At 72.4% G+C, this 57671-nt stretch carries 55 protein-coding genes and 3 pseudogenes (1 of these 58 running past the window's edge); 43 read left to right on the top strand and 15 right to left on the bottom strand.

What is annotated here, in order from left to right; all coding sequences use genetic code 11:
• Positions 1-61, bottom strand: partial view of a DUF1003 domain-containing protein gene (locus QOZ88_RS14895; protein ID WP_306000527.1) — the beginning only. 479 nt of this gene lie to the left of the window's left edge; only the first 61 of its 540 coding nucleotides appear in the window; the start codon lies at positions 59-61; its stop codon lies off the left edge, out of view.
• Positions 54-1292, bottom strand: coding sequence for a magnesium transporter MgtE N-terminal domain-containing protein (locus QOZ88_RS14890; protein WP_091929970.1), 1239 nt, complete (start codon positions 1290-1292; stop codon positions 54-56). The genes QOZ88_RS14895 and QOZ88_RS14890 overlap by 8 nt, the downstream gene beginning before the upstream one ends.
• A 169-nt stretch (positions 1293-1461) precedes the next feature.
• Between QOZ88_RS14890 and QOZ88_RS14885 the strand changes: the two genes are divergently transcribed.
• The 3 genes from QOZ88_RS14885 (at position 1462) to QOZ88_RS14875 (ending at position 4394) form a co-directional block, all read left to right on the top strand.
• Positions 1462-2334, top strand: a complete 873-nt coding sequence (locus tag QOZ88_RS14885) for a PhzF family phenazine biosynthesis protein (protein ID WP_306000526.1) — start codon at positions 1462-1464, stop codon at positions 2332-2334.
• 29 nt (positions 2335-2363) lie between these two features.
• Positions 2364-3257 (top strand): DMT family transporter, encoded by an 894-nt coding sequence (locus QOZ88_RS14880; protein ID WP_319946894.1) that lies wholly within the window; start codon positions 2364-2366, stop codon positions 3255-3257.
• Between the two features lie 183 nt (positions 3258-3440).
• On the top strand, positions 3441-4394 hold the full coding sequence (locus tag QOZ88_RS14875; protein ID WP_306000525.1) for an HpcH/HpaI aldolase/citrate lyase family protein: 954 nt from the start codon (positions 3441-3443) through the stop codon (positions 4392-4394).
• Between the two features lie 72 nt (positions 4395-4466).
• On the opposite strand, the gene QOZ88_RS14870 is transcribed toward QOZ88_RS14875, so the two are convergent.
• A complete protein-coding gene (locus tag QOZ88_RS14870) occupies positions 4467-4832 on the bottom strand; it encodes a DUF4190 domain-containing protein (protein WP_306000524.1) in 366 nt (121 codons plus the stop codon).
• A 167-nt stretch (positions 4833-4999) separates the two neighbouring features.
• Between QOZ88_RS14870 and QOZ88_RS14865 the strand changes: the two genes are divergently transcribed.
• From QOZ88_RS14865 to QOZ88_RS14835, 8 genes and pseudogenes are all read left to right on the top strand, one after another.
• Positions 5000-6199, top strand: a complete 1200-nt coding sequence (locus tag QOZ88_RS14865; RefSeq protein ID WP_306000523.1) for an acyl-CoA dehydrogenase family protein — start codon at positions 5000-5002, stop codon at positions 6197-6199.
• 431 nt (positions 6200-6630) lie between these two features.
• Positions 6631-7308: a 3-oxoacid CoA-transferase subunit A gene (locus tag QOZ88_RS14860; protein ID WP_306000522.1), complete on the top strand. Its 678-nt coding sequence runs from the start codon at positions 6631-6633 to the stop codon at positions 7306-7308.
• Complete coding sequence (locus tag QOZ88_RS14855) at positions 7305-7994, top strand: 3-oxoacid CoA-transferase subunit B (protein WP_306000521.1); 690 nt, start codon at positions 7305-7307, stop codon at positions 7992-7994. Before QOZ88_RS14860 ends, QOZ88_RS14855 begins: the two co-directional genes overlap by 4 nt.
• A gap of 253 nt (positions 7995-8247) precedes the next feature.
• Positions 8248-8340: pseudogene (locus QOZ88_RS23215) on the top strand (hypothetical protein); the annotation flags it as partial.
• A 307-nt stretch (positions 8341-8647) separates the two neighbouring features.
• Complete coding sequence (locus QOZ88_RS14850; RefSeq protein ID WP_306000520.1) at positions 8648-8986, top strand: zinc-binding dehydrogenase; 339 nt, start codon at positions 8648-8650, stop codon at positions 8984-8986.
• Between the two features lie 164 nt (positions 8987-9150).
• The gene (locus tag QOZ88_RS14845) at positions 9151-9378 is read left to right on the top strand and encodes an EthD family reductase (RefSeq protein WP_306000519.1); all 228 of its coding nucleotides are present in this window, start codon (positions 9151-9153) and stop codon (positions 9376-9378) included.
• A 2-nt stretch (positions 9379-9380) separates the two neighbouring features.
• Positions 9381-9659 (top strand): thiamine pyrophosphate-binding protein, encoded by a 279-nt coding sequence (locus tag QOZ88_RS14840; RefSeq protein ID WP_319946893.1) that lies wholly within the window; start codon positions 9381-9383, stop codon positions 9657-9659.
• A pseudogene (locus tag QOZ88_RS14835) lies at positions 9605-10927 on the top strand (thiamine pyrophosphate-dependent enzyme). Before QOZ88_RS14840 ends, QOZ88_RS14835 begins: the two are co-directional and overlap by 55 nt.
• On the opposite strand, the gene QOZ88_RS14830 reads toward QOZ88_RS14835, so the two are convergent.
• The gene (locus tag QOZ88_RS14830) at positions 10902-11129 is read right to left on the bottom strand and encodes a hypothetical protein (RefSeq protein WP_306000518.1); all 228 of its coding nucleotides are present in this window, start codon (positions 11127-11129) and stop codon (positions 10902-10904) included. The pseudogene QOZ88_RS14835 and the gene QOZ88_RS14830 overlap by 26 nt on opposite strands.
• A 118-nt stretch (positions 11130-11247) precedes the next feature.
• On the opposite strand from QOZ88_RS14830, the gene QOZ88_RS14825 reads away from it, so the two are divergent.
• The 5 genes from QOZ88_RS14825 to QOZ88_RS14805 are packed head-to-tail and all read left to right on the top strand — an operon-like array spanning position 11248 to position 14993.
• On the top strand, positions 11248-11454 hold the full coding sequence (locus tag QOZ88_RS14825; protein ID WP_306000517.1) for a hypothetical protein: 207 nt from the start codon (positions 11248-11250) through the stop codon (positions 11452-11454).
• A gap of 46 nt (positions 11455-11500) precedes the next feature.
• Positions 11501-11770: a YeeE/YedE family protein gene (locus QOZ88_RS14820; protein ID WP_306000516.1), complete on the top strand. Its 270-nt coding sequence runs from the start codon at positions 11501-11503 to the stop codon at positions 11768-11770.
• Positions 11767-13158, top strand: coding sequence for an SDR family NAD(P)-dependent oxidoreductase (locus QOZ88_RS14815; RefSeq protein WP_306000515.1), 1392 nt, complete (start codon positions 11767-11769; stop codon positions 13156-13158). The genes QOZ88_RS14820 and QOZ88_RS14815 overlap by 4 nt, the downstream gene beginning before the upstream one ends.
• Before the next feature lie 40 nt (positions 13159-13198).
• Positions 13199-13654, top strand: a complete 456-nt coding sequence (locus QOZ88_RS14810; RefSeq protein ID WP_306000514.1) for a MaoC family dehydratase — start codon at positions 13199-13201, stop codon at positions 13652-13654.
• Between the two features lie 22 nt (positions 13655-13676).
• The gene (locus tag QOZ88_RS14805; RefSeq protein ID WP_306000513.1) at positions 13677-14993 is read left to right on the top strand and encodes an MFS transporter; all 1317 of its coding nucleotides are present in this window, start codon (positions 13677-13679) and stop codon (positions 14991-14993) included.
• A gap of 9 nt (positions 14994-15002) precedes the next feature.
• On the opposite strand, the gene QOZ88_RS14800 is transcribed toward QOZ88_RS14805, so the two are convergent.
• A complete protein-coding gene (locus QOZ88_RS14800) occupies positions 15003-15668 on the bottom strand; it encodes a GntR family transcriptional regulator (protein ID WP_306000512.1) in 666 nt (221 codons plus the stop codon).
• A gap of 346 nt (positions 15669-16014) precedes the next feature.
• On the opposite strand from QOZ88_RS14800, the gene QOZ88_RS14795 reads away from it, so the two are divergent.
• The 12 genes from QOZ88_RS14795 to QOZ88_RS14740 all read left to right on the top strand — a co-directional run bounded on the left by QOZ88_RS14795 (position 16015) and on the right by QOZ88_RS14740 (position 29633).
• Positions 16015-18087, top strand: coding sequence for an acetate--CoA ligase family protein (locus tag QOZ88_RS14795; RefSeq protein WP_306000511.1), 2073 nt, complete (start codon positions 16015-16017; stop codon positions 18085-18087).
• 77 nt (positions 18088-18164) lie between these two features.
• A complete protein-coding gene (locus QOZ88_RS14790) occupies positions 18165-19178 on the top strand; it encodes a tripartite tricarboxylate transporter substrate binding protein (protein ID WP_306000510.1) in 1014 nt (337 codons plus the stop codon).
• Between the two features lie 49 nt (positions 19179-19227).
• Positions 19228-19839, top strand: coding sequence for a tripartite tricarboxylate transporter TctB family protein (locus QOZ88_RS14785; protein WP_306000509.1), 612 nt, complete (start codon positions 19228-19230; stop codon positions 19837-19839).
• A gap of 2 nt (positions 19840-19841) precedes the next feature.
• Positions 19842-21380 carry a tripartite tricarboxylate transporter permease gene (locus QOZ88_RS14780; RefSeq protein ID WP_306000508.1) on the top strand — a complete coding sequence of 513 codons (1539 nt, stop codon included), beginning with the start codon at positions 19842-19844 and terminating at the stop codon, positions 21378-21380.
• 7 nt (positions 21381-21387) lie between these two features.
• Positions 21388-22551 carry an acyl-CoA dehydrogenase family protein gene (locus tag QOZ88_RS14775; RefSeq protein WP_306000507.1) on the top strand — a complete coding sequence of 388 codons (1164 nt, stop codon included), beginning with the start codon at positions 21388-21390 and terminating at the stop codon, positions 22549-22551.
• A complete protein-coding gene (locus QOZ88_RS14770) occupies positions 22548-23570 on the top strand; it encodes an acyl-CoA dehydrogenase family protein (RefSeq protein WP_306000506.1) in 1023 nt (340 codons plus the stop codon). The genes QOZ88_RS14775 and QOZ88_RS14770 overlap by 4 nt, the downstream gene beginning before the upstream one ends.
• Positions 23567-24376 carry an enoyl-CoA hydratase/isomerase family protein gene (locus QOZ88_RS14765; RefSeq protein ID WP_306000505.1) on the top strand — a complete coding sequence of 270 codons (810 nt, stop codon included), beginning with the start codon at positions 23567-23569 and terminating at the stop codon, positions 24374-24376. Before QOZ88_RS14770 ends, QOZ88_RS14765 begins: the two co-directional genes overlap by 4 nt.
• Entirely contained in the window at positions 24373-25293 is a 921-nt protein-coding gene (locus tag QOZ88_RS14760; protein WP_306000504.1) for an enoyl-CoA hydratase-related protein, read from the top strand. Before QOZ88_RS14765 ends, QOZ88_RS14760 begins: the two co-directional genes overlap by 4 nt.
• Positions 25290-26303 (top strand): NAD(P)H-dependent flavin oxidoreductase, encoded by a 1014-nt coding sequence (locus QOZ88_RS14755; RefSeq protein ID WP_306000503.1) that lies wholly within the window; start codon positions 25290-25292, stop codon positions 26301-26303. The genes QOZ88_RS14760 and QOZ88_RS14755 overlap by 4 nt, the downstream gene beginning before the upstream one ends.
• A complete protein-coding gene (locus QOZ88_RS14750) occupies positions 26300-27379 on the top strand; it encodes a phosphotransferase family protein (protein WP_306000502.1) in 1080 nt (359 codons plus the stop codon). Before QOZ88_RS14755 ends, QOZ88_RS14750 begins: the two co-directional genes overlap by 4 nt.
• Entirely contained in the window at positions 27380-28561 is a 1182-nt protein-coding gene (locus QOZ88_RS14745; protein ID WP_306000501.1) for an acyl-CoA dehydrogenase family protein, read from the top strand. It abuts the gene before it with no gap.
• A 103-nt stretch (positions 28562-28664) separates the two neighbouring features.
• The gene (locus tag QOZ88_RS14740; protein ID WP_306000500.1) at positions 28665-29633 is read left to right on the top strand and encodes an LLM class F420-dependent oxidoreductase; all 969 of its coding nucleotides are present in this window, start codon (positions 28665-28667) and stop codon (positions 29631-29633) included.
• On the opposite strand, the gene QOZ88_RS14735 is transcribed toward QOZ88_RS14740, so the two are convergent.
• The 4 genes from QOZ88_RS14735 to QOZ88_RS14720 are packed head-to-tail and all read right to left on the bottom strand — an operon-like array spanning position 29630 to position 32748.
• Complete coding sequence (locus QOZ88_RS14735; RefSeq protein ID WP_306000499.1) at positions 29630-30376, bottom strand: HpcH/HpaI aldolase family protein; 747 nt, start codon at positions 30374-30376, stop codon at positions 29630-29632. The genes QOZ88_RS14740 and QOZ88_RS14735 overlap by 4 nt on opposite strands.
• Entirely contained in the window at positions 30373-31125 is a 753-nt protein-coding gene (locus QOZ88_RS14730) for an SDR family NAD(P)-dependent oxidoreductase (RefSeq protein WP_306000498.1), read from the bottom strand. The genes QOZ88_RS14735 and QOZ88_RS14730 overlap by 4 nt, the downstream gene beginning before the upstream one ends.
• Positions 31126-31180: 55 nt before the next feature.
• Entirely contained in the window at positions 31181-32350 is a 1170-nt protein-coding gene (locus tag QOZ88_RS14725) for an acetyl-CoA acetyltransferase (RefSeq protein ID WP_306000497.1), read from the bottom strand.
• Positions 32347-32748: a Zn-ribbon domain-containing OB-fold protein gene (locus tag QOZ88_RS14720; RefSeq protein ID WP_306000496.1), complete on the bottom strand. Its 402-nt coding sequence runs from the start codon at positions 32746-32748 to the stop codon at positions 32347-32349. The genes QOZ88_RS14725 and QOZ88_RS14720 overlap by 4 nt, the downstream gene beginning before the upstream one ends.
• On the opposite strand from QOZ88_RS14720, the gene QOZ88_RS14715 reads away from it, so the two are divergent.
• From QOZ88_RS14715 to QOZ88_RS14685, 7 genes are all read left to right on the top strand, one after another.
• On the top strand, positions 32634-34124 hold the full coding sequence (locus QOZ88_RS14715) for a CaiB/BaiF CoA transferase family protein (RefSeq protein WP_319946892.1): 1491 nt from the start codon (positions 32634-32636) through the stop codon (positions 34122-34124). The two genes, QOZ88_RS14720 and QOZ88_RS14715, sit on opposite strands and share 115 nt — an antisense overlap.
• Before the next feature lie 2 nt (positions 34125-34126).
• Complete coding sequence (locus tag QOZ88_RS14710) at positions 34127-35257, top strand: acyl-CoA dehydrogenase family protein (RefSeq protein ID WP_306000494.1); 1131 nt, start codon at positions 34127-34129, stop codon at positions 35255-35257.
• Positions 35254-36333, top strand: a complete 1080-nt coding sequence (locus QOZ88_RS14705; protein WP_306000493.1) for an acyl-CoA dehydrogenase family protein — start codon at positions 35254-35256, stop codon at positions 36331-36333. The genes QOZ88_RS14710 and QOZ88_RS14705 overlap by 4 nt, the downstream gene beginning before the upstream one ends.
• Entirely contained in the window at positions 36318-37085 is a 768-nt protein-coding gene (locus QOZ88_RS14700; protein WP_306000492.1) for an enoyl-CoA hydratase/isomerase family protein, read from the top strand. Before QOZ88_RS14705 ends, QOZ88_RS14700 begins: the two co-directional genes overlap by 16 nt.
• Before the next feature lie 77 nt (positions 37086-37162).
• A complete protein-coding gene (locus QOZ88_RS14695; RefSeq protein WP_306000491.1) occupies positions 37163-38098 on the top strand; it encodes a quinone oxidoreductase family protein in 936 nt (311 codons plus the stop codon).
• Positions 38099-38180: 82 nt separating this feature from the next.
• Complete coding sequence (locus QOZ88_RS14690) at positions 38181-38492, top strand: EthD family reductase (protein ID WP_091929979.1); 312 nt, start codon at positions 38181-38183, stop codon at positions 38490-38492.
• A gap of 83 nt (positions 38493-38575) precedes the next feature.
• Positions 38576-42910 carry an FtsK/SpoIIIE domain-containing protein gene (locus QOZ88_RS14685; RefSeq protein WP_306000490.1) on the top strand — a complete coding sequence of 1445 codons (4335 nt, stop codon included), beginning with the start codon at positions 38576-38578 and terminating at the stop codon, positions 42908-42910.
• A gap of 70 nt (positions 42911-42980) precedes the next feature.
• Here the strand turns inward: QOZ88_RS14685 and QOZ88_RS14680 are convergent, their stop codons facing one another.
• Complete coding sequence (locus tag QOZ88_RS14680) at positions 42981-43277, bottom strand: WXG100 family type VII secretion target (RefSeq protein ID WP_306000489.1); 297 nt, start codon at positions 43275-43277, stop codon at positions 42981-42983.
• A gap of 177 nt (positions 43278-43454) precedes the next feature.
• Between QOZ88_RS14680 and QOZ88_RS14675 the strand changes: the two genes are divergently transcribed.
• Entirely contained in the window at positions 43455-44993 is a 1539-nt protein-coding gene (locus tag QOZ88_RS14675) for an acetolactate synthase large subunit (protein WP_306000488.1), read from the top strand.
• A gap of 103 nt (positions 44994-45096) precedes the next feature.
• Entirely contained in the window at positions 45097-46557 is a 1461-nt protein-coding gene (locus QOZ88_RS14670; RefSeq protein ID WP_306000487.1) for an esterase, read from the top strand.
• 76 nt (positions 46558-46633) lie between these two features.
• On the opposite strand, the gene QOZ88_RS14665 is transcribed toward QOZ88_RS14670, so the two are convergent.
• Positions 46634-46771, bottom strand: coding sequence for a hypothetical protein (locus QOZ88_RS14665; protein WP_306000486.1), 138 nt, complete (start codon positions 46769-46771; stop codon positions 46634-46636).
• Positions 46772-46902: 131 nt separating this feature from the next.
• On the opposite strand from QOZ88_RS14665, the gene QOZ88_RS14660 reads away from it, so the two are divergent.
• The 5 genes from QOZ88_RS14660 to QOZ88_RS14640 all read left to right on the top strand — a co-directional run bounded on the left by QOZ88_RS14660 (position 46903) and on the right by QOZ88_RS14640 (position 53417).
• Entirely contained in the window at positions 46903-48150 is a 1248-nt protein-coding gene (locus tag QOZ88_RS14660) for an MFS transporter (RefSeq protein WP_306000485.1), read from the top strand.
• A gap of 20 nt (positions 48151-48170) precedes the next feature.
• Positions 48171-48995, top strand: coding sequence for an alpha/beta hydrolase (locus QOZ88_RS14655; protein ID WP_306000484.1), 825 nt, complete (start codon positions 48171-48173; stop codon positions 48993-48995).
• A 101-nt stretch (positions 48996-49096) separates the two neighbouring features.
• Complete coding sequence (locus QOZ88_RS14650) at positions 49097-49486, top strand: nuclear transport factor 2 family protein (RefSeq protein ID WP_306000483.1); 390 nt, start codon at positions 49097-49099, stop codon at positions 49484-49486.
• A gap of 542 nt (positions 49487-50028) precedes the next feature.
• The gene (locus QOZ88_RS14645) at positions 50029-52503 is read left to right on the top strand and encodes a choice-of-anchor L domain-containing protein (RefSeq protein WP_306000482.1); all 2475 of its coding nucleotides are present in this window, start codon (positions 50029-50031) and stop codon (positions 52501-52503) included.
• 233 nt (positions 52504-52736) lie between these two features.
• The gene (locus QOZ88_RS14640) at positions 52737-53417 is read left to right on the top strand and encodes a hypothetical protein (RefSeq protein WP_306000481.1); all 681 of its coding nucleotides are present in this window, start codon (positions 52737-52739) and stop codon (positions 53415-53417) included.
• A 544-nt stretch (positions 53418-53961) separates the two neighbouring features.
• Here QOZ88_RS14640 and QOZ88_RS14635 read toward each other — a convergent pair.
• On the bottom strand, positions 53962-54204 hold the full coding sequence (locus QOZ88_RS14635; RefSeq protein WP_306000480.1) for a hypothetical protein: 243 nt from the start codon (positions 54202-54204) through the stop codon (positions 53962-53964).
• A 465-nt stretch (positions 54205-54669) separates the two neighbouring features.
• On the opposite strand from QOZ88_RS14635, the gene QOZ88_RS14630 reads away from it, so the two are divergent.
• The gene (locus QOZ88_RS14630; RefSeq protein WP_306000479.1) at positions 54670-55149 is read left to right on the top strand and encodes a DUF6623 family protein; all 480 of its coding nucleotides are present in this window, start codon (positions 54670-54672) and stop codon (positions 55147-55149) included.
• Positions 55150-55543: 394 nt separating this feature from the next.
• Here QOZ88_RS14630 and QOZ88_RS14625 read toward each other — a convergent pair whose 3' ends face one another.
• From QOZ88_RS14625 to QOZ88_RS14615, 3 genes and pseudogenes are all read right to left on the bottom strand, one after another.
• Positions 55544-56056 carry a hypothetical protein gene (locus QOZ88_RS14625; RefSeq protein ID WP_306000478.1) on the bottom strand — a complete coding sequence of 171 codons (513 nt, stop codon included), beginning with the start codon at positions 56054-56056 and terminating at the stop codon, positions 55544-55546.
• Positions 56057-56538: 482 nt separating this feature from the next.
• A complete protein-coding gene (locus QOZ88_RS14620; protein ID WP_306000477.1) occupies positions 56539-57309 on the bottom strand; it encodes a helicase HerA-like domain-containing protein in 771 nt (256 codons plus the stop codon).
• Positions 57310-57424: 115 nt separating this feature from the next.
• Positions 57425-57559: pseudogene (locus tag QOZ88_RS14615) on the bottom strand (helicase HerA-like domain-containing protein); the annotation flags it as partial.
• Between the last annotated feature and the right edge of the window lie 112 nt (positions 57560-57671).

The raw sequence follows: 57671 nt of genomic DNA, 5'->3' as shown, positions 1-57671 counted from the left end.
GGAAGCTGCCGAACCGGCGGGCGCCGCTGCGGGGGACGTCGAGCCGGGGGCCGTCAGCCACGGCGGGCACGCTCCCGCCAGTCGTCGGGCAGCAGGTGGTCGAGCACGTCGTCGACGCTGACCGCGCCCACCAGCCGGCCCTGCGCGTCGACGACCGGCGCGGCGACGAGGTTGTAGGTGGCGAAGTAGTGGGTGACCTCGGCGAGCGGGGCCTCGGGCTTCAGCGGCTCCAGGTCGTCGAGCACGCCGCTCACCAGGGTGGAGGGTGGTTCGCGCAGCAGCCGCTGGATGTGCGCCAGCCCGAGGTAGCGGCCGGTCGGCGTGGCCGATGGCGGGCGGCAGACGTATACCTGGCTGGCCAGCGAGGGGGTGATCTCCTCCTGCCGCACCCGGGCCAGGGCCTCGGCGATGGTCGCGTCGGGCGCCAGGATCACCGGCTCGCTGGTCATCATCCCGCCGGCGGTGTCCTCGGAGTACTTGAGCAGCTGGCGCACCGACTCGGCCTCGTCGGGCTCCATCAGCTCCAGCAGGCGGTTCCGGTCGACGGCGTGCAGCTCCGACAGCAGGTCCGCGGCGTCGTCGGGGTCCATCTCCTCGAGGACGTCGGCAGCGCGGCTCTCCTCCAGGGTGCCCAGGATGGTGATCTGCTCGGTCTCGGGGAGCTCGCCCAGGACGTCGGCCAGCCGCACGTCGTCCATCGCCTCGGCCACCTCGTGCCGGCGCTTGATCGGCAGCTCCTGCAGCGCGTGCGCCATGTCGGCGGCGTTGAGCTCGCGGTAGGTGGCGATGAGCGTCTCGGCGCCCTGCCCGGTCTGCGGCAGCGCCAGGCCGGTGACCTCGTCCCACTCCAGCTGGTGGGACTGGCCGCGGCGGCCCAGCCGGCCGGGCTCCTGGACGGCGACCCGCGAGAGCAGCCAGTCGCCGGTGCGGGTCTGCTCGATGGCGGCGTCGACGACCGTCGCCGGGCGACCGGACTCGTTGACCGTCACCCGCCGGTCGAGCAGCTCGCCGAGCACGAGGGTCTCGCCGGCACGCTGCTCGAACCGCTTGAGGTTGAGGGTGCCCGAGGCGAGCAGCACCGCACCGGGGTCCAGCGCCGTCACCCGGCCCATCGGCACGAAGATCCGGCGGCGCGCGACCACCTCCACCACGAGGCCCAGCACGCGCGGGCACGCCGTCCCGACCCGGAGACCGACGACGACGTCGCGGACCTTGCCGACCCGGTCGCCGTTGGGGTCGAAGACGGTCAGCCCGGCGAGCCGGGAGACGTACGCCCTGGTCGCCGTGGTCACGGAACCTCCTCGCTGGCGCTCGTCGGCTCCGTGCCGCACGGCTGTGTCGATGCAAGACCTCGCACGCTCGGTCTCGAGTCCTCGCTGGCGCTCGTCGGCCCCATGACCCACGGCTCTGTCCCTGCGAGCCCTCGCAAGCTCGGTCTCGACGAAGGCTACCGTCGGGGCCGTGGCTGCCCCGGTCGAGCTGGAGTACGAGGTCGTCGACGTGTTCGCCCCGCGGGCGTTCGCCGGGAACCCGCTGGCGGTGGTCTTCGACGCCGACGAGCTCACCACGGAGCAGTGCCAGGCCCTGGCGAACGAGTTCGCGCTCTCGGAGACCTCACTCCTGTGCGCCCCCACCGAGGCCGGCGCCGACTACCGGGTGCGGATCTTCACGCCCTACGCCGAGCTGCCCTTCGCCGGCCACCCGAGCGTCGGCGCGGCGCACACGTTGGTGCGCACCGGGCGGCTGCCGGCGGGGACGCTGCGCCAGGAGTGCGGCGCCGGGGTCCTCGACGTGGTGGTGGACGCCGACGGCGCGACCCTCTCCGGCGGCCGGCCCACGCTCCAGGACGGCCCGGCGCCCGCCGAGCTCGCCGCGGCGATGGGCCTGGACGCGGCCGACCTCACCGGCGTACCCGCGGACGTCGCCGGCTGCGGCCTGCCGTTCGGGTACCTCTCCGTCTGCCCCGACGCCGTCGACCGCGCCGTCCCCGACCCGCGGGCGCTCGCCGGGGTCGACGTGGGCGAGGGGGTGGCGGTGCTGTCCTGGGACGCCGCGACCGCGACCGCCCGCGCGCGGGTGTTCGCCCGCGACCTCGTCTGGGGCGAGGACCCGGCCACCGGCTCCGCGGCGCTGGGCGCCGGGGTGTGGCTGGTCGAGAGCGGGCTGCTGGCCGGTGAGGGCACGTCGAGCTACACCGTGCGGCAGGGCGAGCGGATGGGGCGGCCCTCCGTCCTCGACTGCACCGTCACCGCCGCCGGCAGCCGGGCGGTCGCCGCGACCGTGCGCGGCGCCGTCGTGCCGGTCGCCTCCGGCCGGATCCGGGTGCCCAGCTGAGCACCGCATCCGCGAGCACCGCCTGGGCGCTGCACCGGCCGGGGGGCCGGGAGTCCGGCCTGCTCTTCCTCGCCGTCGTCGGCGTCTCGCTCTCCGCGCCGCTGACCGCGATGGTCACCGCGCCGATGCTGGCGCTGGCCTTCTGGCGGAACGCCGCCGGCGCCGCCGCGCTCCTCCCCGTCCTGCTCACCGGCGAGCGCGCCACCCTGTCCGGGCTCCGGTGGCGCGATCTGCGCAGCTCGGTCGTCGCCGGGCTCTTCCTCGCGGCCCACTTCGCCGCGTGGCTGCCGAGCTTGTCGATGACGACGGTGGCCGCCTCGGTCGCGCTGGTCACGACCACGCCGATCTGGACGGCGCTCGCCGCCCGCGTCTCCGGGGTGCGGCTGCCGGCCGCGGTGTGGGGCGGCCTGCTCCTGGCGTTCGCCGGCGTCGTCCTGATCGTGGGGGTGGACGTGACGGTGAGCACCGAGGCGCTCGCCGGCGACGCGCTCGCCCTGCTGGGGGCGATCTGCGCCGGGGGCTACGTGCTCGCCGGGGCCCGGGCGCGGCAGCGGCTGGCGACCTCGGCGTACGCCGTCGTCTGCTACTCGGTGTGCGCGGTCGTGATCGCGGTCGCGGCGCTGCTCGTCGACGCGCCGCTGACGGGTTTCGAGGCGCGCGACTGGTGGCTGATCGCGGCCATCACCGTCTCGGCGCAGCTCTTCGGCCACACCGTGCTCAACCTGGTGCTCTCGTCCGTGGGCCCCACGGTGGTGAGCCTCGCCGTCCTGCTCGAGGTGCCGGGCGCCCTGCTGTTCGCGCTCGTCCTGCTGCAGCAGGTGCCGCCGCTGCTGGCGCTGCCGGGGGTGCTCCTCGTGGTGGCCGGGGTGGCGCTGGTCGTGCGGGCGGGCCGGCCGCCGACGCTGGTCGAGCCCGCCACCTGAGCGTCGGCCGTCACCCGGTCCGGCGAGCCCCCGCGTGTCGTCGGCCACACCTGCCCGCGCGAAGAACGGTCCGGGCGGTGGCCGGAGGGCGACGTGATCACGCCGTCGCTACCCTCCGGTAGCCGAGAAGACGATCCGCCCAGCAGTGTTGTCCACCCACCCCACCACCCCAGCGGAGGCACCGTGGCCGAGCTCCGATCCCGTCGTTCCAACCTCGCCGTCCCGGGCAGCAACCCCCGGTTCCTGGAGAAGGCCAAGGGCCTGCCCGCCGACCAGGTCTTCCTCGACCTGGAGGACGCGTGCGCGCCGCTGGCCAAGCCCGGCGCCCGCAAGAACATCGTCGCGGCCCTGAACGAGGGCGGCTGGGGCGAGAAGATCCGCACCGTCCGGGTCAACGACTGGACGACGGAGTGGACCTTCCAGGACGTGCTCGAGGTCGTCGGCGGGGCCGGTGCGAACCTCGACTGCATCATGCTGCCGAAGGTCCAGGACGCCGCCCAGGTCAAGGCGCTGGACATGCTGCTCACCCAGATCGAGAAGGCCAACGGCCTCGAGGTCGGCCGGATCGGCATCGAGGCGCAGATCGAGACGGCGCAGGGCCTGATCAACGTCAACGACATCGCCTTCGCGAGCGATCGCATCGAGACGATCATCTTCGGGCCGGCCGACTTCATGGCCAGCATCAACATGAAGTCGCTCGTCGTCGGCGCCCTGCACCCCGACTACCCGGGGGACCCGTTCCACTACATCCTCATGCAGATCCTCATGGCCGCCCGCGCCCGTGGCGTCCAGGCGATCGACGGCCCCTTCCTCCAGGTGCGCGACGTGCCCGCGTTCGAGGAGGTCGCCAAGCGCTCGGCGATGCTCGGCTTCGACGGCAAGTGGGTGCTGCACCCCGGCCAGATCGACGCCGCCAACGAGATCTACGCGCCGTCGCAGGAGGACTACGACCACGCCGAGCTGATCCTCGACGCCTACGACTGGGCGACGTCGGAGGCCGGCGGCAAGAAGGGCTCGGCGATGCTGGGCGACGAGATGATCGACGAGGCCAGCCGCAAGATGGCCCTGGTCATCGCCGGTAAGGGGCGGGCGGCCGGTCTGTCTCGGACGTCGTCCTTCACCCCGCCGGAGGCGTGACCCGGGCATAGGAAGCTTTACCTGCGGATCCGACCCGCGATCCGCAGGTAAAGCTTCCTATGCCTCGCGCGATCAGGGGCCGAAGCCGGTGCTGCTCAGCGTCGCGAAGGCGACGACCCAGAGCAGGATGATCAGCACGAAGAAGCCGGTGACCAGGCCGCCGACGATGATCCCGGCCAGCGCCAGCCCGGCCCCGTCCTCGCCGGTCCGGCGGATCTGCTTGCGGGCCACGATGCCCAGGACCAGCCCGGCCGGCGCGAAGACGAACGCCATGACCAGGGCCAGGATGGCCAGCGTGTTGGTCGGCCGGCCCCACTGCGGTGGGCCGTAACCCGGCGGTGGGCCGTAGGGCTGCCCGTAGCCGGGCGGGGGTCCGTAGCCGGGCGGGGGCCCGTAGCCGGGGGCGGCGCCGTGCGGCGGCTCGTCGCGAGAGGTCACCCGCGGCACGCTAGCCCGCGCCGGCCGCCGGCGGTTCGACCACCGCACCTCTGCCGGGCATGCCGTCCGCTGCGCGCGGGAGTGACCGAGCGCACGCAGAGGGTGCGGTCCCGGTACCTCATACTCGCCGGTAGCCCGGACACCGGAGTCCCCCGAGGAGTGAACCTGTGACGCGACTGGCCCAGACCGCCGACCTGACCGACATCCAGCAGGAGATCCTGTCGACGGTCAGGAGCTTCGTCGACAAGGAGATCATCCCGCACGCGCAGGAGCTCGAGCACGGCGACGTCTACCCGCAGGAGATCGTCGACGGGCTCAAGGAGCTGGGCATCTTCGGGCTGATGATCCCCGAGGAGTACGGCGGCCTCGGCGAGTCGCTGCTCACCTACGCGCTGGTGGTCGAGGAGATCGCCCGCGGGTGGATGAGCGTCTCCGGCGTCATCAACACGCACTTCATCGTCGCGTACATGATCAAGCAGCACGGCACGCAGGCGCAGAAGGAGCACTACCTGCCCCGCATGGCCACCGGCGAGGTGCGCGGTGCGTTCTCGATGTCCGAGCCGGGGCTGGGCTCCGACGTCGCCGGCATCCGCACCAAGGCGGTCGAGCAGGCCGACGGCGGCTACGTCATCGACGGCCAGAAGATGTGGCTGACCAACGGCGGCAGCTCCACCCTGGTCGCGGCGCTCGTGCGCACCGAGCTGGGCGCGGAGAAGGCGCACCAGAACCTGACCACGTTCCTCGTCGAGAAGCCGGCCGGGTTCGGCCAGGTCAAGCCCGGGCTCACCATCCCCGGCAAGATCGACAAGATGGGCTACAAGGGCGTCGACACCACCGAGCTGGTGTTCGACGGCTACCGGGCGGAGGCCTCCGACATCCTTGGTGGCGAGCCGGGCCGCGGCTTCGCCCAGATGATGGACGGCGTCGAGGTCGGCCGGGTCAACGTCGCCGCGCGCGCCTGCGGCATCTCCATCCGCGCCTTCGAGCTCGCCGTCGCCTACGCCCAGCAGCGGGAGACGTTCGGCAAGCCCATCGCCGCGCACCAGGCGATCGCCTTCCAGCTCGCCGAGATGGCGACCAAGGTCGAGGCCGCGCACCTGATGATGGTCAACGCCGCCCGCCTCAAGGACGCCGGCAAGCGCAACGACGTCGAGGCCGGCATGGCCAAGCTGATCGCCAGCGAGTACTGCGCCGAGGTGACCACGCAGTCCTTCCGCATCCACGGCGGCTACGGCTACTCCAAGGAGTACGAGATCGAGCGGCTCATGCGCGAGGCGCCGTTCCTGCTCATCGGCGAGGGCACCAGCGAGATCCAGAAGACGATCATCAGCCGGGGTCTGCTGAAGACGTATAAGTTCAAGGGCTGACCATCGACGACGGCGGCCCAGGACCATCCCGGTCCTGGGCCGCTGTCCGTCTGTCAGCGAGCGGGGCGGTTCTCGTAGTTGCACCGCGCCCACAGGTAGCCGACCAGCGCGATGACGGCGCACCATCCCGCCGACACCACCGCGCTCGACCCGATCGCCGTCCCATCCCGCCGACACCACCGCGCTCGACCCGATCGCCGTCCCGGTGAGCAGTCCGCGAAGCCATGGTGTCAGGCGGCGCCACCGTCCGTCGGGGGCTGCCTGTGCGATACCCCCCGGCTCCGCGTCGACCGTCGTCCCGGGCGGCGGGGTGTTGGACAGCCAGGGATTTTGTATACGATCCTCGTGTCCCTCCGTCCCGCCACGAACCGAGGTCACCCGATGCGGCAGTCGTCCCGATGCAGCTCGGCGCTCCGTGCGGAGGTTCCCCGGTGACCTCGTTCGCGGCCTCCTGCGACGAGGCCGTCGCCGGCGTGCGAGACGGCGCGACGGTCCTGGTCGGGGGCTTCGGAGCCCCGGGTCTGGCGATCGAGCTGCTCGAGGCGCTGGTCCGCCAGGGCGCGACCGATCTCACGGTCGTGAGCAACAACGCCGGCTCGGGCACGACCGGCCTGGCGGCGCTCATCGGCGCGGGCCGGGTGGGCAAGCTCATCTGCTCCTTTCCCCGCCAGGCCGACTCGTTCGTCTTCATGGACCTCTACCGGGCCGGGAAGATCAAGCTGGAGGTCGTTCCCCAGGGGACGCTCGCCGAGCGGCTCCGGGCCGGCGGGGCCGGCGTCGGCGGCTTCTACACGCGCACCGGCGTCCGCACCCTCCTCGCGGAGGGCAAGGAGGTACGGGTCATCGACGGTCGCGAGTACGTCTTCGAGTCCCCGCTCACCGGCGACGTCGCGCTGATCCGGGCGCACCGCTCCGACCGTCGGGGCAACCTCGTCTACCGCAAGACGGCCCGCAACTTTGGCCCCGTCATGGCCACCGCGGCGAAGCTGACCATCGCCGAGGTCGACAGCGTGGTGGAGATCGGGGAGATCGATCCCGAGGTGGTGGTGACACCGGGGATCTTCGTCGACCGGGTGGCCGTCCGCCCCGTCCTGGAGGAGACCGCGTGACCGCCCACCACACCCTCGAGCACCGGGACCAGCCGGCACTCGACCGCTCGCAGATGGCCGAGCGGCTCGCCCGCGACATCGCCGTCGGGTCCTACGTGAACCTCGGGGTCGGGCTCCCGACGCTCGTCGCCGAGTTCATCGATCCCGAGCACGGGGTCACCCTCCACACCGAGAACGGCATGCTGGGCATGGGGCCGGTCGCGACCGGGGACGAGGTGGATCCCGACCTCGTCAACGCCGGCAAGCTCCACGTCACCGAGCTCCCGGGGGCCGCGTACTTCGACCACCCGACCTCCTTCGCCATGATGCGCGGCGGACATCTCGATCTCTGCGTGCTCGGGGCCTACCAGGTGTCGGCCCGGGGCGACCTCGCCAACTGGCACACCGGCGAACCCGACGCCATCCCGGGCGTCGGTGGCGCGATGGACCTGGCCGTGGGGGCCAAGAGCGTCTTCGCGATCATGACGCTCTTCGATCGCGATGGGATGCCGAAGATCGTGCCGGAGTGCACCTATCCGCTGACCGGGGCCGAGTGCGTGAGCCGGGTGTACACCGACCTGGCGGTGTTCCGGATCGACCAGGGGGTGGTAACGGTCGTCGAGACGTACGGGACCGACGTCGGCGACCTGTCGTCCCGGCTCGGCATGCCGCTGCGCCGGCTGGAGGACGTCCCGGCTGCCGCCTGAGCGCGTGTCGGGCGCCGACCCGGTCGTCCGGCGCCGCTGCCCGCGTGTAGGCAGACGGGCATGCGCGCAGCAGGAGTCATCGAGTTCGGCGGGCCCGAGGTCCTGCACATCGTCGACGTCCAGCGGAGCCGCTGGGCCCCGGGCAGGTGCGGCTCCGGGTGCAGGCGGCGGCGGTCAACCTGACCGACACCCATGCCCGGTCGGGGCCTACGCCGGGCGCGACCCGATCACGACCCCGCCGTGGGTACCCGGGATGGACGTCGCGGGGGTCGTCATCGAGGTCGGCGACGGCGTCGAGCACGTGGCGGTCGGGGACGACGCGATGGGGATCGTTGTCCCTTTCGGCCCGCACGGCGGCTACCGCGAGGACAAGGTGCTGCCCGGCGACTCGGTGGTCCGCGCGCCGAAGGGCGTCGACGCCGTGGCCGCCTCGACGCTGCCGATGAACGGCCTTACCGCACGCTTCGCCCTCGACCTCATGAGGCTGCGGCCCGGCCAGGTGCTCGCGGTGACCGGCGCGGCCGGTACCTTCGGCGGGTACGTCGTGCAGCTGGCCAAGGCCGACGGGCTGACGGTGGTCGCCGACGCCGCGGAAGCCGACGAGCCACTGTTGCGCAAGCTGGGCCGACGTCCCGGTGCGCCGGGGCGACGACGTGGCAGAGCGCATCCGCGAGCAGTTCCCCGAGGGCGTGGACGGGCTGGCCGACGGCGCGGTGCAGGACGCGCTGGTGCTCCCCGCGGTGCGCGACGGCGGCTCGGTCGCGACGGTGCGCGGCTACCGCGGCGACGGGCAGCGCGGGTTGCGGTTCTTCCCGCCGCTGGTGCGCAAGGTCGCGGAGGACCGGGCCGTGCTGGACCGGCTGCGCCAGCAGGTGGAGGACGGCGTCCTCACCCTCCGGGTGGCGCGGACCTTCCCTGCCGAGCAGGCCGCCGACGCGCACCGGCAGCTGGAGCGCGGCGGCGTCCGTGGCCGGTTGGTGCTGACCTTCTGAGGTCGCGGGGGTCGCCCCGCACCTGATCGGGTGCAGGGACGGTCACGGGCAGCGGAGCCCGGACGTCATCGGAGGTCCTGCATGGTGCACCGGCTCGTTGTCAGCTACGGACAGCCCACCAATCCTGCGGCGTTCGACGCCTACTACCGGGAGACCCACACCCGTTGGCGCTGAAGCAGCCCGGCCTGGTGCGGCTGACCTTCGGGCACGCCGCAGCCATGGACCCCGCCCAGCCGGCGCCCTACCTGGTCGCCGGGCTGCACTTCGACTCCGAGCGGGCCATGGGGGAGGCGCTCGCGTCGCCCGAAGGTCGGGCGGCTGGTAAGGACCTCGCCGACTTCGCGACCGGCGGGGTCACGTTCACCCACTTCGACATCGAGACCGCGAGTTGACGGTGAACGGAGCTCAGGCCCTCATCCGCACACTCGTCGACGCGGGGGTGGACGTCTGCTTCGCCAACCCCGGCACGTCGGAGATGCACTTCGTTGCTGCTCTGGACGACGTCCCCGACATGCGTGCCGTGCTCACCCTTTTCGAGGGCGTCGCCACCGGTGCTGACGACGGCTACGCGCGGATGGCCGGCCGGCCGACGGCGACCTCTTGCACCTCGGGCCGGGGATGGCCAACGGGCTGGCCAATCTGCACAACGCCCGCCGCGGCCGGACGCCGCTGAGGAACGTCGTCGGCGACCATGCCCGGCCGCACAAGCGGCTGGACGCACCTCTGGAGTCCGACATCGACGCGGTCGCCGGAACCGTCTCCGGCTGGGTGCGGCGCTCGCTCGCCACCGCCGACGTCGCGGCCGACGCCGCCGATGCGGTGGCCGCTGCGTCGGCGTCCCCCGGGAGGATCGCGACCCTAATCCTGCCCGCGGACGTGTCCTGGGAGGACGGCGCCGAGATCGCCGCGCCGGTGCCCGCCCGGCCCGCGCCGCAGGTCGCGCCGTCGGTGGTGGACGACGTCGCGGCCGTGCTGGTCCCCGGTGAGCCCGCCGTGCTCTTTCTCGGGGCCGATGGCATGAGCGAGTCCGGACAGCTCGCCGCCGCCCGGGTGGTCGCCGGGACGGGGGCGCGGCTGATGTCGGAGACCTTCCCGGCGCACGCCGCGCGGGGCGCGGGCCTGCCCGACCTCGCTCGCCTGCCCTATCCCCCCGAGATGGCCGTCGCCGCCTTCGCGGGGCCAAGCACCTGGTGCTGGCCGGCGCGCAGGCGCCGGTGCACTTCTTCTCCTACCCGGGTGTGCGGGGCCACCCGGTGCCGGAGGGCTGCACCGTGCACGTGCTCATCGCACCGGGGGAGGACGCGGTCGCCGCGCTGGGCGCCCTTGCCGAGCGAGCCGCCCCGGGTGCCGAACCCGAGGTGCTCGAGGCGTCGCGCCCGGATCTGCCGGGCGGGGGAGCTGACCCCGCGCACGATGGCCGCGGTGATCGGGGCGCTGCTCCCCGAGCGCGCCATCGTCGTCGACGAGGCGATCAGCTCCGGGGCGGGGCTCATGGAGCTCACGGCAGGCGCTCCCCGTCACGACTGGCTCGCCCTCACCGGCGGGGCCATCGGCTACGGGCTGCCGGTGGCGCTCGGCGCGGCGGTGGCGTGCCCCGACCGGCCGGTCATCGGCATCCAGGCCCACGGAAGCGCGATGTACACGATTTCAGCCCTGTAGAGCTATGCCCGCGAACAGGCGGATATTACCACGATCATCTGCGACAACGGGTCCTACGCGATCCCCGAGCACGAGCCTGGGCGGGTCGGAGCGGCCGGCGACGGCGAGCGGGCCGGCCGGCTGCTCGACCTGGGTGGACCCGACCTCGACTTCGTCGCCCTCGCGACCGGCATGGGGGTGCCGGCCAGCCGGGCGACGACCACCGAGGAGCTCGCCGACCAGTTGCGCCGGGCGCTGGCCGAGCCGGGTCCGCACCTCATCGACGCCGTGCTGCGCAGGTGACCACCGCCCGGCTCACCGCTACCGGTGACCTGGACGCGCGCGGGACGTCGCCGGTCAGCCTTCCCATCAGGAGAGGCTGACCGGTCGGGGGGCCGCTCTTCTTGCCGTGGGTCAGGTTCTCCATCTGCGACGCGTGATCGTTCTTGGCCTTCTTCTCCATCCGCTTCTCTCTGATCGACTTGCCGGTGGCCTTCTTCGCCATCTGCTGCCGCGGGGACTTGTCACCTATGGTGTGCGCTCCCTCATCGAGAGCCTGAACGGCTTCGTTCGCTGGACGCTAGGCGCCGAGCAGCTCCTCGCGGGGTGTCCGCGGAGCGGCTATGGGTGCCGAGGGATGGCAGCATGTGCGGCCGTTCTCCGTCGAAGGGGTCGCCGTGCTCGACTGGATCGCTCCGCAGCTGCCGTGGTGGGTCACCGGCCCGGGGGTCGGAGTGTGCGTGGTCGCGCTGTACGGGCTGATCAACGCCCGGCTCGGGGTGTCCGGGGGCCTGGCTGGCGATCATCGCGCCGGCCGAGGGCTGTCCTGACCCCTGGCGGCGAACCTTCCTGCTCGCCCTGGTCGGTGGCTCGCTGGTGCCGCCCTGCTGGGACCACCGGTGGTCGTGCACCGGCTACGGCCGGCTGTCAGAGCTCCTGGGGCCGGGCGCGCTCGTCCCGATCCTGCCCCTGGTCGGGATCGCGCTGAGCTACGGGTCCCGGTGGGCCGGCGGCTGCACGTCGGGGCACGGGATGTCCGGCTGTGCCGCAGGATCCCCGGACAGTCTCGTAATGACGGCGACGTTCTTCTCGGTCGCCGTGCTGGTGACGCTGGCCCTCCACGGGCTGACCGGCGGGCTGTTGTGACGCGCGGCGTCCGCTGGTCGGTCCTCGCCGTCGGCGCGACCTTCGGCTTCCTGCTCACCGTCAGCGGACTGGGCGACTACGACACCATCCACGACGGGCTCCTGCTGGAGGACCCGTACATCTCCCTGATGATGGGCAGCGCGATGGCGGTGACCGCCGTCGGCTTCGCCGTCCTGCGCCGCCTGGGGCGGACGCGGTACGCGGGCCCGCTGACCCTGCCCCACGCCCGGATCGAACGCCGTCACGTCTACGGGGGTGCCGTCTTCGGAATGGGCTTCGGGGTCGGCGCCACCTGCCCGGGCATCACGGTCGTCATGACCACGACCGGTGGGCTCTACGGGCTCGTGGTCCTCGTCGGGCTGCCGGGCGGGCTCTGGCTGCGCGGCCTTGTCGAGCGGTGGCAACGGCAGCCGCTCAGCACCGATCCGACCCCTCCTCTGGCCGGGCGGGTGACTGCACGCTTCCGAGGTCCTCGGGCAGGGCGCGGTAGAAGGCTGGCAATTGTCAGTCAGATTTGTATACATTTCATCCTGAATCGTTCGCGACGAAGGGAGCGTGCCGTGCTCGACGGTCGGACAGCGCTGGTCACCGGCGCCAGTCGGGGGATCGGGCGGGCGCTCGCCACACGCCTGCACGCGGAGGGCATGGCACTCGCCCTCACCGCTCGATCGGGGGACCAGCTGGTAGAGCTTCGTGCGGAGCTCACCGCAGCCGGGGACCGCCCGGTCCTGACCTTCCCCGGCGACGTCACCGATCCGGTGCACGTCCAGCGGGTCGTGGCCGAGACGGAGTCGGCTCTCGGGGGCATCGACCTCCTGGTGAACAACGCCGGCGTCGTCGAGCCGGAGGAGCGGACGCTCTGGGAGGCCGACACCGAAGGCTGGTGGCAGGCGGTGACCGTGAACGTGCGTGGCCCGATGCTGTTCGCCGCCGCGGTCGTGCCGGGGATGCTGGCCCGGGGTTCTGGCCGGATCGTGAGCGTCAACAGCATGCGCGCCGTGCGCAGTATGGCGACCCAGACCGCCTACGGGACGTCGAAGGCCGCGCTGGCGCAGCTGATGGAGTCGCTAGACAAGGGCCTCGCCGGTACCGGGGTCCATGCCTTCAACTTCAGTCCCGGCCGCGTGCGCACGGCGATGACCGAGACGCTGGGCTTGGGGGACAAGCCAGCGCTTGAGTGGACGCCGATGGAGCAGGCCGTCGACGGCTTCCTCGCCATCGCCCGCGGCGAGCTCGACGCGCTGTCAGGCCGGTTCCTGCACGCCAACGACGACCTCGCGGCCCTCGTCGCGCAGGCCGACGACCTCGTGGCCGCCCAGGGGCGCGTCCTGACCTTCGCCGATGCCTACCCCGGCGACCACCTGCGGGCCCGGCCCATCGGCCGCTGATCCACCGTCCGGTCCGATCCCGAGCGAGAGCGAGTACCCCATGCGCGTGTTCACCGGCCCCGACGATCTGCAGAGCAACGTCGGCACCGAGATCGGCGTCAGCGACTGGCTGACCGTCGACCAGGAGCGCATCGACCAGTTTGCCGAGGCCACCGGCGACCACCAGTGGATCCACGTCGACGTCGAGCGCGCCAAGGCGGAGAGCCCCTTCGGCGGGCCGATCGCGCACGGCTACCTGACGCTGTCGCTGCTGGTCCCGCTGCAGAAGACGGTCTTCCGCGTCGACGGTACGAAGATGGGCGTCAACTACGGCCTGGACAAGGCGCGCTTCCCCGCGCCGGTCCCGGCGGGCAGCCGGATCCGCAGCCGCATCGAGCTGGTCGACGCCACGCCCGTCGAGGGGGGCATCCAGGTGAAGTTCCGCCACACCATCGAGCAGGAGGGGGCGGCGAAGCCGGCCTGCGTGGTGGAGAGCATCGCCCGCTACTACTTCTGACGCTGGGGCAGCGGGGGGCACGGTGAGCAGCGCGGTCGAGGCCGAGGAACCCGACCCGGACGACGGGCTCCGGACCGCGGGGCCGGGGTACGACGGGCCCGTCGAACCACGGCCGGCCCGGCCACGGCCGCGGAACTCCTTCGCACTGGTGGTCGACGGCGTCTACGGACCCTTCTTCGCCGGCAAGCTCCTGGCCAACTGCGGGATCTGGGTCCAGAACATCGCCAGCGCCAGCCTGATCTACCAGCTGACGCGGTCGGTCTTCCTCGTCGGACTGGTGAGCTTTTTCCAGTTCACCCCTCAGCTGGTCTTCGCCCCGCTGAGCGGCGCGATGGCCGACCGGGGCAACCCCCGACGGCAGCTCGTCGTCGGCCGATTCATCTGCTTCGTCGGCGCGACCCTGCTCGCCGGCTGGGTGTGGGCCACCAACGAGCTCGGCGACGTCCCTGCCTGGCTGGTGATGGCCACCGCCATGATCGCGGGCGTCGGCTTCACCATCGGGGGCCCGGCGATGCAGGCGATGCTGCCCTCGCTCGTCCGGGAGGGCGAGGTGGGCCGGGCGGTCGCGCTCGACAACCTCACCTTCTCCGTCGGGCGTGCGGTCGGGCCGGCCGCCGGTGGAGTACTGGCCGCGACAGCCGGGTACGAGGTGGCGTTCGGGGTCGCGGCCGCGACCCACTTCGTGTTCCTGCTCGCGGTGGTTTGGCTGCGCGTCCGCCCGGTGGCCCGGACGGAGGGCGCCTCCTTCTCCGTCCGGGACGGGGTGCGCTACCTGCGCACGGATCCGGTCGTTGCGGTCCTGATCCTCGGGGTGGCCGCGGTCGGCGTGGGCGCCGATCCCGCGATCACCCTCGCGCCGGCACTCTCCGCGTCGCTGGGCGGCGGCCCCGAGCTCGTGGGGCTGTTCGCGTCGGCCTTCGGGGTCGGTGCCTTCGTCGCGTTCTTCGTCCAGGCGGTCCTGCACCGCTACCTGGACCACCCGCACCTGGCGCCGCTCGGGCTCGTGCTGCTCATGGCCTCCTCGGTGGCACTGCCGTTCACCGGCGATGCCGTCGCCGCCCTGATCGCGTTCGGCGTGGGGGGAGCGGGCATGACCCTGGCCCTGACCGCCTTCACGACATTGCTGTACGACCGGGTCCCGCGGGAGTTCATCGGCCGGATCATGGCCCTGTGGCTCGTCGGCTTCGTGGGGTCGCGCCCGCTGGCCGCCGCGCTCAGCGGCGGCCTGGCCGACCTGGCGTCCGTCGACGCGGCCCTGGGGATGACGGCGGTGATGGTGCTCGTCGGCGCGTGGTTCTGCCGCCCGTCGGTGCTGCGGCGCCCCGTTCCCGGTCGCTGAGCCGGAGGGTCAGCGCAGGCGCGAGCGTCCGAGGCGGCGGACGACCAGGTTCTCGGTGCCCTGTCGGTGCTCGTCACTGGCACGGACGAGCTCCTTGATGTCCCTCGTGCGCACCGCCTGGATGATTCGCTCATGATCGCTGACGACGTGCAGCGACGACTCCACCTCGTGCAGGTAGAGGGAGCGGTAGAAGCTCGACATGTACCAGAGCCGGGTGACCTCGTCGCGGATCAGCCGCAGCGGCGAGTACTCGAACAGCCGGAAGTGGAACTGGAGGTTGAGCTTCTGGTACCGGTCCTGGTCCTCCGCCGGATCGGTCCTGCGGAGCTCCTCGTTCAGCTGGGCCAGCTCGTCGACGTCGACCTCGGAGAGATCGACGGTGGAGAGGATCTCGGTCTCGAGCAGCCGGCGCATGAGGTAGATCTCGGACAGGTCGTCGCTGCTGAAGCGCGACACCCGGTAGCCGGTGTTGGGCTTGTAGTCCAGGACCCCCTCGGCAGCCAGGGTGGACAGCGCCTCGCGCAGCGGGATCCGGCTGACGTTGAGCTGCTCGGCGAGTTCGGACTGGTGGACCTTCTCGCCCGGGAGCAGCGCCCCTGACAGGATCAGCTTGCGGAGGGCGCCGAGGCACCGGGTGACGCTCGTCTCCCGCCCCTCAGCGGTGTCTGTGAACACCACAGGGTCCTGCCTCTCTCTTCCTCGAACGGGTCCGCAGCGTACCTGCGCGGTCGTGAGACTCCTTGCCGCGCCGTTGACCTGCGCCTTTGCTGGCCCGGCTGCGTCACGCCGAATTCGCTACAACAAAGAGTATACAAAGTTGCATGTTCTCGCCTAGGGTCCGTTGTGGCCGCGGTCACCCCTCCGAGGGGGCGGTGGCCACGGAGCCCGCTGATCGTCCCGCCCGCCCCGCGCGAGCGTGCAACGCAAGGATGGAGTGCCGTCGGTGAGTGCTATCGAAGCGACCGGAATCGCGTCAGGACCTCGGACCGAGGGCCTGACGGCACTCTTCCAGCCGCGGTCCGTGGCTGTCATCGGCGCGTCCTCCGACCCGACGAAGATCGGCGGCCGGCCGATCCACCACCTGCGCGACGCGGGCTTCACCGGCGCGATCTACCCGATCAATCCCCACCGTGACGAGGTCCAGGGCATCCCGGCCCTGCGCAGCCTCGACGACGTCCCGGGCGAGATCGACCTGGCCATCGTGGCGGTTCCGACCGGTGCGGTCCTGGACGCCGTCACCGCCTGCGCCGGCAAGGGCGTGAAGGTGGCCATCCTGTTCAGTGCCGGCTTCGCCGAGATGGGTCCCGACGGCGCCGCGCTGCAGGAACAGCTCGTGCAGGTCGCCGGTGCAGCCGGGATGCGCCTGCTCGGCCCCAACTGCATCGGGGCGGCCAGCGGCGAGATCGGTGCGATCGCCACCTTCGCCTTCGCCGTCCAGTTGCCGAAGCCCGAGGGGCCGCTGCCTCGCGTGGCGCTGGTCAGCCAGAGCGGCGCCATCGGCGGCCACTCGGTCGCCGCCGCCCTGCCGCGCGGCTTCCAGTTCGACCCGTGGGTGACCACGGGCAACGAGGCGGACATCGACGTCGCGGACTGCGTCGCCTACCTCGCCATGGACGACAGCGTCTCCGCGATCGCCGTGTACATGGAGGGCTGTCGCAGCGGTGAGCGCCTGAAGGCCGCGCTGGACATCGCCTTCCAGCGGCGCAAGCCGGTCATCATGCTCAAGGCCGGCGAATCCGACGTCGGCGCCGCGGCGGCCGCCTCGCACACCGCTTCCCTGGTCGGGTCCAACCAGGCGTACGACGCCCTCTTCCACCGGTACAACGTCTGCCGGGTGGGCTCCATCACCGAGCTCGTGCAGATGTCGTACGCCCTCGCGGTCGGGCGTCTTCCCGCCGGCCGGAGGCTGGGCATCCTCACCGGCTCCGGAGGAGGCGGCATCCTGGCGGCGGACGCGGCATCCGTGTCGGGCCTCGAGGTCCCCCCGCTCCCCGCGGCCGCACAGGAGCGGCTCAAGGCCATCTGGTCGGCGGCCAGTGTCGTCAACCCCATCGACACCACCGCGCAGGTGACCAACGACCCGGCGCTGCTGTCGAGTTTCCTCGACGTGGTGCTGAGCGAGGGCGACTTCGACGTCGTCCTCCTCTTCCTCACCTACATCGGCATGCGGCGGCCCTGGTCGGACAACGTGGTGGAGTCGCTGCGCAAGGTCCGCGCCGCCCATCCCGACGCCACCGTGATGGTCTCGATGCTCGGGACCGACGACGTCCTGCGCGACGTCCGCGCCCTGGGCATGCCCCTCTTCGAGGAACTGGGTGACGCGGTCACCGTCACCGCGCGGCTGGGCCGGTTGGCAGAGAACTTCACCGTTCGCCCCGAGCCGGAGGGCTGGTCCGGTCGGACGGTCCGCCGGCTCGGACCGGGCGAGGCGCGCACGGAGTCCTCGGCCAAGCGGTTGCTGTCCGACATCGGGATCCCCGTCGCCCGCGAGGTGCTCGTCACCTCCGCCGAGGACGCCGCGCGGGCCGCTGAGGAGATCGGGGGGGCCGTGGCGATGAAGGTCGAGTCGCCTGACGTGCTCCACAAGTCGGAGGCCGGCGGAGTCGTGCTGGACGTCGCGTCGCCGGACGAGGCCGCCGCGGCCTACGACCGGATCACCGGAGCGGTCCGTAGCGCTGTTCCGGACGCGGACATCCACGGCGTGCTCGTCGCCGAGATGGTCACCGGCGGCGTCGAGACGATCCTCGGCATCCAGAACGACGCCTCGCTCGGCGCCACGGTGGTGTTCGGCCTCGGCGGCATCTTCGTCGAGGTGCTCGGCGACGTGAGCTGCCGGCTGGCCCCGATCGGGGTCGAGGAGGCCGAGGCCATGATCCGGGAGGTGAAGGGCTTCGACCTCCTCGACGGCGCCCGCGGCCGACCGCGCTGCGACGTCCCGGCGCTCGCCGACGCGCTGAGCAAGCTCTCGTTCTTCGCGGCCGACAACCCCGACGTGCTCGACAGCATCGACATCAATCCGTTCATCGTCCTGCCGGAGGGCCAGGGTGCGGTCGCGGTCGACGCACTCGTGGCCCGCAGAGCGGCCGCGCACTAGCTCACCGGCCAGGCAGGCGTCCGCCCGTCCGGCCACCACCAGTTGCTCCACCAGTCAGCCAACCGGAAGGAACTTCAGTGTCGAAGAAGAAGCTCGTCGCCGTATTCGGCGCCACCGTCCTGAGCCTCGGACTCGCCGCCTGTGGCGACGACGCCGGGTCCGGCGGTACGTCCGCCGCCGGCGAGGCGGAGTCGGACTACCCGACCGACGACCTCCGCTTCGTGGTCAGCTACGCCGCCGGCGGGCCGACGGACGTCGCCGGCCGCGCGGTCGCCGCCTACATGGAGGAGCAGTTCGGCGTCAACGTCGTCGTGGAGAACGTCGAAGGCGCCTCGGGATCGCTGGGCACGGCGGAGGTCGCGCGGGCGGAGCCGGACGGCTACACGATCGGGATGACGACGGGCTCGGCCGTCGCCCGGGTCCCGCTGATCGAGGACGTGGGGTACGGGCTCGAGGACCTGGACATGATCGGGGTGGCCACCTTCGGCCCCGGGCTGCTGATCGTCCGCGAGGACGGACCGTACGACACGCTCGAAGAGCTGGTCGAGGCGGCCGAGGCGGCACCGGGCACGATCAACATCGCCACCGCGGGGCCGAGCACGCCGCAGCACGTCGAGCTCGAGCGGCTGGCCCGGGACTACGGCGTGGAGTTCTCGCCGGTGCCCTTCCCGGGCGAGGCTCCGGCGGTGACCGCGCTGCTCGGCGGGAACGTCGCGGGTTGCTTCTGCTCGAACGCCCAGACGACGATCGCCCAGGTCGACAGCGGCGAGTTCAAGGTCCTGGCCACGAGTTCGCCGGAGACCCTGCCGACGATGCCTGACGTGCCCACCTTCGTGGAGTCCGGCTACGAGGAGATCGTCTACGGCAACTCGTACTACGTCCTGGTCGTCCCGGCGGGTACGCCCGAGGACATCGTGAGCACCCTGGAGGAGGCCCTCAAGGGAGCCCTCGAGGACGAGGCGACCGTCACGGTCATCGGTGAGGAGCGGCTGCTTGAGCCCTTCATGGGAGCCGATGACCTGAGGGCGATGCTGGAGCAGGAGCAGGAGACGCTCCAGCCGATCCTCGAAGAACTGTTCGCCGGCAACTGAGCCCGGACCGGCCGCACGCACGACCGACCCCTCGCCGAGAGGAGCCACGATGGAACGACCACCGGCAGCCAGGGAGCATCCACCGGCCCCGGACGAGCCGGCGGCCGTTCCGGTGGATCCGCCCGCCTCCTCGGCCGACTCGAACGCCGGACCGGACGGCGCGGCCGCTCCTCAGGAGGACCTACCGGCCCGGGAACGCCGCCGGGGCGACTGGCTCCTGGCCCGGCTGCCCTTCCTCGTGGCGGCGGGCATCGGCCTGTACTTCGCGGTCGGCGCCTACGACCTCGAGCTCGGGACCATGCGTCAACCCGACACCGGGCTGTGGCCGTTCATCGTCGCGGTCCTGTTGATCGTCTTCTCCGTCGGCGGCATATTCACCGCGGACCGCGCGGACATCGCGCCCTTCGGGCGGATCATCGTCCGGCCGCTGCTGGGCCTGATCGTCCTCTGCCTGTTCGTCGTCCTGTTCGACGAGGTGGGCCTCCTGCTCACCGCAAGCCTCGTGCTCCTGTTCTGGTTCCGCGTGCTCGCCCGGGAAGGCTGGCTCATGTCCCTCGCCCTCGCCGTCGGGGCCAGCGCGGTGGCACACCTGCTGTTCGTCGTCGTGCTGGGAGCTCGGCTCCCGGCGGACGTCATCGCGCAACTCTGGGGAGGCCGCTGACCATGGAGAGTCTCACCGGCCTCGCCGAAGGCTTCGGGGTGGTGTTCACCCCTGAAAACCTGCTGTACGTGGTGCTCGGCGTCCTCATCGGGACGGTCATCGGCATCCTGCCGGGCCTCGGCCCGACCGCGACCATCGCCCTGCTGCTGCCGTTCACCTACGGGATCGAGCCGGCGTCGGCCATCATCCTGCTCGCCGGCGTCTACTACGGGTCGATGTACGGCGGCACGATCACCTCGGTGCTGCTGCAGATCCCCGGCGAGGCGGCCAGTGCGATCACCGCCATCGACGGCTACCAGATGACCAGGCAGGGGCGGGCCGGCCCCGCACTGGGCATCTCCGCGCTCGGCTCCTTCATCGGCGGCACGTTCGCCATCGTCGGACTCATCTTCGTGGCGCCCGCGCTGGCGCGGTTCGCCGTCGGCTTCGGGCCGCCGGAGTACGCCGTCCTGACCATCTTCGGCATCGTCATGGTGACCTACCTGGGCACCAGGTCGACCATCAAGAGCATCATCGCGGCGGCCGTCGGCCTGCTGCTGGCCGTGGTCGGGACCGACCCCATCGTCGGCACGACCCGGTTCACCCTCGACATCCCGCAGCTGTTCGGCGGCATCGACCTGGTGGCCATCGCGATGGGCCTGTTCGGCGTCAGCGAGATCCTCCTGGTGCTCGAACGGGCCGGCAGCAAGCACATGAAGATCGGGGCCGTCGGCCGGATCTGGTTCAGCAAGGACGACTGGGCGCAGTCCCGCGGGGCGATCACCCGGGGCACGCTGCTGGGCTTCCCGATCGGGGTGCTGCCCGGAGGCGGCGGCGTCCTGTCCTCCATCGTCTCCTACGGGGTGGAGAAGAAGCGGTCGAAGCACCCGGAGCGCTTCGGCCAGGGCGCGATCGAGGGTGTCGCCGGGCCGGAGACGGCCAACAACGCCTCCTCCATCTCGGCCTTCATCCCGCTGCTCACCCTGGGCCTGCCGTCCAACGCCGTGCTCGCCCTCATCCTGGGCGCGCTGATGACCCAGAACATCACCCCGGGACCGGCGCTGATCAGCGAGCACCCGGACATCTTCTGGGGCGTCATCGCCTCGATGCTCGTGGGCAACGCGGTGCTGCTGCTGCTGAACTGGCCGATGGTGGGTGCGTTCGTGCAGCTCCTGCGCGTGCGGGTCGGGATCATCGGCGGGATGGCCATGCTGGTCACGCTGGTCGGGGTCTACACCATCAGCACCGACATCTTCGACATGTGGGTCATGCTGGCTGCCGGTCTCGTCGGCTACCTGATGCGCAAGACCGGCTTCGAGCCCGCGCCGCTGGTCCTGGCGTTCGTGCTCGGCTCGATCCTCGAGCAGGCCTTCCGGCAGTCCCTCCTGCTCTCCAACGGCAGCCTCTCCATCTTCGTCACCCGCCCGGTCTCGGGCGTGCTGACCGCACTGGTGGTGCTGGTGATCGCGTCGTCGATCTGGGGCGCCGTCCGGGCCCACCGCGGCAGGAGGGCCGGTCCCACTGTTCTGGAAGAAGCCAAGTCGATGGCGGGAGAGGATTAGTCCGCGGATGGATCTGCAGTTCACCCCTCAGCAGCAGGAGTTCCGGGCGGAGGTCCGTGCGTGGCTGGAGGCCAACCAGCCCACGCATGCCTTCCAGCCGTACTACACCGAACGAGGCCTGGCCGAGCACCTGGAGTGGGAACGGCGGCTGTTCGCGGCCGGCTACGCGGCTCCCGGGTGGCCGAAGGAGGCCGGCGGACTCGGCCTGGACCTCTGGGCGCAGCTGATCTGGGACGAGGAGTACGCCCGGCTCCGGCTGCCCGAGCGGCTCAACAAGATGGGCCTGATCCACGGTGGCCCGACCGTGCTGGTGCACGGCACGGAGCAGCAGAAGCGAGAGTGGATCCCGGGCATCCTGGACTGCTCGGACATCTGGTGCCAGGGCTTCTCCGAACCCGACGCCGGCAGTGACCTCGCCGCCCTGCGCACCACCGCGCGGATCGAGGGCGACGAGCTGGTCCTCAACGGGCAGAAGACCTGGACCTCCTACGGCGTCGTCGCGACCCGCATGTTCGCGCTGGTCCGCACCGATCCGGAGGCCCGCAAGCACCGCGGGATCAGCTTCGTCGTCCTCGACCTGGACACCCCCGGGGTGGAGGTCCGTCCGATGAGGCAGCTGCACGGGCACTCCGGTTTCGCCGAGGTCTTCTTCACCGACGCCCGGATTCCGCTGGCCAACCTCGTCGGGGACCTCGACGACGGCTGGCGGGTCGCCCAGACGTCGCTGAGGCTCGAGCGCGGCACCGGGCGAGGGCAGCACACCCGGCTGACCCAGACGTTTCGTGCGCTGGCGGAGGAGGTCGGCCGACGCGATGCCGACCCCGGTGCCCTCGAGCGGCTGGGCTCGCTGAGCGCCTGGACGTTCGCCCACGAGCAGGCCACGTATGCGCTCACCGACACCATCGCCCGCGGGGCCGACGACGGGGTCGATTCCAGCATCCTGAAGGTGCGCTGGTCGGAGATCCAGACCGCGATCCACGAGGAGCACCTCACCGTCCTCGGACCCGACGCCGAGCTCCTCCACGAGCCCGACCCCTCGGGCGCGCTGCCGCCGCTGCTCCGGAACTACTGGCACGGCCGGGCCGGGGAGATCTTCGCCGGGAGCACCGAGATCCAGAAGAACATCATCAGCGAACGTGGCCTCGGGCTGCCTCGGGAGCCGCGGGCATGAGATACGACTTCAGTGACGAGCAGCAGGCGTTCCGCAGCTCGGTCCGGCGACTGTTCGAGCGGCGCGCCGAGCCGGCGCGACTGCGTTCTCTCTGGGACACCGACACGGGACGGGACCCGCAGCTGTGGGCGGACCTCTCCGGAACCGGCGCGGCCTCGCTGATCGTGCCCGAGGAGTTCGGCGGGGTCGGCGGCACCGAGGTCGACCTCTGCGCCGTGCTCGAGGAAGCCGGCCGGGCGTGCGTCCCGGACGCGCTGCTCGAGGCCCTGCTGATCGGTCCGTCCCTCATCGCCGAAGCGGGCTCGGAGGAGCAGAGGGCTCGGTGGCTGCCGGCCATCGCCTCCGGGGAGCTGCGCGTGACGGTCGCTCTCGGTGGCACCCCGGTCGTTCCCGACGCCCACGTCAGCGATCTGGTCCTGCTCGAGCGGGACGGCGAGGTGCAGGCGTACGCCCGCGACGAGCTGGACCTGACCCGGGTGCACTCCATGGACCCCTCCCGCCGGTTGTTCCGGGTGGCGGCGCACGACGGGGCGGGGGAGGCCCTGCCGGGTGGTGGCGCGGCGCTCGCCGGCGCCCGGACCCGGCAGTACGCCGGCTCGGCGGCGGTGCTGATCGGTCTCTCGGAGGAGCTGCTGCACCGCAGCGTCGAGTACGCGAGGACGCGCCACCAGTTCGACCGGCCGATCGGCTCCTTCCAGGCGGTCAAGCACCAGCTGGCGCAGGCCACCTCGCTGGTCAGCCTGGCCGGCCGTGCCGTGCGGGCCGCGCTGTACTTCGTCGCGACGGACGACGAGCGGGCCGAGGAGTCGGCCCTGCTCGCGCGGATCTGCGCGGTGGAGGCGGAGTTCGAGGCGAACCGGGTGGCCCTCCAGACCCACGGCGGCATCGGCTTCACCTGGGAGCACGACCTGCAGATGTGGCTGAAGCGCGGCAAGGCGCTCGAGCAGGCGCACGGCGGACATCGGGAACCGGCGCGACGCGCGGGAGCGGTCGCGGTCGAAGGGAAGGTCAGCGCATGAGCGCAGAGGAGTACGCGAAGCGGTACGGGGAGGGTTCGGTCCTGGCCGAGTGCTCCGGGGGGATCCTCCGGATGACGCTCAACCAGCCGGGTCGGAAGAACGCGATGACCCTCGAGGCCTGGGAGGCGATGTTCGACATCCTCCGGCTCGCGGAGTTCGACCCCGACGTGCGGGTCCTGGTCATCAGGGGCGCCGGGGGTGACTTCTGCGGCGGGGCCGACATCTCCGCGGCGCCGGTGGGACATCCGCTCAGCCGCGTGCAGCACATCGGCAAGACCCCGATCCTGCTGCACGAGTTCCCGAAGCCGGTGGTGGCGCAGGTCGAGGGCGTGGCGGTCGGGGCCGGGTGGAACATCGCCCTGTCCTGCGACCTCGTCGTCGCGTCCACGACTGCGCGCTTCTCCCAGATCTTCGTCAAGCGCGGGCTGTCGGTCGACTGGGGTGGTTCGTGGCTGCTGCCGCGCCTGGTCGGTCTCCAGCAGGCCAAGCGGCTGGCGATGCTCGGCGAGATGGTCTCCGCGGAGGAGGCGGAGAAGCTCGGCCTGGTGACCTGGCTCAAGACGCCGGAGGAGATCGGGCCGTTCGTCGACGAGCTCGCCGCACGGCTGGCTGCCGGCCCCCCGATCGCGCTCGCCCAGAACAAGTCGCTGATCGACCAGGGGATCATGCTGTCCTTCTCCGACGCGCTGGCCAACGAGACCCGTGCCCAGGCGGTCAACTACGCGACCTCCGACGCGGCCGCCGCGCGGCGGGCCTTCGCCGACAAGGTCGAGCCGGAGTTCACGGGGGAGTGGGCGGTCCGATGAGCCGCTTCGAGCAGATCGACTACGCCGTCGAGGACGGCATCGCCACGATCACGCTGAACCGGCCCGACAGCGGGAACGCCTTCACCCAGATCATGCGCCGAGAGCTCATCGAGGCCTTCGACGCGGTCGACGGCGACGACGACGTCCGGGTCGCGATCGTGACCGGGGCCGGCAAGAACTTCTGCGTCGGCGCGGACCTCAGCGGCAGCACCCCGGACAAGCCGTTCAGCTACAGCGGCGCCGGGCAGAGCGACACGCAGTCCACGCCGGAACTGGTCGACGGGGTCCCCCGCGACGGCGGCGGCATGGTGACGCTGCGGATCGCCGAGGTGCGCAAGCCGGTCATCGCCGCGATCAACGGCGCTGCCGTCGGCGTCGGCGTCACCCTCACCCTGCCGATGGACATCCGGATCTGCGCGGAGTCCTCCCGCTTCGGTCTGGTGTTCGCCCGGCGCGGGATCATCCAGGAGGCGGCGTCGAGCTGGTTCCTGCCGCGCATCGTCGGCGTCTCGCAGGCGATGGAATGGGTGGCGACCGGCCGGCTGGTCCCCGCCGCCGAAGCCCGCGAGGGCCGGCTCGTCTCCAGGGTCGTCCCGGATGCCGAACTGCTGAGCGTGGCCCGGGCGATCGCGGCAGACATCGTCGCGAACACCTCGGGGCTTTCCGTCGCTGCCGCGCGCCGGATGTTCTGGAGCTCGCTGTCCGAGGCCTCACCCTGGACCGCGCACCTGCACGAGACGCGGATCATCGCCGCGCTCAAGCAGGCGCCCGACGCCGCGGAGGGCGTCACCTCGTTCTTCGAGAAGCGCGCCCCGGCCTTCCCGGGGCGGGTCAGCTCGGACCTTCCACCGCTGCCGGAGTGGCCGGTCCGGCCGACGAGCCTGTCGACCGGCACGACCGAGGGAGCGCAGCAGTGATCACCACCCGATTCACCGAGATGTTCGGGATCGACCACCCGATCGTCCAGGGCGGCATGCAGTGGGTCGGCCGGGCGGAACTGGTGTCCGCTGTCGCCAACGCCGGAGCGCTCGGCATCATCACCGGTCTCACCCAGCCGACCCCCGAGGCGCTGGCCGCCGAGATCGCGCGGTGCCGTGAGATGACCGACCGGCCGTTCGGGGTCAACCTCACGATCCTGCCCACGATCTCGCCGCCGCCCTACGCCGAGTACCGGCAGGCGATCATCGAGTCCGGCGTGACGATCGTGGAGACCGCCGGCGCCAATCCGATCGACCACCTGCCCGCGTTCCACGACGCCGGTGTCAAGGTGATCCACAAGTGCACGAGCGTGCGGCACGCGGTGAAGGCCGAGCAGATCGGCGTGGACGCGGTGAGCATCGACGGCTTCGAGTGCGCCGGGCACCCGGGAGAGGACGACGTCCCGCTGCTCGTCCTCCTGCCGCGCACGGTCGAGGAGCTGTCCATCCCGGTGATCGCCTCGGGCGGCATCGGCGACGGCCGCGGCCTCGCGGCGGCGCTGGCCCTGGGCGCCGAGGGCGTCAACATGGGCACCCGGTTCATGTGCACCGAGGAAGCCCCGATCCACCGCTCGGTCAAGGAGCGGATCGTGGAGAACACCGAGCGCGACACCGACCTGCTCTACCGGCCCCTGCGGAACACCGCGCGGGTGGCCAGCAACGCCGTCAGCCGGAAGGTCGTCGGCATGCTCGACGAGGGCGCGGAGTTCGGCGAGATCCGGCACCTGGTGGCCGGGGTGCGTGGCCGGGAGGTCTACGAGACCGGGGACCTGGACGCCGGCGTGTGGAGCGCCGGGCTGGTGCAGGGCCTCATCCACGACATCCCGACCGTCGACGAGCTCGTCCACCGGATGGTCGCCGACGCCGAGGAGATCATCACCGCGCGCCTCGCAGGGCTGGTGTCCGGCGCCGGCTCCACGACCGCCGCGGCCTCGGCGCGGTCAGCGTGACCGAGGTCGGCGTCGATCCGCTGGACCTGGTCGACCGCGGCGCCCTCACGGCGTTCCTCGCGGGCTGCGTCGAGCCGTTCGACCAGCTGACGGTCACGCTGCTCGCCGGCGGGGCGTCCAACCTCACCTACCTCGTCCAGCTCGACGATCGGCGCTACGTCCTGCGCCGCCGGCCGCTCGGTCCGTCGGCGCCGAAGGCGCACGACATGCGCCGGGAGTTCACCGTGCTGGACGCGCTCAAGGGGCGCGGACTGCCGATCCCGCGCGTCCACGCCTTCAGCGAGGACGAGGACGTCGTCGGGGCGCCGTTCTACCTCATGGACTTCCGCCCCGGCCACGTCCTGCACAGCCCGGCCGATGCCGAAGGGCTGAGCCCCGCCCAGGCGGAGCAGTGCTCCGGGCAGCTGATCGACATCCTCGCGCGGCTCCATGCCCTGAGCCCCGAGCAGCTGCAGCTCCCGAACTTCGGGCGGCCCGAGGGCTTCCTCGAGCGACGCGTCAGGAGCTGGCTGCGGCAGTGGAACTCCGTCGAGCACCGGGCCTTCCCCGAGGTCGAGCGGATCGGGGAGCTGCTCCTGCGGAACCTGCCCGAGCAGCGCTACACCGCGCTCGTGCACGGGGACTACCGGCTGGGCAATGTCATCCTCGACGTCGAGGACGGCGGCGCGTCGATCACCGCCGTCCTGGACTGGGAGATGTCGACCGCCGGCGACCCCCTGACCGACGTCGCGCACCTGCTCGTCTACTGGGAGCCGACCTGCGGGCGGGTCACCCACCCCGCCCAGCAGATCGCCGAGCGGCCCGGCTTCCTGTCCGGCGCCGAGCTGGTGCGGCTCTACGAGGAGAAGACCGATCGGGACCTGAGCGGGCTGCCCTTCTACCTGGCCTTCGAGCACTGGCGCGCGGCCATCATCAAGGACGCGATCTACCTCCGGCGCGCGCCCGGCCAGACGCAGGCCGAGGAGTTCGGGGCGACGGTCCGACTCCATCTCGACGAGGCCGTCCAGATCCTCGACTCGCTCGGCTTCGACACCCAGTCCGTGGCACCCGTGGGCACGACCAAGGAGAACGAGTAGATGACGGTGACCGAGAGTTTCGAGGATCTGCGCGAGCGCGTGCGCGACTTCATCGACAACGAGGTCGTCCCGGCCGAGCCGGAGATGGACAAGGGCGGGGAGACCGGGACAGCCCGCCTCCAGGCGCTCAAGGACGAGGCGAAGGCGCGCGGCCTGTGGGCGCTGGGCCATCCGGAGGAGATCGGAGGAGGGGGCCTCTCGTTCATGCAGACCGCGCTGCTGAACGAGGTCATCGGGCGGTCGTACTACGGCCAGAAGGCCGTCGGGACCTGGTCGATGCAGGACTCGCTCATGCTGAACGAGAACGCCAGCCCGGAGCAGCGTGATCGCTGGCTCAAGCCGCTGGTGGCGGGGGAGATCCGGTCCTCGGTCGGGCTCACCGAGCCCGAGGTCGCCGGTTCCGATCCCACCCTCATCCAGTCGACCGCGGTGCTCGACGGCGACGAGTGGGTCGTCAACGCGCACAAGTGGTTCACCACCGGCGCGAACATCGCCGCCTTCACCACCATCTTCGCGGTGACCGATCCCGACGCCGACCGCCACCACCGGGTCTCGGCGATCATCGTGCCGACGGACTCACCCGGCTACGAGGTCGTCCGGGCGGTGCCGACCCTGGGCACCGAGCAGACGATCATGGGCGACCACTGCGAGATCCGGTTGACGAACGTGCGGGTGCCGGCCACGAATCTGCTCGGCGAACGCGGCAACGGGTTCGTCATCGGCCAGCGGCGGCTCGGCCCGGGCCGGATCTTCCACGCCATGCGCTGGCTGGGTCAGATGGAGCGGGCGTTCGAGATCATGGTCGCGCGGGCCAAGGTGCGCTACGCGCACGGCTCGCTGCTGATCGACAAGGGCCAGATCCAGGCGATGATCGCCGAGTCCGCGATGGACATCTTCTACCACCGGGAAGCCGTCATCGCCGCGGCCGAGGCCATCGACCGCGGGTCGAGGGCGCGGCTGGAGATCGGCATGATCAAGGTGCGCGGCGCCAAGCTGCTGCACGACGTCGTCGACCGCGCCGTCCAGGTCCACGGCGCGATGGGGGTCACCCCCGACACCCCGCTGGAGGCCATGCTCCGCCGGGCCCGGTACGCCCGGATCTACGACGGTCCCGATGAGGTCCACCGCGACACGATCGCGCGGCTCGTCGGCAAGGACATCGGCCGGGTGCCCTGGCGCTGAGCGGACGGCGGGCGGTCCGGCTCCGGGCCGCCCGCGACGGGAGTCAGCACTCGGGCACGTCGACGGAAGTGGGACCGATATGGGTTGGGGCATCTCCTTGCCGGTGCGCGGCATACCGCTGCGCGACCAGGAGGAGCTGATCAGGAGTCTGCCGGCGCTCGGGTACACGGACGCGTGGACGGGGGAGACCTCGGGCGTGGACGGTTTCACGCCGCTGGTCCTGGCCTCGCAGTGGGCGCCGGAGCTCCGGCTCGGCCCGGCGATCGTCCCGGCGGCGACGCGTGGTCCCGCGCTGATCGCCATGCACGGCGCCGCGATGGCCGATCTGGCGCCGGGCCGCTTCGTGCTCGGCATCGGCTCGTCGTCGCCGGTGATCACCGAGGCCTGGAACGCCGTGCCGTTCGTCAAGCCGTTCCAGCGGACCCGGGACCTCGTGCGGTTCCTCCGCAAGGCGCTGGCCGGCGAGCGGGTCGACGAGGAGTTCGAGACGTTCAGCGTGCGCGGGTTCCGGCTGGACTCCCCGCCGGAGGTCCCGCCCCCGATCATGGTGGCGGCGCTGCGCCCCTCGATGCTGCGGATGGCCGTGACCGAAGGGGACGGCGCCATCACCAACTGGCTGTCGGCGGACGACGTGCTGAAGATCCGGGCGGAGGTGGGTGATGGGCCGGAGGTCGTCGGACGGATCTTCGTGCTGCCCACCGAGGACCCCGAGATCGCCCGCCGCATGGCCCGGCGCAACATCGCCGCCTACCTCACCGTGCCGGCCTACGCGGCCTTCCACACCTGGCTGGGGCGCGGGGACGCCCTGGCGCCGATGCAGGCGCACTGGGCGGCCGGCGACCGGCGCGCGGCCCTCGCGGCCATCCCCGACGAGGTGGTCGACCAGCTGTTCGTGTGGGGGACTCGCGAGCAGATCCGGGCCGGGGTGCAGCGGTACCTCGACAACGGCCTCTCGACGGCGGTCCTCATGGTCACGCCGGTTCCCTCGGAGGGCGCTGACGCGGAGGCCGCGGCGGCCGAGCAGGCCGAGGTCATCCGCTCGCTGGCACCGCCCGGCAGCGAGCGCCCCTAGCGACGACCCAGGACGGTGCGGGCGCCGGCCGCGAGCAGCGCCAGGTCGCTGGAGACGACGACGTAGCGGTAGCCGTTCCCGACGGCCGCGGCGACCTCGTCGGGCCCGGCGACGTACGTGCCGACCGGGATGCCGGCCCGCGCCGCGGCCGCCCGGATACCGGTCACGGCCTGCGTGACGTCGGGGTGGTCGGGGTCGTCGGCGTGCCCCAGCGCCACCCGGAGGTCGACCGGTCCGATGAAGGCGACGTCCAGCCCGGCCACGGCGGCGTCCGGGTCAGCGGCCGCTGACGCCGTCTCGAGCTGCCCGACGGCCAGGACGTCGGCGTTGCTGCGGGGCAGGAACGTGGTCAACGGGATGGCGCCGTAGCCGGCCGCAGGCTGCGCCGGGCTCACCGAGCGGGTGCCCTCCGGCGGGTAGCGCATCAGGTCGCCCAGCGGACGGCCGGTTCCCGACTCCGCCCGCGCCAGCTGGATGCCGGCGGCGCCGGCCTCGAGCAGCCGGTTGATCAGCCCGCGATCGAGGTCGGGGACGCGCACGATCACCGGCAGGCCGACCGCCCGACCGGCGCGGATGACCTCGCGGGCCTCGCGTTCACTGATCTGGGCGTGCTCGTGGTCGCACACCACGAAGTCGACCCCGCAGCCGGCGAGGACGTCGACGACCTCCGGCCGGGGCAGTTTCAGGAACGTGCCGACGACCGGACCGGTGGCCAGGGCGCGACGCAGGTACGGGATCGTCACCGCATCATCAGGCGGCCGCCGTCGACCGACAGCACCTGGCCGGTCATGTAGCTGGTGTCGTCGGACGCGAGGAACGTGTACGCGCCGGCGATCTCCTCCGGCTCGGCCCAGCGGCCCAGCGGGATGGTGTCGAGGTAGGTGCTCTTGAACCGTTCGTCGGTGCGGATGGTCTCCGTCATCGGCGTCGCCGCCGCCGGGGCGACCGCGTTGGAGATGATGTTGTACGGCGCGAGTTCGCGGGCGGCCGAGCGCATCATGGCCAGGAGACCGGACTTGGCGACGGCGTAGTTGATCTGCCCGATGGTGCCCTGGATCCCCGCGGACGAGGTGCTGAAGATGAGCCATCCCCGCTTGGCCTCGCGCATCGCAGGCACGACCGCCTGCATCCAGTAGAAGCTGCCGTTGACGTGGATGTTCAGCACGTCGTTCCACTGCTCGTCGGTCATCTTCCAGAGCATGGCCGGGCGGGTGATGCCGGCGTTGTTGACCAGCACGTCGATCGTGCCGAGCTCGGCGGCGACCTGGGCCGCGGCCGCGTCGACGGCGGAACGCTGCCCGACGTCACAGGCGACGCCGATCGCCGTCCCGCCGGCGGCGGTGATCTCGTCGGCGACCGCCGTGGCGGCCTCCTCGTTGATGTCGACGACGGCGACGTTCGCGCCCTCGGCGGCGTAGCGGTGCGAGACCGCCCGGCCGATGCCCTGCGCTGCTCCGGTGACGACGGCGACCCGGCCCTCGAGCTTGCCCACGATGCGTACCTCCGCTTGTCCTGGTGGGAGTGGTCCTGCGGTGCTGCTGTGGCGGTCAGAGCGTGGAGTCGTCCCCGAGGACGGCGGTGACCTGACTGGCGAACGTGCCGCCGTTGCCGTGCACGAGGCCGAGGTGGGCGTCGGCCACCTGGCGGGCGCCGGCCTCCCCGCGGATCTGCCGGACGGCCTCGATGATCAGGAAGATCCCGTACATGCCGGGGTGGCAGTAGGACAGCCCGCCGCCGTTGGTGTTCACCGGCAGCCGGCCGCCGGGGGCGATGGCCCCCTGGTCGACGAACGCCCCGCCCTCGCCCTTGGCGCAGAAGCCGAGGTCCTCGAGGAACATGACCGTGCTGATCGTGAAGGCGTCGTAGACCTCGACGACGTCGACGTCCTCCGGCCGCACGCCGGCGACCTCGTAGGCCCGGCGGCTGGACTCGGCGGCGGCGGTGCGGGTGAGGTCCGGCATCTGCGAGACGTTCATGTGCCAGTTGGCCTCGCCGGCGCCGAGCAGGTACACCGGCGGCTTGCGCAGGCTGCGGGCCCGCTCGGCCGAGGTCACGATGACTGCCCCGCCGCCGTCGGTGACCAGGCAGCAGTCCCGCACGGTGAGCGGCGTGCTGACCATCCGGGAGGCGAGGACGTCCTCGACGGTGAGGTCGTCGCGCATGTAGGCGACCGGGTTGAGCTGGGCCCACTTGCGGGCGGCGACGGCGACCTCGGCCAGCTGCTCCCGCGTCGTCCCGTACTCGTGCATGTGCCGGGCGGCGGCCATGGCGTAGCCCGATGCGGGCATCCGGGGCCGCCACGGCGTCTCGTAGGACTTGGTGAGCGCCTGGCCGGAGGACATGAGGCCGCCCGACGACGACTTCTGGGTGCTGGCGTAGACGATCAGCGCGACCTCGCACAGGCCGGCCTCGATGGCCGCCTGGGCGTGCCGCAGGTGCGCGACGAACGAGCTGCCCCCGACGGCGGTGCCGTCGGTCATCTTCGGCCGGATGCCGAGGTACTCGGAGATCGTCAGGGTGGGCAGGGTGAAGAAGGCCGAGTGGCCGAAGACGGCGTCGACGTCGCTCTTCTGCAGCCCCGCGTCGGCCAGGGCGCGCACCGTGGCCTGACCGATCAGGTCGAGGGTGGTGATGCCCGGGCCCACCTCGCCGAGGGAGGACTCCGCCACCCCGACCACCGCGGTACGGCCGCGCAGCTCACGTTCGGTCCGGGTCACTTCTGCTCCTCCGGGACGAAGAAGGGGCCGGCGGGGGTGACGCCGGCGGAGAAGTCGGCTCGCACCGGATCTCCGATCGCGACGTCTCCGTCGGCCACGACGTTGGTCATCAGGCGGAAGCCCTCGGCCACGTCGACCAGGGCGACGGCGTAGGGCTCCTGCCCGCGCGGGGCCAGCGTGGTGATCGAGTAGACGACCCCCTCGCCGTCGGAGCGCTGCCACTCGAGCCGCGGATCACCGCAGGCCGGGCACAGCACGCGCGGCGGGAAGACGGCGTGCGCGCATGCCGTGCAGCGCTGGAAGGCGAGCGCGCCTTCGTCCAGGAAGCGTTCGAAGACGGTGTCGGGCGCCGTGTCGGGCGTCAGGACTCCGGCCTCGTCGTCGAGGTCGTCGGGCAACTCGTCTCCCCTGGTCAGGTGGGTGCGGACGTCAGTGCGCGAGTGTCTGGAAGGGCCTGTCGGAGCGCCCGTCCAGGAGGTCCGTCCACGAGAACACGCTGGACGGCTGCATGCGATTTAGTATACATTCCGACACGATGTGGTCGTCAAGGAGGGGAACCCGGGTGCTTTCGGCAACAACGAGCGAACGAGCACGGCAGGAGGGTCCTCTCGCCGGCATCAGGGTCCTCGACCTCACCCGCGTGGTGATGGGACCGCTCGCCACGCAGGTGCTCGCCGACCAGGGCGCCGAGGTCATCCTGGTCGAGGCGCCGGGAGGCGACACCAACCGCGTGATGGGCCCCGGCCCGCATCCGGAGCTCTCCGGGATTGCGCTGAACCTCCTCCGCAACAAGCGCTCGATCGACGTCGACCTGAAGTCCGCCGAGGGCGCGGAACTGGTCCGCCGGCTGGTGCGCACGGTCGACGTCGTGGTCACCACGATGCGGCCGAAGGCGGTCACCAGGCTGGGGCTGGACTACGACACCCTCCGGGCGCTCAAGCCCGACCTCGTCTACTGCCAGGCGCAGGGCTTCCCGCTCGGCAGCGAACGTGCCGACGAGCCCGCCTACGACGACATCATCCAGGCCGCCAGCGGCGTCTCGGACCTGATGGAGCGGGTCTGGGGGCAGCCGGCGCTCATCCCGACCATCTTCGCCGACAAGGTCTGCGGCCTGGTCATGGCGCAGGCGATCTGCGCGGCCCTGTTCCACCGCGAGCGGACGGGGGAGGGGCAGCACATCGAGGTGCCGATGCAGCAGACGACGGCGGCCTTCGTGCTCGCCGAGCACGGCAGCGGGGCGATCTCCGAACCCCCGGTCAACGCCCCCGGGCAGCCTGCTGCCGGATATCCCCGGATCATCAGCCCCGACCGCCGCCCGCACCCCACCAAGGACGGCCAGGTCCACCTCTTCCCCTACCTGCCGCGGCACTACGCCGCCCTTTTCACGGAGGCCGGGGTCCCGGGCGCGGAGAACGACCCCCGCTACGCCGACCAGCGGGCGACGCTGTTCCACTCCCAGTCGCTGTACCAGGACGTGCGCCGCCTGGGGCCGTCTCGTACGACCGAGGAGTGGCTGACCTACTGCCGCGCGGCGGGCATCCCCGCCACCCGGGTGGCCAGCATCCAGGACCTCGTGGACGAGCTGCCGCTGGCCGAGCACCCCGCGGTCGGCAGCTACCGGGTCATCCCGCAGATGGCGCTGTTCAGCCGGACCCCCGGTGGGGTCCGACGTCCGGCGCCGCTGATCGGCGAGCACACCGAGGAGGTCCTGCGGGAGGCAGCCGAACTGGCGCCCGGGACGACCGCCGGCGTCGCGTCCGAGCGGGGGGAGTGAACATGCGGCTGTCGGCGACGGAGCTGACCGCGGGCGAGCTGGCCCTGCAGCAGGAGGTGCGCGCCTTCCTCGCCGAGCGCCTACCGCTGGGTAGCTACGCGCCCGGCCTCGGCATGGCCGCCCCGGCCGACCCCGCGTTCTCGCGTGACCTCGGCGCCCAGGGCTGGCTCGGCATGGCGTTGCCCCGCGAGTACGGGGGCGGCGGCCGGACGGCGGTCGAGCGACTGGTCGTGGTCGAGGAACTGCTCGCCGTCGGCGCCCCGGTGGGGTACCACTGGATCGCCGACCGGCAGTCCGGGCCGAACATCGCGCAGAACGGCACGGAGGAGCAGAAGCGTGCGTTCCTCCCCGGCATCGCCCGGGGTGAGTTCGCCTTCTCCATCGGGATGAGCGAGCCGGAGGCCGGCTCCGACCTCGCATCGGTGCACACCCGGGCGGTGCCCGTCGACGGCGGCTGGCGGGTGACCGGAACCAAGATCTGGACGACCGGGGCCTCCTATGCCACCCACATCCTCGCCCTGTTCCGTACGTCGGAGGACCGGTACCGCGGCCTGACCCAGTTCGTGGTCGACCGGGAGACCGAGGGGCTCACGGTCAGCCCCATCCCGTTCATCGACGGCACCCGCGACTTCTGCGAGCTCACCTTCGACGACGTGTTCATCCCCGACTCGCGGCGGCTGGGCGAGGTGGGTGCCGGCTGGGGGCAGAACACCTCCGAGCTGGCGCTGGAGCGCGGCGGGGTCGACCGGTGGATGTCGATGATGCCGGTCCTGGAGCACTGGGTCACCGAGCTCTGGGGGCAGCTGCCGCTCTGGGCGCAGGCCGACCTCGGGTCGATCGCGGCGCGGTGCTGGGCCTTCCGCGCGGTGTCGCTGTCCATCGCCCGGATGGTGGACGCCGGGCAGTCACCGACGGTCGAGGCGGCGCTGGCCAAGGAGATGGCCACCCGCTTCGAGCAGGAGTGCGTGGACGTCGTCGCCCGCCACTTCGGCCGGATGCCGTACCTGGACGCCGAGGACCCCTACGAGTCGCTGCTCGCCCGTGCGCTGCTCACGAACCCGTCCTGGTCGATCCGCGGCGGGACGAACGAGATCCTGCGCAACGTCATCTCGAAGGGGCTCGCCCGCGCATGACAGTCACCTCGCAGGACGTCGACCCGTCGCTCGCCGGCCTGGTCGCGGACTTCTTCACCGATCTGGTGCAGCCGGAGGCGCTGACCCGCGCCGAGGCGCAGGGGCTGCTGCCCGAGCTTTGGAAGGCCACCGAGGAGCTCGGCTTCCCACTGGTCGGCATCGACGAGGACGCCGACGGCTCGGGTGGGTCACTGCGCGACCTGCTGGTCGTGCTCGAGGCGGCCGGTCGTTCGGCCGCACCGCTGCCCCTGGTGGAGACGAGCCTGGCGGCCTGGCTGCTCGCGACCGCCGGGGCGACGGTGCCGTCCGGACCGATGGCGGTCGTCCTGCCGTCGGCCCGCAGTGCGCTCACGCTCCGGGATGGCCGGCTCTCCGGTACGGCTGCCGACGTCGGCTGGGCCCGGGCCGCGGAGCGCCTCGTCGTCCTCGTCGCCGACGAGACTGCGGCTCCGCAGGTGGCCCTCGTCGACCCGGCCGCGGCCCGGATCGTCCCGGGCGCCGACCTGGCCGGGCAGCCGTACGACGCCGTCCGGTTCACCGACGCGCCGGCCGACGTCCGTGCGTGGCCGCTGCCGGTGGAGTCGGCGCTCGCCCGGGGTGCGCTGCTGCGGGCCGCGCAGATGGCCGGCGCGGTGCAGGAGGTCTCCCGCCTCACCCGGGAGTACGTGGGCCAGCGGGTGCAGTTCGGCCAGCCCGTCGGCCGGTTCCAGTCGGTGCAGCAGCACGTGGTCACGCTCGCGCAGGCGGCGGTGCTGTCCAGCCTCGTCGTCGAGCGGGCCGGCCTGAGCGCGACGGCGGGGCCGGGCACGTTCGACCCCTGCGCCGCGAAGCTGGTCGTCGACCAGAACGCCGCGCAGGCGGTGCGGGCCGCGCACCAGGCGCACGGCGCGATCGGCATGACGCAGGAGTACCGCCTGCAGCACTTCACCCGCCGGCTGAACGCCTGGCGCGGGGATCTCGGGGACGAGCAGTCCCTCGCCCTCGGCCTCGGGGCCGCCGTGCTCCGCGAGGGCTCCATCGCCCGGACCATCACCGCCCCCGGCGGATCGAAGGAGAGCACGTGGCAGATGACCTGACCCTGACCCGTGACGGACTCGTCGCCGTCCTGGAGATCCGGCGCCCGCCGGCGAACTACTTCGACCGGACGCTGATCGGCCTCCTGGCCGAGGCGGCGGACGAGCTCGACGAGGACAAGGACTGCCGCGCGATCGTGCTCTGCTCGGAGGGCAAGCACTTCTGCGCCGGCGCGAACTTCGGCGGCGACGAGATGGGCGGCGACCGCATCGCCACCTCCGAGGCGCTCTACCGGCACGCCGTCCGGCTCTTCCGCATCAAGGTGCCCGTGATCGCCGCCGTCCAGGGCTCGGCGGTCGGGGGCGGACTGGGCCTGGCGTGCGCGGCGGACTTCCGCGTCGCCTCGCCGTCGAGCCGGTTCCACGCCAACTTCTCGCTGCTCGGATTTCACCAGGGGTTCGGCCTGTCGGTGACCCTGCCGGAGATCGTGGGTCAGCAGCGGGCCATGGACATGCTGTTCGCCAGCCGCCGCATCTCCGGTGAGCGGGCGGCCGAGATCGGCCTGGTCGACCGACTGGTGCCCGACGACGCGCAGCGCGACGAGGCGATGCGCTGGGCGCAGGAGATCGCCGACGCCGCACCCCTGGCGGTGCGTTCGATAAAGCAGACGCTGCGCGGGGACCTCGCCGACCGGGTGAGCGCGGCGCTGGACCGCGAGCTGTCCGAGCAAGCCTGGCTGTGGTCGACGAAGGACAGTGCCGCCGGCATCGCGGCCAACCTCGAGCGCCGGAAGGCCGTTTTCTCCGCTCACTGATGCGCCGCCGTCCTAAGACGTACGACCCGACCCGGCGGCCGGGGGATCCGTACCGGGTCTCGTGCTAGGCAGAGCTCGTGCGCGCAGCGGGAGTGACCGAGTTCGGCGGGCCGGAGGCCCTGCACATCGTCGACGTCGAGCCCGAGCCCCTCGGGCCGGGGGAGGTGCGGCTGCGGGTCCAGGCGGCCGCGGTCAGCCCCACCGACACCCACGCCCGCAGCGGCGCCTACGCCGGGCGGGACCCGGTGAAGACCCCGCCGTGGGTGCCCGGCATGGACGTCGCCGGCGTCGTCACCGAGCTCGGCGAGGGCGTCGGCCACCTGGCCGTGGGCGACCTGGCGATGGGCATCGTCGTGCCCTTCGGCCCGTACGGCGCCTACCGGGAGGACAAGGTGCTGCCCGGCGACTCGGTGGTCCGCGCGCCGGCGGGGGCCACCGTCGTGGAGGCGTCGACCCTGCCGATGAACGGGCTCACCGCCCGGCTCTCGCTCGACCTCATGGGGCTGCGGCCCGGCGAGGTGCTCGCGGTGACCGGCGCGGCCGGGGCCTACGGCGGGTACGTCGTCCAGCTGGCCAAGGCCGGCGGGTTCACCGTGGTCGCCGACGCCTCCGAGGCCGACGAGGAGCTGGTGCGCGGGCTCGGGGCCGACGTCGTCGTCCGCCGCGGGGACGACGTCGCCGAGCGGATCCGGGAGCACGTCCCGGAGGGCGTGCACGGGCTGGCCGACGGCTCGGTGCAGGACGAGGTGGTGCTCGCGGCGGTGCGCGACGGGGGAGCGGTCGCGACCGTCCGCGGCTACCGCGGCAACGGGGAGCGCGGGCTGCGCTTCTTCCCGACGATGGTGCGCAAGGTCGCCACCGACCGCGCCGCCCTCGACCGGCTCCGGCAGCAGGCGGAGGAGGGTGCGCTGACCCTCCGGGTGGCGCGCACCTTCCCGGCCGAGCAGGCGGCCGAGGCCCACCGGGTGCTCGAGGCCGGCGGCGTGCGCGGCCGGCTCGTCCTCACCTTCTGAGGTCGCGCCGGGCACCACCGAGCTGGTTGGCTGCGCACCTGGACCGGGCGGCGGAGCCCGGGGAGAGCGGAGGTCGGATCAGATGGTGCACAGGCTGGTGGTCAGCTACGGGACGCCCGAGGACCCTGCGGCGTTCGACGCCTACTACCGGGAGACGCACGTCCCGCTGGCGCTGAAGCAGCCCGGCCTGGTGCAGGTCACCTTCGGGCACGGCAAGGCCATGGACCCGGCCCAGCCGGCGCCCTACCTCGTCGCCGAGCTCGACTTCGACTCCGAGGCTGCCATGGGGCAGGCGCTGTCCTCGCCCGAGGGCCGGGCCGCCGGCGCGGACCTCGCCAACTTCGCCACCGGCGGGGTGTCCTTCGTCCACTTCGAGGTGCAGACCGCCACCTGATCCGCCCGGGCGAGTGTCCCGCGCCCGGGGGTTTTCCACAGCCTCGGCGGCCCGGGACCGGCGTGTCCGCCTACCGTCCGGGCGTGCGGGTCCAGCTGAGCATCGCGCAGGACGACGGCACGTCGCTCGACGTCGTCGTCGACGTGGACGACGACCTGCCGGTCGGCCGGGTCGGCGAGGAGCTGGCCCGCGTGGCCGGGAAGCCCTTCGAGGGGGTGTGGCTCGCCGGCTCCCGGCTGGACGACGAGCAGCCGGTGGGGGAGAGCGACCTCGTCGACGGCGCCGTCGTCCACCTGGGCCCCTCCGCTGCCACGCCGCCGGCCCGCGGCTGGCAGCTGCGGGTGCTCAGCGGCCCGGACAGCGGCCTGGTCGCCGAGCTGCCGGTGGGGGAGCACGAGCTCGGCCGCAGCGGCGCGTCCGGCTTCGCGGATCGTGTCATGTCCCGCCGGCACGCCCGGCTGCGGCTGGGGGCGGACGGCGCCACGCTGCGCGACCTCGGCTCGGCCAACGGCACCACGCTCGAGGGCGAGCCCGTGCCCGAGGACGACGACGTGCCCGTGGCGCCCGGGCAGGTGGTGCAGCTCGGCGACACCCAGCTGGTGATCGGGCCGGCTCCGGTCGCCGACGCCGCGGTCGAACCGGCCGGCCCGGGGACGCGCGCGTTCGTCCGCGCCCCCCGGCTGCTGCCGTCGGCGCGCGAGGTGCGCGTGCAGCTGCCGCAGGCGCCGAAGGGGCGCGAACCCCGCCGGCTGCCCTGGCTGATGGTGCTGGCGCCGCTGCTGGTCGGCGTGGTGCTCGCCGTCGTCATGCGCTCGCCGCTGTACCTCGTGTTCGCCGTCGCGAGCCCGGTCATGATGATCGGCAATGCCGTGGCCGACCGGCGGCAGAGCGCGCGCGAGCAGCGCCGCGAACAGGCGGAGCACGAGCGGGAGCTCGCCCGGGCACGGGAGCGGATCGAGCGCGCCGTGGCCGAGGAGACCGCCCGGCGGCGCGATGCCCACCCCGACCCGGCGACCGCGCTGCTCACCGCCGTCCTTCCCGGCCGCCGGCTGTGGGAGCGGCGCCGCACCGACCCCGACGCCCTCGACCTGCGCCTGGGTGCGGCCGATCTCGCCGCCCGCGTCGTGGTCACCGACCGCTCCGGCGGCGACGCGCCGCCCGAGCAGCGCACCGTGCACGCGGTGCCCGTCGTGGTGCCGCTGCGCGAGGCCGGCGTCGTCGGGCTGGCCGGGCCGGCCGGGCCGCTCGCCGGGCTGCTGCGGTGGGTCGTGCTGCAGCTCGCGGTCACGCACCCGCCGCGCGACCTGGGGCTCACGCTGCTCGCGGAGCGGGGCAGGGCGGGCTGGAGCTGGGTGCGCTGGCTGCCGCACGCCCGGCCGGCCGACGGCGAGGGGCCGGTCGCGTCCGTCGGGAACGACGCCGGGACGGTGGCCGCCCGCGTCGCGGAGCTGACGGCGCTGATCAGGGCCCGTCGCGCCGCGAGCGCCGGAGGTGGGGTCCTGCCGGAGTCCTTCCCGGCGCACGTGCTCGTCGTCCACGGCTTCCGTGCGCTGCGCGCCACCCCCGGGCTGGCCCAGGTGCTGCAGGACGGCCCGGCGGTGGGGGTGTACGCCGTCTGCGCCGACGAGGAGGAGCGCTTCCTGCCGGAGGCGGCGACGGCGACGGCGGTGCTCGACCCGGCGGAGGAGGCCCGGCTGGTCGTCCGGCGCAGCGGGCACGACCCGGTGCCGGGGGTGCTGGCCGAGCCGGTGCCCGCGGAGCTCGCCGAGCGGGCGGCCCGGGCGCTGGCCCCGCTGCGCGACGTGAGCCTGGAGGAGGACGACGCCGTCCTGCCGGGCAGCGTGCGGCTCCTCGACCTGCTGGGCCTCGAGCCGCCCACCGCCGACGGCGTGCGGGCGCGCTGGCAGCTGGAGGGGCGCACCACCCGGCTGGTCGCCGGCGCCGGCCTCCACGGACCGTTCGCCCTCGACCTGCGCACCGACGGGCCGCACGGGCTGGTGGCCGGCACCACCGGCGCGGGCAAGTCCGAGCTGCTGCAGACGATCATCGCCTCGCTGGCGGTGGCCAACCGGCCGGACGCGCTCAACTTCGTGCTCGTCGACTACAAGGGCGGCAGCGCGTTTAAGGACTGCGTGCACCTGCCGCACACCGTCGGCATGGTCACCGACCTGGACGCCCACCTCGTGCAGCGGGCGCTCACCTCGCTGCGGGCCGAGCTGACCCACCGGGAGCACCGCCTGGCCGCCGCCGGGGTGAAGGACGTCGAGGATTACGTCGAGCTCCAGGCCCGCGAGCCCGGCCGCCCGCCCCTGCCGCGGCTGCTCATCGTGATCGACGAGTTCGCCTCGCTGGCCCGCGAGCTGCCCGACTTCGTCACCGGGCTGGTCGACGTCGCGCAGCGGGGGCGGTCGCTGGGCATCCACCTGCTCCTGGCCACCCAGCGGCCCAGCGGCGTGGTGTCGCCGGAGATCCGCGCCAACACCAACCTGCGCATCTCGCTGCGGGTCACCGACGGCGCCGACAGCAGCGACGTCCTCGACGCGCCCGACGCCGCCCGGCTCCCGAAGTCGGCGCCGGGCCGGGGGTTCGCCCGGCTCGGGCACGGCGCGCTGGTGCCGTTCCAGGCCGGTCGGATCGGCGGGCGCCGGCCCGGGCAGCGAACCGTCGCCCCGGGCGCGCCGTTCGTCGTGCCGGTGGGGTGGCACCAGCTCGGGTACGCGCCGCCGCGGAAGCCGGCGACGGCGGCCCGTTCCTCCGACGTCGAGGACACCGACCTCTCGGTGCTGGTCGACGCCGTGCGCGCCGCGGCCGAGGCCGACGGCGTGCCCGCGCAGCGCAGCCCGTGGCTGCCGGCGCTGCCCGCGCGGGTGGCGGCCGCCGACCTCGCCGCGCCCGCGGGCGCCCCACCCACCTGGCTGCCCTACGGCCTGCAGGACCTGCCGGCGAGCCAGGTCCGGCGGGTGGCCGCCTTCGACCCCGCGGCCGACGGGCACCTGCTGGTCGTCGGCTCGCCGAAGAGCGGGCGCTCGCAGTTGCTGCGCACGCTGGCGGGGGCGGTCGGCGCGCGCTGCTCGACCGCGGACGTGCACCTCTACGCCCTCGACTGCGGCAACGGCGCGCTGCTGCCGCTGGCCGACCTGCCGCACTGCGGCGCGGTGGTGCCCCGCACCCAGACCGAGCGCGCCGCCCGGCTGCTCGACCGACTCGCCCGGGAGCTGGAGCGCCGCCAGCAGGTGCTCGCCGAGGGCGGCTTCGCCGACGTCGTCGAGCAGCGCCGCTCGGTGCCGGAGGGAGACCGGCTGCCGCACGTCCTGCTGCTGCTCGACCGCTGGGAGGGGTTCACCCCGGTGCTCGGCGAGGTGGACGGCGGCCGGCTCACCGACGTCCTCACCGCCCTGGTGCGTGAGGGGGCCTCGGCCGGGATCTCCGTGGTCATCACCGGCGACCGGTCGCTGGGCACCGGACGGCTGTCGTCGCTCACCGACGGCCGGCTGGTCATGCGGCTGGCCGACCGGGGCGACTACCCGCTGGTCGGCGTGCCCGGCCGGCAGGTGCCCGAGTGGCTGCCGCCGGGCCGGGCGGTCACGGTCGACGGCGCGGTGGAGACGCAGGTCGCGCTGCTCGGCGAGGACGAGTCGGGGCAGGGGCAGGCGGCGGCGCTCGCCGCGATCGCGAAGGAGGCGCACGTGCGGGATGCGCTGGTGCCGCGGTCGGCTCGCCCGTTCCGCGTCGACGTGCTGCCCTCGCGCCTGGCCTTCGAGGCCGCCTGGGACCTCCGTCCGGCAGGAGCGGGCGCCGGGTTCGCGCTGGTCGGCGTCGGCGGCGACGAGCTGGCCGCCACCGGGCCCGACCTGGTCGAGCGGGGGCCGGCCTTCGTCGTCGCCGGGCCGGCGCGCTCGGGCCGGAGCACGCTGCTGGCCGTGATGGCCGAGTCGCTGCTGCGGCAGGGCACCCCGGTCGTCGTCTGCGCGCCGAAGGCCTCGCCGCTGCGGGCGCTGGCCGGCCGCCCCGGGGTGCTCGACGTCGTCGTCGACCCCGCGACGCCGGCCGACCGGTGGCGGGAGCTGCTCGCCGCCGGGCCCGGCCGGCCGCTGGTGCTGCTGCTCGACGACGGCGAGGTGCTGCGGGACTGCCCGGCGGCCGAGGTGTTCCGCGAGGTCGTCCGGGGAGCCGTGCCCGGCCGCGCCCTGGTGCTGGGCGGGAACGCCGACGCTCTCTGCACCGGCCTCTCGGGCTGGCAGGTCGAGGCGAAGAAGGCCCGGCAGGGCGTGCTGCTCTCGCCGCAGGGCAGCACCGACGGCGACCTGATCGGCGTGCGGGTGCCCCGCAGCGCCGTCGGCGGGGCGGTCCGGCCCGGGCGCGCCCTGCTCCACCTGGGCGACGGCGCGCTGCTGACCGTCGCCGTCCCCACGCCCTGAGCGCTGCGGGCCGGGAACGGCGACGGCCGCCTCGCGCGGGGCGGGGCGGCCGTCGGGGGCGGTGCTGCGGTCAGCGGCCGAGGGCTCCGGCCAGCTGGGCGTCCGCGTCGCGGAAGGTGGCGGCGGCCTGGGTCAGGTACTGGGCCATGCCGTCCAGGCCGGCGACGGCGTTCCGGGCGCCGGTGGTGAACTCGTCGTAGGAGGCGGCGAAGCTGCGGCTGGAGGAGTCGGTGACGTAGCCGTCGGCGACGAGCTGGTCGACCAGGCTCTTCAGCTGCGCGAGCATGCCGTCGATCTCGGCCCGCCCGTTGGTGAGCCGGCCGGCGGCGTCTTCCATCTGCTGGTAGGTGACGTTGACGTTCGCCATGGTGGGTTCCAATCGGGAGGTCCGGGTGCACCGGGCACCGGCGGGAGCGGATACGCGGCGGAACGTAACAGCGGATCCGGGGCCCTCCCGGGGTTGTCCACAGGCCGGCCCCCTGGTCACGGGCCTGTCGGGGGCTCCGGTCGCTGCTGCGCGGAGGGCGTGCCAGGGTCGGCAGGTGTGAACGGCGCACAGGCACTGATCCGGACCCTGGTCGACGCGGGCGTCGACGTCTGCTTCGCCAACCCCGGGACGTCGGAGATGCACTTCGTCGCCGCCCTGGACGACGTCCCGGAGATGCGCGGCGTGCTGACGCTCTTCGAGGGCGTCGCGACCGGCGCGGCCGACGGGTGGGCCCGCATGACCGGCCGGCCCGCCGCGACGCTGCTGCACCTGGGCCCGGGCATGGGCAACGGGCTGGCCAACCTGCACAACGCCCGCCGCGGCCGGGCGCCGATGCTCAACGTCGTCGGTGACCACGCGCGCTCGCACAAGCGGCTCGATGCCCCGCTGGAGTCCGACATCGACGCCGTCGCCGGCACCTTCTCCACGTGGGTGCGCCGCTCGCTGTCACCCGCCGACGTCGCCGCCGACGCCGCCGACGCGGTGGCGGCGGTCGCCACCGGCGGCATCGCGACGCTGATCCTCCCCGCCGACGTCTCGTGGGAGGAGGGCGCCGCCGTCGCCGATCCGCGCCCGGGGCGGCCGCTGCCGCGGGTCGCGCCGTCCGTGGTCGACGACGTCGCCGCGGTCGTGCGCGCCGACGAGCCCGTGGTGCTGCTCCTCGGCGGCGACGTGATGGGGGAGGAGGGCCAGCTGGCCGCCGCCCAGGTCGCCGCGGGCACCGGCGTGCGGCTCATGGTGGAGACCTTCCCGGCCCGGTCGGTGCGCGGCGCGGGGCTGCCCGACCTGCACCGGCTGCCCTACCCGCCGGAGATGGCGATGGCCGCCCTCGCCGGCACCCGCCACCTCGTGCTGGCCGGCGCCACCGCGCCGGTGCACTTCTTCGGCTACCCCGGGGTGCCCGGCCACCCGGTGCCCGAGGACTGCACGGTGCACGTGCTCAGCGCTCCCGGGGAGGACGGCACCGCCGCGCTGCGGGCGCTGGCCGACGTCGTCGCGCCGGACGCGAAGCCCGAGGTCGCCGAGTTCGAGCGGCCCGAGCTGCCCACCGGCCGGCTGACCCCGCGCACGATGGCCGCCGTCGTCGGGGCGCTGCTCCCGGAGGACGCGATCGTCGTCGACGAGGCCCTCACCTCCGGTGCCGGGCTCACCGAGATGACCTCCGCCGGCCCGCGGCACGACTGGCTCGCGCTCACCGGCGGCGCGATCGGCGACGGGCTGCCGATGGCGCTGGGCGCGGCGGTGGCCTGCCCGGACCGGCCGGTGATCGGGATCCAGGCCGACGGCAGCGCGATGTACACGATCTCGGCGCTGTGGAGCTACGCCCGCGAGCAGGCCGACATCACGACGATCATCTGCGACAACGGGTCGTACAAGATCCTCGAGCACGAGCTCTCGCGGGTGGGGGCGGCCAACGACGGCGAGCGGGCCCGCACGCTGCTGGACCTCGGCGGCCCGCGGCTGGACTTCGTCGGGATCGCGCAGGGGATGGGCGTGCCGGCGAGCCGGGCGGCGACGGCGGAGGAGCTGGCCGACCAGCTGCGGCAGGCGCTGGCCGAGCCCGGCCCGCACCTGATCGTCGCCACGCTGCGCTGAACGCCCCGATCCCGAGACCCGGGTTTCCGACCCCCAGACGCGTGAGGTAGACAGAGTCGCCCAGCTGTGACGCGCAGCACAGTGTCGACGAAGGAGTCGCATCTTGTCCCTGCACCGCAACCGGTTGGTCCCGCTCGCGCTCGCCGCGGGAGTGGGGCTCGGGGGGTTCACCATCGGTGGCCCCGCCCTCGCCGCCCCGGCGGACCAGCAGTCGGCCGACCCGGAGTGGCAGCCGGTCCAGCAGTCCCCGAAGGAGCGGGTCTACAACCTGCGCTGGACCGTCGCCGACCCGCAGTTCGACTACGTGAACGGGGAGGCGGGCGCCGAGTTCGTGCCGCTCACCGACGAGGCCGGCAACCCGATCAGCAAGGTCCTCTACGGCATCGACCGCGGCTCGGCCTACCGCATCGAGGTGCCCATGGACTGGAACGGCGACGTCGTCTTCTGGGAGCACGGCTACCGCGGCACGGGCACCACCGTCTACGTCAGCGACCCGAGCTACGACCTGCGGCGCACCTACATCGAGAACGGCTTCGCCTGGGCGGCGTCGTCCTACGGCGAGAACCGGTACGACATCGAGGCCGGTGCGCTCGCCACCGAGCGGCTCGCGCAGATCTTCGACGCGCGGGTCGGGAAGGCCGACCAGCGCTACCTCCAGGGCGTCTCGATGGGCGGGCACGTCATCGGCACGCTGCTCGAGCGCGACCGCGGCGTCGAGTGGGACGGTGCGGCCCCGATGTGCGGCGTGATGGGCGACTACGAGCTCTACGACTTCTTCCTCGACTACAACCTGCTGGCGCAGACGCTGTCCGGGGTGGACGCCTACCCGTTCCCCTCGCAGGCGGAGTACTTCTCGCAGGCCGTGCCGCAGTTCAAGGCCGCGCTCGGCACCCCGACGACGCCGACGCCGGTCTACTCGGGTCTCACCGAGGAGGGCGAGGTGTTCCGCGACAACATCACCGCGATCACCGGCGGCGAGCGCCCCGGTGACGACGAGGCCTTCGGCTACTGGGAGGGCCAGAACTTCGTCTACGGCGTCGTCACCACCGAGCCCGGTGGTCTCGACGGTCTGACGCCGGGTGCGCTCTGGTCGAACGTCGACACCGACTACCCGTTCGACCACACGTTCGAGGACGGCGGCACCCTCGACCAGCGCATCGAGCGGGTGGCGCCGGCCCCCAAGGCCCGGAGCACCTACCTGTCGGTCCCGGTTCCCGCGATCACCGGGGACATCGACGTCCCGGTGCTCTCGTCGCACACCCTCGGTGACTACTACGTCCCGTTCTCGATGGAGCAGTACTACGCCCTCGACGTCGCCGCGCAGGGCAACGCGGAGCTGCTCGTCCAGCGGCCGATCCGGGCCGCCGGGCACTGCGAGTACACCCCCGAGGAGGCGGCCAGCCAGTTCCTCGACCTCGTGAACTGGGTGGAGAACGGCGTGAAGCCGGCCGGCGCCTCGGTGCTCGACCCCGAGGTCGTCGCCGACCCGAACTACGGCTGCGAGTTCACCACCCCGGTGCGCACCGGTACGCGGGTCTTCTACGAGGAGTGCCCGACCCCGTGAGGCGTCGGTTGACGCACCGCACTCCCGCATGACCTGAGGGCCCTCTTCCCCACCCGGGGAGGAGGGCCCTCGGCCGTCAGTGCTTCTTGCCGTGCGTCAGGTTCTCCATCTGCGAGGTCGTGTCCGACTTGGCCTTGCGGTCGATCCGCTTCTCCTTGATCGACTTGCCGCTGGCCTTCTTGGTCATCGACTGTCGCGGGGACTTGTCACCCATGGTGTGCGCTCCCTCATCGGGAGCCGGGACGGCTCCGTGCGGCGCACGCTACGCCCGGCTGGGCCCCGCCGGTGCCGTTCCGACCGGCCCGGGTGGCCGGCGTCCGGGGGCGCTGCCTACATTGCGTAGAAGTGGACGGCGCGGAGCAGGATCCCGGACCCGCCGCGCCCCGCCCGTCGCGGCGGCTGGTCACCGACCCCGTCTTCGGCCCCTACTGGGCCGGCAAGCTGCTGGCCAACATCGGCATCTGGATCCAGAACATCGCGAGTGCCGCGCTGGTCTGGCAGCTCACCTCGTCGGCGTTCCTCGTCGGGCTGGTGAGCTTCGCGCAGTTCGTGCCGCAGCTGGTGCTGACCCCGATGAGCGGGGCGATGGCCGACCGGGGCAGCCCGCGCCGGCAGATCCTGCTCGGCCGCACGCTGTGCACGCTGGGTGCCGCGATCCTGGCGGGCTGGGTGCTGCTGACCCCCGACGTCGCCGACGTGCCCCCGTGGGTCGTCATGGTCACCGCGCTGATCGTGGGGATCGGGTTCTCCGTCGGCGGGCCGGCGATGCAGGCGCTGCTCCCGTCGCTGGTGCGGCCGGGGGAGGTGGCCCGGGCCGTGGCCCTGGACAACCTCACCTTCTCGGTGGGCCGGGCGGTCGGGCCGGCGGTGGGCGGCGTGGTGGCCGCGACCGCGGGCTACGGCGTCGCCTTCGCCCTCGCCGCCGTCGGTCACCTCGTGTTCCTCGTGGCGGTGTTCCGGCTGCGGACGCCGGGCGCGGCCACCGCACCCGGCCCGCGGCTGTCGGTCATCGCCGGGGTGCGCTACCTGCGCACCGACCCGGTGGTGGGAGTCCTGCTGCTTGGCGTCACCGCGGTGGGCGTCGGCGCCGACCCGGCCGTGACGCTGGGGCCGTCGCTGGCGGACGTCCTGGGCGGTGGTCCGGAGCTCGTCGGCGTGCTGGCCTCGGCCTTCGGCGCGGGAGCGTTCCTCGGCTTCTTCGCGCAGGTGGCGCTCATCCGGTTCCTCGACCACGCGCAGCTGGCCACGACCGGGCTGGTGCTGCTCGCGGGCTCGGCGGTGGGGCTCGCGGCGAGCTGGAACGTGCCCGCCGCCGTCGTCGCCTTCGTCGTCGGCGGGATCGGCCTGACGCTGGCGATGAACGGCATCACGACACTGCTCTACGACCGGGTGCCGCGGGAGTACATCGGCCGGATCATGGCGCTCTGGCTGATGGGTTTCGTCGGGTCGCGGCCGCTGGCCGCCGCGCTGAACGGCGCGCTGGCCGACCTGCTGTCGGTCGGGGCCGCCCTGGTGGTGACGGCGGTGATGGTGCTGGGTGCGGCCGTGGTGTGCCGGCCGTCGGTGCTGCGGCGACCCGTGCCGGGGCGGTGAGGGCGGGCATCATCGGGCGGGTGATCCGGTCGGTACTGGTGGGCGCCGGGGTGGTGGTGCTGCTGCTCGCGTCCCTGGTCGGCCTGCTGTGGGTGTTCCAGCGCTCGCTGATCTATCTGGCCGACGACGGCCCGGCGGGGAGCGCCGCCGACCTGCTCCCCGGTGGCCGCGACGTCGTCCTGCACACCTCCGACGGGCTGGATCTCGACGGCTGGTACATCCCTGCCTCCGACGAGGGCGCGGCCACGGTGCTGGTCGCCAATGGCAACGGCGGGCACCGCGGCATGCGGGCGCCCCTGGCCGACGCGCTGTCCGACGCCGGGCTCGGCGTGCTGCTGTTCGACTACCGCGGCTACGCCGGCAACCCCGGCAGCCCGACCGAGGAGGGGCTGGCGCGCGACGTCCGCGCGGCCCGCACCTTCCTACTCGAGGACGCCGGCGTCCCCGGGGACCGGCTGGTCTACTTCGGCGAGAGCCTGGGCGCCGCCGTCGTGACCGAGCTCGCGACCGAGCACCCGCCGGCGGGCCTGGTGCTGCGGTCGCCGTTCACCGACCTGGCGTCGGTCGCCGCCGAGCACTACCCCGTGCTGCCGGTGCGGGCGCTGCTGCACGACCGGTTCCCGGCGGTCGAGCACGTCGCCCGCGTGGACGTGCCGACCACGGTCGTGCTCGGCTCGGCCGACTCGATCGTGCCGCCGGAGCAGAGCCGCGCCGTCGCCGCTGCCGCCGGGCGGCTGCACCGGCTGGTGGAGGTGCCGAGGGCCGGTCACAACGACCGGGCGCTGCTCGACGGCGATGCCCTCGTCGACGCCGTGCGGGACCTGGCCGAGCACACCACCGGCTGATCCGGGCCGTGACCACGCCGTACCCGCGTGCGGGGTAGGACGTCCCGGGCACGGGTACCGCGCGCTGACCGGCGTCCGGGGAGGAACGAGTCCCTGATCTGGTGGGGCGGTCGACCCGCGAGGTGTTCGAGGACCATCTCCGGCTGGCCGCGGCCGGCGACCTGGAGAGCGATCTCTCGCGCAACGTGGCCGAGGACGTCGTCGTCCTGTGCGGCCGCGGGACCTTCCGGGGTCACGAGGGCGTCCGGGAACTGGCCCGACAGCTGATGGACGAGGTGCCGGAAGGTCGCTGGAACTACGTCACCCGGCTGGTCGAGGGACGCCTGGCCTACCTGGAGTGGACGGTGGACGATGGCCCGGTGCGGGTCCGCGATGGCGCCGACTCCTTCCTCGTCGAGGGCGGGAAGATCCGCGCGCAGACCATCCACTACACCGTCGAGGACGAGCACGGCACCGTGCTGGTGCGGCCCGACGGGAGCCGGCCGGGTTGATCGACAGGACCGGGGCGCGACGATGACCTCGACGCGACCGCCGCCGCCAAGACGGATCCGGCGCAGATCGGCCTCCACACGGATTCGGCCCGTCGGGCGGTGTCACTCTCCCCGACCTTCCCGCCCTTGCTGCGATCGGTCTCGGGGTGATGGTGGCGAGAGCCTGCGCGCCGCGGTGGGCACCAGCCGACGCCGTCGTCGAGCTGGCCGGTCGATCACCGCGCTAGCGAGTGCGTCACCTGGTGGACCACGAGTGTCCGGGGGAGCGAGGCGCCTTGCCGACGCGCGTGGCCATACCCACGCCACGCCGCTACGGCGGCAACTGCGCGGGTGCGGCCTCGGCGGTCAGGCCGACGAGTGGAGTCGGCTGGCGTCAGGACCGCAGCCCGATGACGAGACTGACCTGATCGATTCCGGGCCCATCGGCGTAGGAAACCATTCCCCGCACATCGCGCCGCCGCTAGCTTGCTCGCAGCAACGCCCACCGCCGCTGGTGAGCGTGAGAACACGGGGGCCCGATGTCATCGATGGTGAAATTCCCGTTGACCCTGCTCGTCGCCGTGCTGGCATTGGTCGGCGTGCTCATCTTCCCGGCTGCCGCTGCGCCCCGCGCCGGTGCGCTGGGGACCATCGAGGTGATCATCAGCGCCCCGGACGGGGTTCCGGCGATCGTCAACCTCGCCGGGCGCTCGCAGTACATCGCCGCCAAGCCGCCGTCCGGCACGTCGACGACCGTGACGCTGGCCGTCGGGGCCGGCACCTACCGCGTCGAGCCACGGACGGTCACCTTCGACGGCCAGGTCTACCCGGGCCGGGCCGTGCGTCCCACGGTCACGGTCCGTGCCGGTCAGACTGCGCAGGTCGCTGTTGAGTTCGCCGCTGCCGACGCAGCCCGCGACCTGCACGCCACGGCAGTGGAGCAGACCAGCGTATCCCTCACCTGGACATCACCGCCGGGGGCGACCGTCAAGCTTCGCCGCACCCTTCTCGACGGCACACCGCAGCCCAACCAGGGTCGTGGAACCGTCGTGGTCACCCAGGGAACGACCGCTGTCGACACCGGCCTGGAACCTGGGCGGCGATACGCATACTCACTGGAGACCCAGACCGCACGCGGATGGTCCGAGCCGTTGACCGTGGTCGTCGGCACAGCACCGGTGGCGGGCTCTCCTGAGGCGGCCTTCGTCACGTCACCCACAACTCTGCTGGCGACGGCAGGCGACGTGGTCAGCGTGATCACCACCGGGTCCGGGATCGAGGTCGTTCTCGACAGCCGGGTGCCGACGCCCTTGCCAGGATCCGCGGTGGTCCTGCCGGTGTCCGAGACGCTCGAAGGCGGGTTCCTCGGGACGGTTCAATCGGTCTCCCCGGACGGGCGGCGGATCGGCCTGGTGGCCGGTGGCCTCAGCGACGCCTTCGACTACTACTCGATCGACATCCCCGACATCCCCGACTCGCTCCCGGCCGACGACGATCCGCAGGCAGGGATGGCTGCCACCACCATGGATCTGCCCAGCCAGGCTGGGCCACTGGCTCCGGCCGAGCGGGAGGCTGCGGCGGCAGCCAGCGGTCTGGCCGCAGCAACCTCAATGGGAGCTGCGGCGGCAGCGGCCGCTCCGAGCCTTCACTGCGACGCGGACCTCGACGCGTTGTCGCTCGAGTACTCACCGTCGATCACATTGGGGGGGCACTTCAGCGCGACCGTCGACAAGTACGAGGTTCTGGGGGTGGGTATACCCACGGGCGCCTCGATCGACCTGGGTCTGCGGGCAACGGTCACCGGCGCGATGACGGTGGGAAGCAGTGCAGAAGCGGACTGCGAGCTGCATCTGCCCAAGGTCACGCGGCAGCTGACGGTCTATCCGGTGCCCATCTCGTTCACGTTCACTCCCATCGCCGAGGTCGAGGTCGATGCAGCGGTGAGTGTGTCGAACCTCGGCTTCAGCGCCACGGCCGGCGTCCGCGTCTCCGGCTGGATGGGCGTCTCCGGTGGCTCCTCCTTCAGCGGCAGCCGTGAGTTCTCTGCCGGCCCGCTGGTCCCGGTCGCACAGGTGACCGGTGGTATCGACTCGACCATCGGCGGCCAGGTCGTCGTCGGTCCCGGCGCCGGCACTTCGAACGCGGGTGTCGTGGCCGGGGTCGGGGGGACGTTCTCCCCGATCGATGCGGCGTTCGGGCCGGCCTTTCCCTCAGGGGACAGCCGGTACCTCACGTGCATGAACGCCTCGGCAGAGTTCTCCGCCGGGCTCTACGTGACGGCCAAGGCGTGGGTCGGCAGCTGGAGTGCGACCACGACCATCGCCCCCAGCGCCCTGCAGGGGTCCTGGCCCTATTCCGGGTCTCCCTGGGACCTGCCCGACGGCTGCGCCGATGCGCCGGCCGTCGACCCTGGGAGCACCCTGCTGGGCAGCGGTGTCACAGAGGTCACCGACTCCATCGGTGGGCTCCCTACTCAGTGGGGGCACGTGGATGGATTTGCCCCCGGAGAGAAGACGTGGGTGCTGAGCACCGGGCTGGTGGCTTCCGCAATTGGCACCCCGGGACAGTTTGCGAGCACCGATCTGGGGAGATCGGGTGATGAGATGCTCAGCCAGATGGCCGGACAACCGACCTACGACGCCGCCTACTACGAGGTGACACTCGTCCCGACCGGCGACACGCTCCACGTGCGTTACGTGTTCGCCAGCGAGGAATACCCGGAGTACGTCGGCAGTTCCTTCAACGACGTCATGGGAGTGTTCGTTGATGGTGTCAACTGTGCGACGGTTCCCGGCACGGGGTTACCGGTGGCCGTGAACACCGTCAACGACCACACCAACGCCAACTACTACGTGGACAACTCGACCGGTGCAGCCGGCTACTCGACCAGCATGGATGGCCTCACGGTTCCGCTCACCTGTTCGGTGCCAGTGACCGCCGGCCAGCCGGTCACCGTCCGCATCGCGGCCGCTGACAGTGCCGACCACATCTACGACAGCGCGATTGCGCTCGTGGACGGAGGCATCTGGGCCGACTGACGGCTGTGCCGGGGATCTTCGCGTAGCCATGGGACGATGCCGCGTCCCGAGGCCTCGCCCCCTGGAGAGGGTCCACCCTCCGTGACGTCATCCTCCTTTCACCCGGCCGGGTGTTCCGAGCCCTGATGGGGCCGTGGTCTGTCCACAGATCGCCTGACGTCACCCCATCGGACTGATCCGTTTCCCTACAGTCCCGGGCGATTCGACTGCTCGCGGCTCGACGGGGGATGGGCGTGCCGACTGCTCTGGACGTCGTGGACGGTGAGGTCCGCGAGCTGATCCGCCGGCGTGGGCTGGACCCGTTCACCGATCCGGGCCCGGTGCGGCTGCTGGTGCGCGACGTCGTCGCCGACTACTCCGAGCGGTCGCTGACCTCGGCGCTGCCGCCGATCGGCGACGTCGAGTCCGTGGTGCGGGACGTGCTGGACCGGGTGGCCGGGTTCGGGCCGCTGCAGCGCTACCTGGACGACCCGGAGGTCGAGGAGATCTGGGTCAACGAGCCCGGCCGGGTGTTCGTCGCCCGGCGGGGGCGCAGCGAGCTGACCACCACGATCCTGGCGCCGGGGGAACTGGCCGACCTGGTCGAGCGGATGCTGCGCACCTCAGGTCGACGGATCGACATGTCGACCCCGTTCGTCGACGCGATGATGCCCGACGGCTCCCGGCTGCACGTGGTCATCCCCGTGAGGACCCGGCTCGCAGGCCTCCGTTGGGTTGTCGGTGGTAGGGGTGCCGACTGCTGCGTCGTCCTCGCGCCCGGCGCGGTCGGTATCCCCGGTCCCCCGGGCGGCGAGCGCCGTCCGAAGCCTGCCGTGCGGCCGCTCAAAAGCGTCGCGCCTCACCACCGGCTCCCGCATCCGGTCGGGTATCAGGGCACCGGAATCAGGGTCCGGCCAGGGTCCTCCCCGATGTGACGGGAGGGTCGGAGCGCGAATGCTCGAGGCATGGCAGCAGCGGTCCTCGAGCGCTCCCCGCTTCCCCGGGCGGACATCGGCATCGAGGTCCGGCCCGTGCCGGTCGCAGCGTGGCTGCGGAGCGACCGGACGCCGGCGCAGTTCGCCCGGTTCGTGCTCGTCGGTGGCTCGGCCAACCTCGTCTACCTGGGGCTGTTCCTGTTCCTGGCCGGCCTGGGCGACCAGGCGGCCAACCTCGGGGGCGTCGTCGTCTCGACCGCCGTCGCCAACGAACTGCACCGCCGGCTGACCTCCCGATCATCTCGCTTCCTCCAGGCTCAGCCTGGATTCAGCGTGTCCACCAGACGGGATGAGGGCCCGTCTACGTCGTCGCGGGGTTCTCGGCTGTGCAGCGCGGGGTGTTCGCCATGCAGGCCGCGGCGCGGGAGGCCGGGCGGGCGATGGGCACCGCTCCGGATCCGGTGACCGGGCACGAGCGGACGCTGCGGGCCGCGCAGCTGGCGGTGGCCGACCAGTCGGTGGACCTGGCCGACCTGCGGCTGGCTTACGCGCCGACGGGTGCGGGCTGCGACGCCGCCGGGGGCTGCTCGCCGGCGCTGGTGCCGGGGGAGGAGTTTTCGGTCTGCGTGACCGTGATGGTGCGCATCCCGCTGCTGCCGGAGTTCGTCGACGCCAACACCGCCACCGGGTCTTCGTCGTCGAGCGCGACCGCTACGTCGACGGCTGCCCCCGGCACCGCCTCGATGCGGCTCAGCGCTGCCTTCGGTGACGCGATGACCACCGTCATGTCCGGGGCGATGCACGAGCGTGGCACCCTCGACCACCGCTTGGCCGGGCGAAGCAGGTGTTCGAGTTCAGTGATTCCGGTACTGGCACCGGCTGATCGCCGTGGATCTTGCACAGAGATCCGTCGGGGAGCCGCCCGGCCGGGTCCTCGTGCTCCCGTTCGAGCCGCTCTGCGGCCCGAGATCGACTGACGTCACCCCGGTGACATGACCGAGGTGTCCGCCGGGGCCGGGGATGACCCGGTCCTGAAGACCTGCGCCCCTGGATTCGCCGGTGTGGTTCAGGCAGTGGCCTCGATCAGTCGCGCGCAGACGGCGTTCAGCCTCGGTTCACCGGCTTAGGGCTGAAGATCGACGACGTCTCAGCACTCGCGGTCGCCGCACCTTGTGCCCTCCTGCGTCCACTCCTACCATTCTTCCCTCGCATGCGGAACCCTGACTACTGCTTCCGGTAACGGTGGTGCGCCATGCCCCTCTCCCACGTCACGTGGACTCACGGCCACGCGGTCGCCGTCGAACACCCCGACCGCGTGAGACGGACCTGGCTGGCCGGTTTCTATGCCCGCATCGAGGCGGATGCAGGTACGACGCTGTGGATCCATTACGCCATCCCGACTCCGGTCATCGTCCCGGACGGGGGGCGTCTCAATCCGACTGCCGTACGCGTGCGATTCCGCACCTACTACGACAGCTGGATCGAGAAGGTGCACGTGTACGACGGTGAGCGGCGGATCGCCGCTCACGAACCGGGTGGAACCGCTGAGGAACCCCTCGGCTGGTCCTCGTCCACATGGGCGAGCAGACGACTGACGATCCCGGGAAGCCCCGAAGCGCTCAGCGGGATCGGGGTCTCGCTCAACTTGAACTACGGCCTGCAGGCCGAGGGAGAAGAAGATCCCATGCACCGGATCGAGATCGCTGCTGTCGGCTGCGAGTTCTACTCCTGACAGTCGACGCCTGGGTTGTGGCACCAACTCGCGGACCCGGTGCCATGTCGCCTGGGAAGGCGACTTCTGCTCTTCAGCTCTGCACGCAAGCTCGGGCCGACGCGGTCAGGGCCACCGCCGACATCCGGTCATGGCGGCCTGCACGCGAAGGTCCGAACCCGCTGTCCTGGACGTCCTTCCGGCGCTGCGTGACCTGCCCGAACTCGAGCACGTGGGTGTCGGTTGGTCCGGACGGCACGGCAGCCGCCGCCGAAGTCCGTGCACGGAATCCGTAGGTCTCCTGAGCCCAGTTGGCCTGAGACGTCCACCAGTGGCAGGGCCCGACCTCGCGGCTGCGCCGGCATGCGCTACCCGTGTACCGATCGACCCGGGAGATCGGTGCCCCCCAGTCACCTCACGGACGGTCAGATGGTGGGTTCCTGGGAGGTGTCGCCCCGGTCCCTCTCCCGGCTGCCCTCCTCTGCTTCCGCCACCGGCGTCGCATGAACAGGAGAAGGGCCGCGACGATCGCCGTACCCGCAAGTACGCCAGCGATGCCGCCCAGCCAGTTGACCGCGGAGTCGCCCTCCTGCAGTCCCAGCCTGGGGAAGAGGAAGGCGCGCACGAGGGCGGCGATGAGCCACGCGCCCAAGCTCATCCGTATGACCCAGCTCAGGCGGATGACCAGCACGAGTCGCTCGCTGTCGATCTCTTCACGCCGCCGGCGCTCATGGGCGACGTACTCGGCGATGTCGTCGTCGAGGAGCTGATCCAATGGTCGGCTTCGCTCCTGGGGCATGTCCTTGGCCAGCGCCACGATCTCCGACATGCGACGCGGAAGGGAGCCCCAACGCCACGTGGTCATGAAGCTGACCAATGCCGTCAGGATGACCCCGAACAGTCCGATCAGCGCGACGATCATTTCCATCGCGTCCGCTCCCTTGCGGTCGTCGGAAGCCTCAGCACCACGTGGCAGCGTGGAACCAGAACGGCGCCGATGGTCGGCGACTCCGTCGGCTGGTCGGCCGCCCGTCATTCTCGCGCTCTTGTGTCCGGCGGCAGGTCATGGCCGACGCGCGACCGAGGATCTGGTTCACCGGACGTCGCCGGCGAGACTTTGGGGCCGCGGCCACGTCACGCTGACCAGGCCGTCGGCGCCTCGGATCACGGCGGCTGACCCGTCGGTGGACCTGGCCGACCTGCGGGTGGCGTACGCGCCGGCGGGAGCGGGCTGCGACGCCGCCGGGGGTTATTCACCGGCGTTGGTGCGGGGGAGGAGTTTTCGGTCTGCGTGACCGTGACGGTGCGCATCCTGCTGCTGCCGGAGTTCGTCGACGCCAACACCGCCACCGGGTCTTCGTCGTCGAGCGCGACCGCTACGTCGACGGCTGACCCGAGCGCTCGCCGGAGTCAGCGGCGGCGGCGCCGCGTCCCGAACAGGCCGCGGGTGAGCCCGCGGCCGAGCGCGGACGCGACCGACCGGGCGAACGAGCGGAAGACCGGCGACTCCAGCACCCGGCTCAGGCCGCTCTCCTCCGGCTCGGGGTCAGGGGACGCGCGCCGGCCGGGCACCGGTGGCTGAGCGGGGCCCGGTCCGGTGTCGACCGGACCGGGCGGTGGGGCGACCCGGGCGGCGAGCCGCTCGTACGCGGAGTCGCGGTCCACCGGCTGCCCGTACTTCGCCTGCAGCGGTGAGCGCGCCACCGCCTCGGCCATCGCGGCCGGCTCGATGGGCGCCATCAGCGAGCGCGGCGCCCGCAGCATGGTCCAGGCGACCGGCGTGGGGGTGGCCCGGTCGGACAACACCGTCACCGCCGCCTCGCCGATGCCGAGGCCGGTGAGCAGCTCCTCGAGGTCGTAGTCCTCCGTCCGGGGAAAGGTGGAGACCATCTTCCGCAGCGCCGTGGCGTCCTCGGGGGTGAAGGTCCGCAGCGCGTGCTGCACCCGGTTGCCCAGCTGCCGGAGGACGGCGTTGAGCACGTCGGTGGGGTTCTGCGTGACGAAGAAGATCCCGACGCCCTTCGAGCGGATCAGCCGCACGGTCTGGGTCACCGACTCCAGGAACGCCTTGCTCGCGTTGGTGAACAGCAGGTACGCCTCGTCGAAGAAGAACACCAGCTTGGGCTTGTCGAGGTCGCCGACCTCGGGCAGCTCCTCGAACAGCTCGGCGAGCAGCCACATGAGGAAGGTCGAGAACAGCGCCGGCCGGGTCCTGGACGGCGGTCAGCTCCCCCGCGGTGACGACGCCGCGGCCGTCCTCGGTGGTGCGCAGGACGTCGGTGGGCTCGAACTCCGGCTCGCCGAAGAAGACGTCACCGCCGAGCTCGGCCAGCGCGATCAGCTTGCGCAGGATGACCCCCGCGGTGGCCGTGGAGAGCCCACCGAGATTCCTCAGCTCAGGCTCGCCCTCGTCGGACCTGACTTGGCTCACTGCAGCGTGATCGTTCCGACTGCTCGGCGCTGACCTGCGACTACGCGTCGTCTTGGTGCGTGGTTCACGCACTAACGGGGTCGGCCTAGGGTCGTGGTGTGGCGTTCATCCG

Source organism: Blastococcus carthaginiensis, from assembly GCF_030731085.1.
GTDB lineage: Bacteria > Actinomycetota > Actinomycetes > Mycobacteriales > Geodermatophilaceae > Blastococcus > Blastococcus carthaginiensis.
Note: the sequence above shows the minus strand (reverse complement) of the source record. Positions and strands in the feature narration are given on the sequence as shown.

Coding starts and splice junctions, on each gene's coding strand:
- QOZ88_RS14830 (WP_306000518.1), bottom strand. CDS start 11,129: ATGGCGAAGAAGGCCACCGGCAAGTCGATCAGAGAGAAGCGGATGGAG.
- QOZ88_RS14825 (WP_306000517.1), top strand. CDS start 11,248: ATGGGTGCCGAGGGATGGCAGCATGTGCGGCCGTTCTCCGTCGAAGGG.
- QOZ88_RS14810 (WP_306000514.1), top strand. CDS start 13,199: ATGCGCGTGTTCACCGGCCCCGACGATCTGCAGAGCAACGTCGGCACC.
- QOZ88_RS14785 (WP_306000509.1), top strand. CDS start 19,228: ATGGAACGACCACCGGCAGCCAGGGAGCATCCACCGGCCCCGGACGAG.
- QOZ88_RS14780 (WP_306000508.1), top strand. CDS start 19,842: ATGGAGAGTCTCACCGGCCTCGCCGAAGGCTTCGGGGTGGTGTTCACC.
- QOZ88_RS14775 (WP_306000507.1), top strand. CDS start 21,388: ATGGATCTGCAGTTCACCCCTCAGCAGCAGGAGTTCCGGGCGGAGGTC.
- QOZ88_RS14770 (WP_306000506.1), top strand. CDS start 22,548: ATGAGATACGACTTCAGTGACGAGCAGCAGGCGTTCCGCAGCTCGGTC.
- QOZ88_RS14765 (WP_306000505.1), top strand. CDS start 23,567: ATGAGCGCAGAGGAGTACGCGAAGCGGTACGGGGAGGGTTCGGTCCTG.
- QOZ88_RS14760 (WP_306000504.1), top strand. CDS start 24,373: ATGAGCCGCTTCGAGCAGATCGACTACGCCGTCGAGGACGGCATCGCC.
- QOZ88_RS14745 (WP_306000501.1), top strand. CDS start 27,380: ATGACGGTGACCGAGAGTTTCGAGGATCTGCGCGAGCGCGTGCGCGAC.
- QOZ88_RS14715 (WP_319946892.1), top strand. CDS start 32,634: ATGCCGTGCAGCGCTGGAAGGCGAGCGCGCCTTCGTCCAGGAAGCGTT.
- QOZ88_RS14710 (WP_306000494.1), top strand. CDS start 34,127: ATGCGGCTGTCGGCGACGGAGCTGACCGCGGGCGAGCTGGCCCTGCAG.
- QOZ88_RS14705 (WP_306000493.1), top strand. CDS start 35,254: ATGACAGTCACCTCGCAGGACGTCGACCCGTCGCTCGCCGGCCTGGTC.
- QOZ88_RS14690 (WP_091929979.1), top strand. CDS start 38,181: ATGGTGCACAGGCTGGTGGTCAGCTACGGGACGCCCGAGGACCCTGCG.
- QOZ88_RS14680 (WP_306000489.1), bottom strand. CDS start 43,277: ATGGCGAACGTCAACGTCACCTACCAGCAGATGGAAGACGCCGCCGGC.
- QOZ88_RS14665 (WP_306000486.1), bottom strand. CDS start 46,771: ATGGGTGACAAGTCCCCGCGACAGTCGATGACCAAGAAGGCCAGCGGC.
- QOZ88_RS14635 (WP_306000480.1), bottom strand. CDS start 54,204: ATGACGGTGGTCATCGCGTCACCGAAGGCAGCGCTGAGCCGCATCGAG.
- QOZ88_RS14630 (WP_306000479.1), top strand. CDS start 54,670: ATGCCCCTCTCCCACGTCACGTGGACTCACGGCCACGCGGTCGCCGTC.
- QOZ88_RS14625 (WP_306000478.1), bottom strand. CDS start 56,056: ATGGAAATGATCGTCGCGCTGATCGGACTGTTCGGGGTCATCCTGACG.
- QOZ88_RS14620 (WP_306000477.1), bottom strand. CDS start 57,309: ATGTGGCTGCTCGCCGAGCTGTTCGAGGAGCTGCCCGAGGTCGGCGAC.